55 protein-coding genes, 1 tRNA gene, 1 pseudogene and 1 riboswitch are annotated in these 51,632 nt (G+C 69.5%); of the genes and pseudogenes, 23 read left to right on the plus strand and 34 right to left on the minus strand.

Translation table 11 applies throughout. The annotated features are described in order from the left end of the window. Window positions 1–191 precede the first annotated feature (191 nt). Window positions 192–1,241: a ribonucleotide-diphosphate reductase subunit beta gene (locus ETU37_RS03675; protein WP_240755532.1), complete on the minus strand. Its 1,050-nt coding sequence runs from the start codon at window positions 1,239–1,241 to the stop codon at window positions 192–194. Then, window positions 1,238–3,628 carry a ribonucleoside-diphosphate reductase subunit alpha gene (locus ETU37_RS03680; protein WP_206053699.1) on the minus strand — a complete coding sequence of 797 codons (2,391 nt, stop codon included), beginning with the start codon at window positions 3,626–3,628 and terminating at the stop codon, window positions 1,238–1,240. Before ETU37_RS03680 ends, ETU37_RS03675 begins: the two co-directional genes overlap by 4 nt. 133 nt (window positions 3,629–3,761) lie before the next feature. Further along, a riboswitch (cobalamin riboswitch) is annotated at window positions 3,762–3,981 on the minus strand. 115 nt (window positions 3,982–4,096) lie between these two features. Here ETU37_RS03680 and ETU37_RS03685 point away from each other — a divergent pair. Beyond that, window positions 4,097–4,345: a hypothetical protein gene (locus ETU37_RS03685; RefSeq protein ID WP_240755533.1), complete on the plus strand. Its 249-nt coding sequence runs from the start codon at window positions 4,097–4,099 to the stop codon at window positions 4,343–4,345. A gap of 72 nt (window positions 4,346–4,417) precedes the next feature. Here the strand turns inward: ETU37_RS03685 and ETU37_RS03690 are convergent, their stop codons facing one another. From ETU37_RS03690 to ETU37_RS03745, 12 genes are all read right to left on the minus strand, one after another. Further along, complete coding sequence (locus ETU37_RS03690; protein ID WP_206053700.1) at window positions 4,418–5,968, minus strand: alkaline phosphatase D family protein; 1,551 nt, start codon at window positions 5,966–5,968, stop codon at window positions 4,418–4,420. A gap of 148 nt (window positions 5,969–6,116) precedes the next feature. Further along, window positions 6,117–7,109, minus strand: coding sequence for an LLM class flavin-dependent oxidoreductase (locus tag ETU37_RS03695; protein ID WP_129985536.1), 993 nt, complete (start codon window positions 7,107–7,109; stop codon window positions 6,117–6,119). A gap of 86 nt (window positions 7,110–7,195) precedes the next feature. After that, on the minus strand, window positions 7,196–8,569 hold the full coding sequence (locus tag ETU37_RS03700; protein WP_206053701.1) for an NAD(P)-binding protein: 1,374 nt from the start codon (window positions 8,567–8,569) through the stop codon (window positions 7,196–7,198). Between the two features lie 167 nt (window positions 8,570–8,736). Next, window positions 8,737–9,183, minus strand: a complete 447-nt coding sequence (locus ETU37_RS03705; protein ID WP_129985537.1) for an SRPBCC family protein — start codon at window positions 9,181–9,183, stop codon at window positions 8,737–8,739. An 89-nt stretch (window positions 9,184–9,272) separates the two neighbouring features. Next, complete coding sequence (locus tag ETU37_RS03710) at window positions 9,273–9,944, minus strand: Type 1 glutamine amidotransferase-like domain-containing protein (RefSeq protein ID WP_129985538.1); 672 nt, start codon at window positions 9,942–9,944, stop codon at window positions 9,273–9,275. Window positions 9,945–10,188: 244 nt separating this feature from the next. Continuing rightward, the gene (locus tag ETU37_RS03715) at window positions 10,189–11,340 is read right to left on the minus strand and encodes a sensor histidine kinase (protein ID WP_129985539.1); all 1,152 of its coding nucleotides are present in this window, start codon (window positions 11,338–11,340) and stop codon (window positions 10,189–10,191) included. Continuing rightward, the gene (locus ETU37_RS03720) at window positions 11,337–12,020 is read right to left on the minus strand and encodes a response regulator transcription factor (RefSeq protein WP_129985540.1); all 684 of its coding nucleotides are present in this window, start codon (window positions 12,018–12,020) and stop codon (window positions 11,337–11,339) included. Before ETU37_RS03720 ends, ETU37_RS03715 begins: the two co-directional genes overlap by 4 nt. 9 nt (window positions 12,021–12,029) lie before the next feature. Further along, on the minus strand, window positions 12,030–12,446 hold the full coding sequence (locus ETU37_RS03725) for a hypothetical protein (RefSeq protein ID WP_129985541.1): 417 nt from the start codon (window positions 12,444–12,446) through the stop codon (window positions 12,030–12,032). Then, a complete protein-coding gene (locus ETU37_RS03730) occupies window positions 12,443–13,585 on the minus strand; it encodes a molybdopterin-dependent oxidoreductase (protein ID WP_129985542.1) in 1,143 nt (380 codons plus the stop codon). The genes ETU37_RS03725 and ETU37_RS03730 overlap by 4 nt, the downstream gene beginning before the upstream one ends. 1 nt (window position 13,586) lies before the next feature. Then, window positions 13,587–14,282: a class I SAM-dependent DNA methyltransferase gene (locus tag ETU37_RS03735; protein ID WP_338068600.1), complete on the minus strand. Its 696-nt coding sequence runs from the start codon at window positions 14,280–14,282 to the stop codon at window positions 13,587–13,589. Next, a complete protein-coding gene (locus ETU37_RS03740) occupies window positions 14,246–14,923 on the minus strand; it encodes a TIGR04282 family arsenosugar biosynthesis glycosyltransferase (RefSeq protein ID WP_129985544.1) in 678 nt (225 codons plus the stop codon). Before ETU37_RS03740 ends, ETU37_RS03735 begins: the two co-directional genes overlap by 37 nt. Further along, complete coding sequence (locus ETU37_RS03745; RefSeq protein ID WP_129985545.1) at window positions 14,920–15,573, minus strand: glycosyltransferase family 2 protein; 654 nt, start codon at window positions 15,571–15,573, stop codon at window positions 14,920–14,922. The genes ETU37_RS03740 and ETU37_RS03745 overlap by 4 nt, the downstream gene beginning before the upstream one ends. Window positions 15,574–15,685: 112 nt before the next feature. On the opposite strand from ETU37_RS03745, the gene ETU37_RS03750 reads away from it, so the two are divergent. Further along, window positions 15,686–17,023, plus strand: a complete 1,338-nt coding sequence (locus ETU37_RS03750; protein WP_129985546.1) for a hypothetical protein — start codon at window positions 15,686–15,688, stop codon at window positions 17,021–17,023. Here ETU37_RS03750 and ETU37_RS03755 read toward each other — a convergent pair. The 3 genes from ETU37_RS03755 to ETU37_RS03765 all read right to left on the minus strand — a co-directional run bounded on the left by ETU37_RS03755 (window position 17,010) and on the right by ETU37_RS03765 (window position 20,234). Then, a complete protein-coding gene (locus tag ETU37_RS03755; protein WP_129985547.1) occupies window positions 17,010–18,086 on the minus strand; it encodes an NAD-dependent epimerase/dehydratase family protein in 1,077 nt (358 codons plus the stop codon). The genes ETU37_RS03750 and ETU37_RS03755 overlap by 14 nt on opposite strands. After that, window positions 18,083–18,880 carry an S-methyl-5'-thioadenosine phosphorylase gene (locus ETU37_RS03760; protein WP_129985548.1) on the minus strand — a complete coding sequence of 266 codons (798 nt, stop codon included), beginning with the start codon at window positions 18,878–18,880 and terminating at the stop codon, window positions 18,083–18,085. The genes ETU37_RS03755 and ETU37_RS03760 overlap by 4 nt, the downstream gene beginning before the upstream one ends. Before the next feature lie 355 nt (window positions 18,881–19,235). Beyond that, entirely contained in the window at window positions 19,236–20,234 is a 999-nt protein-coding gene (locus tag ETU37_RS03765) for a potassium channel family protein (protein ID WP_206053702.1), read from the minus strand. Window positions 20,235–20,577: 343 nt separating this feature from the next. Here ETU37_RS03765 and ETU37_RS03770 point away from each other — a divergent pair, with 343 nt between their 5' ends. From ETU37_RS03770 to ETU37_RS03780, 3 genes are all read left to right on the plus strand, one after another. Further along, a complete protein-coding gene (locus ETU37_RS03770; RefSeq protein WP_129985549.1) occupies window positions 20,578–20,769 on the plus strand; it encodes a hypothetical protein in 192 nt (63 codons plus the stop codon). A gap of 138 nt (window positions 20,770–20,907) precedes the next feature. Then, window positions 20,908–21,087, plus strand: a complete 180-nt coding sequence (locus tag ETU37_RS23410) for a hypothetical protein (protein ID WP_206053703.1) — start codon at window positions 20,908–20,910, stop codon at window positions 21,085–21,087. Between the two features lie 273 nt (window positions 21,088–21,360). Continuing rightward, window positions 21,361–21,774, plus strand: a complete 414-nt coding sequence (locus tag ETU37_RS03780) for a nuclear transport factor 2 family protein (RefSeq protein WP_129985550.1) — start codon at window positions 21,361–21,363, stop codon at window positions 21,772–21,774. A 273-nt stretch (window positions 21,775–22,047) separates the two neighbouring features. Here ETU37_RS03780 and ETU37_RS03785 read toward each other — a convergent pair whose 3' ends face one another. Then, window positions 22,048–22,764 (minus strand): DUF4839 domain-containing protein, encoded by a 717-nt coding sequence (locus ETU37_RS03785; RefSeq protein WP_129985551.1) that lies wholly within the window; start codon window positions 22,762–22,764, stop codon window positions 22,048–22,050. A 588-nt stretch (window positions 22,765–23,352) separates the two neighbouring features. On the opposite strand from ETU37_RS03785, the gene ETU37_RS03795 reads away from it, so the two are divergent. Then, on the plus strand, window positions 23,353–23,736 hold the full coding sequence (locus tag ETU37_RS03795; RefSeq protein WP_240755534.1) for an ester cyclase: 384 nt from the start codon (window positions 23,353–23,355) through the stop codon (window positions 23,734–23,736). A 166-nt stretch (window positions 23,737–23,902) separates the two neighbouring features. On the opposite strand, the gene ETU37_RS03800 is transcribed toward ETU37_RS03795, so the two are convergent. Continuing rightward, window positions 23,903–24,457 carry a DinB family protein gene (locus ETU37_RS03800; protein ID WP_129985553.1) on the minus strand — a complete coding sequence of 185 codons (555 nt, stop codon included), beginning with the start codon at window positions 24,455–24,457 and terminating at the stop codon, window positions 23,903–23,905. 383 nt (window positions 24,458–24,840) lie between these two features. Between ETU37_RS03800 and ETU37_RS03805 the strand changes: the two genes are divergently transcribed. After that, window positions 24,841–25,371, plus strand: a complete 531-nt coding sequence (locus ETU37_RS03805) for a DUF4112 domain-containing protein (protein WP_206053705.1) — start codon at window positions 24,841–24,843, stop codon at window positions 25,369–25,371. A gap of 132 nt (window positions 25,372–25,503) precedes the next feature. On the opposite strand, the gene ETU37_RS03810 is transcribed toward ETU37_RS03805, so the two are convergent. Next, window positions 25,504–25,875, minus strand: coding sequence for a globin domain-containing protein (locus tag ETU37_RS03810; protein WP_206053706.1), 372 nt, complete (start codon window positions 25,873–25,875; stop codon window positions 25,504–25,506). A gap of 447 nt (window positions 25,876–26,322) precedes the next feature. On the opposite strand from ETU37_RS03810, the gene ETU37_RS03815 reads away from it, so the two are divergent. Beyond that, window positions 26,323–26,514 carry a hypothetical protein gene (locus tag ETU37_RS03815; RefSeq protein ID WP_129985554.1) on the plus strand — a complete coding sequence of 64 codons (192 nt, stop codon included), beginning with the start codon at window positions 26,323–26,325 and terminating at the stop codon, window positions 26,512–26,514. A gap of 112 nt (window positions 26,515–26,626) precedes the next feature. On the opposite strand, the gene ETU37_RS03820 is transcribed toward ETU37_RS03815, so the two are convergent. Both ETU37_RS03820 and ETU37_RS03825 read right to left on the minus strand, forming a co-directional pair. Beyond that, the gene (locus tag ETU37_RS03820; RefSeq protein WP_129985555.1) at window positions 26,627–27,013 is read right to left on the minus strand and encodes a hypothetical protein; all 387 of its coding nucleotides are present in this window, start codon (window positions 27,011–27,013) and stop codon (window positions 26,627–26,629) included. A gap of 709 nt (window positions 27,014–27,722) precedes the next feature. Then, complete coding sequence (locus ETU37_RS03825) at window positions 27,723–27,950, minus strand: tyrosine-type recombinase/integrase (protein WP_129985556.1); 228 nt, start codon at window positions 27,948–27,950, stop codon at window positions 27,723–27,725. 7 nt (window positions 27,951–27,957) lie between these two features. Here ETU37_RS03825 and ETU37_RS03830 point away from each other — a divergent pair, with 7 nt between their 5' ends. Beyond that, window positions 27,958–28,284 carry a hypothetical protein gene (locus tag ETU37_RS03830; protein ID WP_129985557.1) on the plus strand — a complete coding sequence of 109 codons (327 nt, stop codon included), beginning with the start codon at window positions 27,958–27,960 and terminating at the stop codon, window positions 28,282–28,284. Between the two features lie 81 nt (window positions 28,285–28,365). Here the strand turns inward: ETU37_RS03830 and ETU37_RS23935 are convergent. Next, window positions 28,366–28,857, minus strand: a pseudogene (locus ETU37_RS23935) (hypothetical protein); the annotation flags it as partial. On the opposite strand from ETU37_RS23935, the gene ETU37_RS03840 reads away from it, so the two are divergent. From ETU37_RS03840 to ETU37_RS03870, 7 genes are all read left to right on the plus strand, one after another. Further along, window positions 28,823–29,698 (plus strand): nuclease-related domain-containing protein, encoded by an 876-nt coding sequence (locus ETU37_RS03840; protein WP_206053707.1) that lies wholly within the window; start codon window positions 28,823–28,825, stop codon window positions 29,696–29,698. The pseudogene ETU37_RS23935 and the gene ETU37_RS03840 sit on opposite strands and share 35 nt — an antisense overlap. 101 nt (window positions 29,699–29,799) lie before the next feature. Further along, the gene (locus ETU37_RS03845; RefSeq protein WP_129985558.1) at window positions 29,800–30,396 is read left to right on the plus strand and encodes a GIY-YIG nuclease family protein; all 597 of its coding nucleotides are present in this window, start codon (window positions 29,800–29,802) and stop codon (window positions 30,394–30,396) included. A gap of 242 nt (window positions 30,397–30,638) precedes the next feature. Beyond that, window positions 30,639–31,382 (plus strand): hypothetical protein, encoded by a 744-nt coding sequence (locus ETU37_RS03850; RefSeq protein WP_129985559.1) that lies wholly within the window; start codon window positions 30,639–30,641, stop codon window positions 31,380–31,382. Window positions 31,383–31,490: 108 nt separating this feature from the next. Continuing rightward, complete coding sequence (locus ETU37_RS03855) at window positions 31,491–32,480, plus strand: reverse transcriptase family protein (RefSeq protein WP_129985560.1); 990 nt, start codon at window positions 31,491–31,493, stop codon at window positions 32,478–32,480. 250 nt (window positions 32,481–32,730) lie between these two features. Continuing rightward, window positions 32,731–33,558, plus strand: a complete 828-nt coding sequence (locus tag ETU37_RS03860; protein ID WP_165372387.1) for an IS5 family transposase — start codon at window positions 32,731–32,733, stop codon at window positions 33,556–33,558. A gap of 78 nt (window positions 33,559–33,636) precedes the next feature. Then, window positions 33,637–33,870 (plus strand): hypothetical protein, encoded by a 234-nt coding sequence (locus ETU37_RS03865; RefSeq protein WP_129985562.1) that lies wholly within the window; start codon window positions 33,637–33,639, stop codon window positions 33,868–33,870. A gap of 102 nt (window positions 33,871–33,972) precedes the next feature. Then, window positions 33,973–34,422, plus strand: a complete 450-nt coding sequence (locus ETU37_RS03870) for a DUF6281 family protein (RefSeq protein ID WP_129985563.1) — start codon at window positions 33,973–33,975, stop codon at window positions 34,420–34,422. Here the strand turns inward: ETU37_RS03870 and ETU37_RS03875 are convergent. Continuing rightward, window positions 34,370–34,954, minus strand: coding sequence for a hypothetical protein (locus tag ETU37_RS03875; protein WP_129985564.1), 585 nt, complete (start codon window positions 34,952–34,954; stop codon window positions 34,370–34,372). The genes ETU37_RS03870 and ETU37_RS03875 overlap by 53 nt on opposite strands. 897 nt (window positions 34,955–35,851) lie before the next feature. After that, on the minus strand, window positions 35,852–36,736 hold the full coding sequence (locus tag ETU37_RS03880) for a helix-turn-helix transcriptional regulator (protein WP_129985565.1): 885 nt from the start codon (window positions 36,734–36,736) through the stop codon (window positions 35,852–35,854). 100 nt (window positions 36,737–36,836) lie between these two features. On the opposite strand from ETU37_RS03880, the gene ETU37_RS03885 reads away from it, so the two are divergent. From ETU37_RS03885 to ETU37_RS03900, 4 genes are read left to right on the plus strand one after another with little or no spacing between them, the layout of a single operon-like run. Beyond that, window positions 36,837–37,883, plus strand: coding sequence for an alcohol dehydrogenase catalytic domain-containing protein (locus tag ETU37_RS03885; protein ID WP_129985566.1), 1,047 nt, complete (start codon window positions 36,837–36,839; stop codon window positions 37,881–37,883). Next, window positions 37,880–39,283: an MFS transporter gene (locus ETU37_RS03890; protein ID WP_129985567.1), complete on the plus strand. Its 1,404-nt coding sequence runs from the start codon at window positions 37,880–37,882 to the stop codon at window positions 39,281–39,283. Before ETU37_RS03885 ends, ETU37_RS03890 begins: the two co-directional genes overlap by 4 nt. A gap of 5 nt (window positions 39,284–39,288) precedes the next feature. Further along, window positions 39,289–40,167 (plus strand): aldo/keto reductase, encoded by an 879-nt coding sequence (locus ETU37_RS03895; protein ID WP_129985568.1) that lies wholly within the window; start codon window positions 39,289–39,291, stop codon window positions 40,165–40,167. An 11-nt stretch (window positions 40,168–40,178) separates the two neighbouring features. Continuing rightward, window positions 40,179–40,589, plus strand: a complete 411-nt coding sequence (locus tag ETU37_RS03900) for a (R)-mandelonitrile lyase (RefSeq protein WP_129985569.1) — start codon at window positions 40,179–40,181, stop codon at window positions 40,587–40,589. A 68-nt stretch (window positions 40,590–40,657) separates the two neighbouring features. Here ETU37_RS03900 and ETU37_RS03905 read toward each other — a convergent pair. From ETU37_RS03905 to ETU37_RS03930, 6 genes are all read right to left on the minus strand, one after another. Then, window positions 40,658–40,731 (minus strand) — tRNA-Met (locus ETU37_RS03905). A 63-nt stretch (window positions 40,732–40,794) separates the two neighbouring features. Further along, complete coding sequence (locus ETU37_RS03910; RefSeq protein ID WP_240755535.1) at window positions 40,795–43,812, minus strand: UPF0182 family membrane protein; 3,018 nt, start codon at window positions 43,810–43,812, stop codon at window positions 40,795–40,797. Between the two features lie 81 nt (window positions 43,813–43,893). Beyond that, window positions 43,894–44,475, minus strand: coding sequence for a PPA1309 family protein (locus ETU37_RS03915; protein WP_129985570.1), 582 nt, complete (start codon window positions 44,473–44,475; stop codon window positions 43,894–43,896). Next, window positions 44,472–45,536 (minus strand): YlbL family protein, encoded by a 1,065-nt coding sequence (locus ETU37_RS03920; RefSeq protein WP_129985571.1) that lies wholly within the window; start codon window positions 45,534–45,536, stop codon window positions 44,472–44,474. The genes ETU37_RS03915 and ETU37_RS03920 overlap by 4 nt, the downstream gene beginning before the upstream one ends. Before the next feature lie 70 nt (window positions 45,537–45,606). Then, window positions 45,607–45,861: a hypothetical protein gene (locus tag ETU37_RS03925; RefSeq protein ID WP_240755536.1), complete on the minus strand. Its 255-nt coding sequence runs from the start codon at window positions 45,859–45,861 to the stop codon at window positions 45,607–45,609. A 42-nt stretch (window positions 45,862–45,903) separates the two neighbouring features. Further along, window positions 45,904–46,335: a molybdenum cofactor biosynthesis protein MoaE gene (locus tag ETU37_RS03930; RefSeq protein WP_129985572.1), complete on the minus strand. Its 432-nt coding sequence runs from the start codon at window positions 46,333–46,335 to the stop codon at window positions 45,904–45,906. 44 nt (window positions 46,336–46,379) lie between these two features. Between ETU37_RS03930 and ETU37_RS03935 the strand changes: the two genes are divergently transcribed. Both ETU37_RS03935 and ETU37_RS03940 read left to right on the plus strand, forming a co-directional pair. Then, window positions 46,380–47,741, plus strand: a complete 1,362-nt coding sequence (locus ETU37_RS03935) for a zinc-dependent metalloprotease (RefSeq protein WP_129985573.1) — start codon at window positions 46,380–46,382, stop codon at window positions 47,739–47,741. Then, window positions 47,738–48,286, plus strand: coding sequence for an NUDIX hydrolase (locus ETU37_RS03940; protein WP_240755537.1), 549 nt, complete (start codon window positions 47,738–47,740; stop codon window positions 48,284–48,286). Before ETU37_RS03935 ends, ETU37_RS03940 begins: the two co-directional genes overlap by 4 nt. A 19-nt stretch (window positions 48,287–48,305) precedes the next feature. Here the strand turns inward: ETU37_RS03940 and ETU37_RS03945 are convergent, their stop codons facing one another. The 3 genes from ETU37_RS03945 to ETU37_RS03955 all read right to left on the minus strand — a co-directional run bounded on the left by ETU37_RS03945 (window position 48,306) and on the right by ETU37_RS03955 (window position 51,134). After that, a complete protein-coding gene (locus ETU37_RS03945) occupies window positions 48,306–48,905 on the minus strand; it encodes a M48 metallopeptidase family protein (RefSeq protein WP_129985574.1) in 600 nt (199 codons plus the stop codon). Between the two features lie 10 nt (window positions 48,906–48,915). Beyond that, window positions 48,916–49,995: a PHP domain-containing protein gene (locus ETU37_RS03950; RefSeq protein WP_240755538.1), complete on the minus strand. Its 1,080-nt coding sequence runs from the start codon at window positions 49,993–49,995 to the stop codon at window positions 48,916–48,918. 344 nt (window positions 49,996–50,339) lie between these two features. Continuing rightward, the gene (locus ETU37_RS03955) at window positions 50,340–51,134 is read right to left on the minus strand and encodes an enoyl-CoA hydratase/isomerase family protein (RefSeq protein WP_129985576.1); all 795 of its coding nucleotides are present in this window, start codon (window positions 51,132–51,134) and stop codon (window positions 50,340–50,342) included. A gap of 311 nt (window positions 51,135–51,445) precedes the next feature. Here ETU37_RS03955 and ETU37_RS23055 point away from each other — a divergent pair, with 311 nt between their 5' ends. Then, entirely contained in the window at window positions 51,446–51,604 is a 159-nt protein-coding gene (locus tag ETU37_RS23055; RefSeq protein WP_165372388.1) for a DUF5679 domain-containing protein, read from the plus strand. Window positions 51,605–51,632 lie beyond the last annotated feature (28 nt).

Below are 51,632 nucleotides of genomic sequence, written 5' to 3' on the forward strand. Positions count from 1 at the left end.
ACCTCCGGGTGGGAGTGGGCCTTAGACAAGCCACATCCCATTCGGGGGTTCTCGTTCGTTCAAGCAGGCGCGCTGCTACCAACCTCGTGGCCGGGTACACCTAGCGGCCGCCGGGTCCTGCGTCGGGGGTCTTCTGCGAGATCCCCTCGGCGGGGCAGCCGTGGCCGGCTGCCCCGCCACACCACTCTCCGCTAGAAGTCCTCGTCGAACCCGACCGTGCCGGCGACGCCGACCTGGTACGCGGAGACCTTGCGCTCGAAGAAGTTCGAGAGCTCCTGGACGTCCTGGAGCTCCATGAACGCGAGCGGGTTCCTCGAGCCGTAGATCGGCTCGAGCTGGAGCCGCTCCATCCGGCGGTCGGCGACGTACTCCAGGTAGGAGCGCATGTCCGCGGTCGACAACCCGGCGACGCCTCCCCCGAGGAGGTCCTCGGCGAACTGGGCCTCCGCGTCGACGCCGTCGACCATCATCTGCCGCACCTGTCCGGCCATCGCATCGTCGAAGAGGTCCGGCTCCTCGGCCCGGACGGTGTCGACCACGTCGAACGCGAAGGCCATGTGCATCGACTCGTCGCGGAAGACCCAGTTGGTCCCGGAGGCGAGTCCGTTGAGGAAGCCGCGGGAACGCAGGAAGTAGACGTACGCGAACGCGCCGTAGAAGAACAGGCCCTCGATGACCGCGGCGAAACAGATCAGGTTGAGCAGGAACGCCCGGCGGTCCGCACGGGTCTCCAGGGCGTCGAGCTCGAACACCGAGTCGATCCAGCGGAAGCAGAAGTCGGCCTTCGCCTTGATCGACGGGATGTTGTCGACGGCCGCGAACGCCTCGTGCCGCTCGGCCTCGTCGGGGACGTAGGTGTCGAGCAGGGTCAGGTAGAACTGCACGTGCACCGCCTCCTCGAAGAGCTGGCGGGACAGGTACAGCCGGCCCTCCGGGCTGTTGACGTGCTGGTACAGGTTCAGCACCAGGTTGTTCGCGACGATGGTGTCGCCGGTCGCGAAGAACGCCACCAGCCGCGAGACGAGATGCCGCTCCGCGGCGCTGAGCCGCTGGAGGTCCTTGAGGTCGGAGTGCAGGTCGACCTCCTCGACGGTCCAGGTGTTCTTGATGGCGTCGCGGTAGCGGTCGTAGAAGTGCGGGTACCGCATCGGCCGCAGGGTGAGGTTCATCCCGGGGTCGAGCAGCATCCTTGTCGCGCTGGTGTCCGTCGCGCTGCTGGTCTCGTGCTGGTCGGTGGTCACTGGCAGGCCTCGCAGTTCTCGGGGTTCTCGAGCGAGCAGGCCAGGGCCTCGGCGTCGCTCGGGGTGGTGGTCAGGGCGAGCGGCGTCGCCGCCGTCACGCTGGTGGTCGCCTGCTGGATCCGCGTCGCGGGCCGCGAGCGCAGGTAGTACGTCGTCTTCAAGCCGGCCTTCCACGCGTGCAGGTACATCGACGACAGCTTCCCGATCGACGGCCCGGCGATGAAGAGGTTGAGCGACTGGCTCTGGTCGATGTACGGCGAGCGAGCCGCGGCCATGTCGATGAGGCTGCGCTGCGGCAGCTCCCACGCGGTGCGGAAGAGCCTCCGGACGTCCTCGGGCAGCCGGTCGATGCCCTGGACCGACCCCTCCGCGCGCTTGATCGCCTCGAGGACCTCGGCGGTCCACAGGCCCCGCTCCTTCAGCTCGCGCACGAGCGCGTTGTTGACCTGGAGGAACTCACCTGACAGCGTCTCGCGCTTGAAGAGGTTGGACACCTGCGGCTCGATGCACTCGTAGCAGCCGGCGATCGAGGCGATCGTTGCCGTGGGGGCGATCGCGACCAGCAGCGAGTTGCGCAGGCCGTGCTCGGCGATCGAGGCGCGGACGGCCTCCCAGCGCTCGCGTTGGGACGGCTCCGCCGCCCAGTGGTCGGGCTGCAGCACCCCGGCGGCCGCCCGGGTCTGGTCGAACGCCGGGTGCGCGCCGTGCCGGCGGGCGAGGTCGCTCGAGACCTCCAGCGCCGTCAGGTAGATCTCCTCCTGCACCCGGGTGGACAGCTCGCGCGCCTCGTCCGAGTCGAACGGCAGCCGCAGCGCGAAGAAGGCGTCCTGCAGTCCCATGAGGCCGAGCCCGACCGGGCGCCAGCGGGGGTTGGAGGCCGCCGACTCCTCGCTCGGGTAGTAGTTGATGTCGATCACCCGGTCGAGCAGCGGGAGCGCGGTCCGCACCGTCTCCCGCAGCTTGTCCCAGTCGACCCCCGTCGGAGTGAGGTGCTGGGCGAGGTTGATCGAACCCAGGTTGCACACCGCCGTCTCGGCGTCCGAGGAGACCTCGGTGATCTCGGTGCAGAGGTTGGACAGGTGCACCACCGGGCCGGCCGGCGCGCCCGGGACCGGGTCGCTGGTCTGGTTGCAGGTCCGGTTCGCCGCGTCCTTGAACGTCATCCAGCCGTTGCCGGTCTGGGCGAGCGTGCGCATCATCTTCCCGTAGAGGTCGCGCGCCCGGACCTGTCGCACGAACCGGCCTTCCGCCTCGGCCCGGCGGTACGCCTCGTCGAACGCCGTACCCCACAGGTCGGGCAGCTCGGGCGCCTGGTCCGGGTCGACCAGCGACCACGTCCCGTCGGCCTCGACCCTGCGCATGAACTCGTCGGGGATCCAGTTGGCGAGGTTGAGGTTGTGCGTGCGCCGCGCGTCCTCCCCCGTGTTGTCCCGCAGCTCCAGGAACTCCTCGACGTCGGGGTGCCACGGCTCGAGGTACACGCAGGCCGCACCCTTGCGCCGTCCGCCCTGGTTCACCGCCGCCACCGAGGAGTCCAGCGTGCGCAGGAACGGCACGATCCCGTTGGACTGCCCGTTCGTGCCGCGGATCAGCGCCCCGCGCGAGCGCACCCGCGAGAACGCGATGCCGATCCCGCCGGCGAACTTGGACAGCTTCGCGACCTGGCCGTACCGGGCGTAGATCGAGTCCAGGTCGTCGCGCGGGCTGTCGACGAGGTAGCACGAGGACATCTGGCTGTGCCGGGTCCCGGAGTTGAACAGGGTCGGGCTGCTCGGGAGGTAGGCCAGCGACGACATCAGCCGGTAGAACTCGATCGCCTCGACCGGGTTCCGCGCCAGGCCGCACGCCACCCGCAGCAGGAAGTACTGCGGCGTCTCCACCACGAGCCGCGTCGTCGGGTGCCGCAGCAGGTACCGGTCGTAGACCGTGCGGAGGCCGAAGTACTCGAACCGTCGATCGGCGTCGAGCTCGATCGCGAAGTCCAGCTTGCGGGCGTTGTCCTTGACGAAGCCGGCGGTCTCGTCGCCGATCAGCCCCTCGGCGTGCCCGAGCGCGACCGACTGGCTGAACGAGGCCACGCCCTGGTTGCGCACCTCCTTGTCGATGTAGCCCGACAGGAGCCGCGCCGCCAGCCGTGAGTACTGCGGCTCCTCGCCGATCATCTCGGCGGCCGTCTGGATCGACAGCCGGTCCAGCTCGGCCGTCGTCGCGCCGTCGTACAGCCCGCTGATCGTGCGGGTCGCCACCCGCATCGGGTCGACGTCGACCAGGTCGCCGCTGACCCGGTCCACGGCCCGGACGATCTTGTTCACGTCCACCGGCTCGCTGTCGCCGTTGCGCTTGCGGACCTGCATCGAGGTCCTGGTCGGTGTCTCTGTGACCGTCACTTCTCTCTCCTCGCGAGATCGGTCTCGAAGGATCCGAGGTCACGAGGGAGGACGGGAGGCACGGCCGACGCCGAGGTGCGGCGGGCCGTACGAGCCGTCGGCCCACCCACGAGGCCTCGGACCACCCCAACCGACGGGTTGGGGTGCGCTGGCAGGTCTTCGGACTCGTGGGCGCGCCTCCCGGACGGACCGGTCGACCCCTACTGACCGTCGCTTCCCAGGTCGGTGACCCAGTGCTGAATGACGGCTGTCGTTCCCACTCACCGCTGCGGGGCAGTCCCGGAGTCACACCGGGTTCCCTCTTGCCTCGACGTGCCTGGCGAGCACGCCGAACCAGCTGCATCGAGGACTATATGTAGCGCCGACCAAGAACCGTGGGACCACATCTAGTGCCGGCGTGGCGTCTCGGCGGAGGCCAGGTGAGGCGGGTCGGCGCGGGAGTACGGTGAACGTGTGCGGGGCGATCGGGTGGAGATCGTGATTGATGCGGGCGGGGAGGTCCGCACCTACGACATCGTCGCGACCAGGAACGGTCGCAGGGTCGAGATCGAAACCGGGCGCGGCCTCGTCACGGTCTCCGAGGTGACGCGGAGCGGCACTCCTGTTCGTACGGCGCGATTCATGGCGAGCAGGATTCTTGCCCTGGTGGAACACCCGGCCGCCGACGCGAACATCGCGAGGGACGTGATCGAACCGCGCGCGATCCGCTCCTCGTGATGAGCCGGCTCGAGGTGACGCGGCGCCGGATGACGGGCCCGCTGTGCGGCGGTACGACGCCCGACGCCCGGCTCAGGCGGGCACGGCGCCGGCGTGACCGGACTGGACGACCCAGCTGCTGTCCGTGACGGCCGGACCGGTCGAGTCGGTGGCGTCGGTGACCACCCGGTAGTCCGCGGTCATCGCCTGCTCGGTCACCCGGACGCGGGTGTAGCCGCGCCGGTCCGGGTTGAGGTACTTCACGTGCGGGTTGTTCGGCCGCGCCGCCTTCACCGCCGCCGCCCACCCGCAGCCGGAGCTGATCGAGGTGCCCACCAGCTCGGTCGCGAGCACCTCGGTCTCCGGCCGCGCGAAGTCCAGGCGCAGGTCGTTGACCCAGGCCGAGTGCCAGTCGCCGCTGACCACGACAGGGTTGCTCGGACGGCTTTGCTCGACGTGGGCGAGGAACCGGTTGCGGGACACGGCGTACCCGTCCCACTGGTCGTGGTTGACCGAGACGCCCGGGCCTGCGTCGTAGTCGACCTGCGCCATGATCGTCTGCTGCGCCACGACGTTCCAGGTCGCGCTGCTTCGGTCGAGGCCGTCGAACAGCCAGCGTTCTTGCGCGTCCCCCATCAGCGTGCGGCTCGGGTCGTTGACGCCCGGGTGCTGCGGCCCGCCGGGGAACGCCTCGGTCAGCTGGTCCGAGCGGTACTGGCGGGTGTCGAGGACGTGGAAGGACGCCAGCCGGCCGTAGTCGACGCGTCGGTGCAGCAGCATGTCCGGGCCGCTCGGCCGCTGCGGCCGGCGCAGCGGGAGGTGCTCGTAGTAGGCCTGGAACGCGTTGGCGCGCAGCTGGGTGAACCGGCCGATCTCGTTGCTGGCCTCGTTGTCGGGTTGGGAGACGAGGCCGGCCCAGTTGTTCTCGATCTCGTGGTCGTCGAAGGTGACGACGAACGGGAACGCGGCGTGGGCGGCCTGCAGGTCCGGTGACGTCTTGTACTTCGCGTGGTTCACCCGGAACTGTGCCAGCGTCTCGTCGTCACGGCCCTCGTAGGTGTAGTCGCCGACGTGCACGACCAGGTCGAGGTCCTCGGTGGCCATCGTCCGGTAGGCGGCGAAGCGGCCCCCGGCCCACGCCTGGCACGAGGCGAGCGCGAACGCGATCGGCGTCGTCGAGCCGACGGCGGGCGCCGTCCGAGTGCGACCGACCGGGCTGACCTCCTGGCCGGCGCGGAACCGGTACCAGTAGTCGCGGCCCGGCCGCAGCCCCGACACCTCCACGTGCACCGAGTGCCCGAGCTCCGGCGTCGCCGGCGACGCGCCGGCGCGCACGACGTCGCGGAACTCCGGGTCGCTCGCGACCTGCCACGACACCGGCAGCCGGTACGGCGGCATCCCGCCGGCGCCGTCGGGCGCGAGCGGCTCCGGCGCCAGACGCGTCCAGAGCACGACCCCGTCCGGGACCGGGTCGCCCGACGCGACACCGAGGGTGAACGGGTTGGTCGGGAAGCGCGGCTGCGCCCAGGCCGGCGCGGACGAGAAGCCGTGCATGGCGGCCGTCGCCGCACCAGCGCCGGTCAGGGTGAGGAGCTTGCGGCGGCTGAGCGGCAGTTCGGGCAGGCGGGTACGACGAGTGACCACGGGTGGCACCTCCGAGACGTGGACGGGATGCGTCCAGTCAGGCAGTCCCCGGCGACGCAACGCTGGCCGGCCGGTGACCGTGAAGTGTCGGGCGGTCGTCCATCGGGACGACGGCCCGCCCGGCGAGGTCCTGTCAGGCGTCGGAACGCTACGTGGGGCGCAAGGCTTCGAGCATGTGGTCGAGTTCTTCGACGGGGCGGCCCGGCGGCAGGGTCAGCGTGGGCACCTCGGCACCGGCGGCGTACCAGCGGTCCAGCGTGGATCGAGCATGCGCAACGTCGCCCCACAGCGTGAGGTCGTCGAGCAACCCTCGGGCCGACTCGGGCACCTCGTAGGTGCGTGCGGTCGGGTTGGCTGCGAGGACCTCCTCCACTGCGGGGCCGTGCCCGAGACGACGCAGAGTGGCGCGGTACAGCGGCCCCATGCTGACGAGGTAGAACGACACCCACCACGAGGCCACCTCGTGCGCCGTGACGGGATCGTCCGCGACGGCTGTCGGGATGCAGGGCGCGATGGTCGGGCGCGTGCGGTCCGGCGCACCGCGCGCCAGGCCCTGCTGCAGCAGCCGAGTACTCGCCTCCAGACCCGACAGCGGCAGCAGGAAGGGGTACCACCCGTCGGCGAGCTCGCCGGCGAGCTGGACGGCGCTGGGGCCGAGGGCCGCCAGGTTGATGGGGATCGGCTCCTGCGGCACGACCGCCAGCTTCAACGGCCGCATGCGTCGCTCGGTGGTCGGCTCGAGGCGGTCTCCGCTCAGCAGCCGGCGCACCTGCCGCGTCACCTCGCCGAGCCGCTGGACGGGATTCGTGAACGCGACATCGTGCAGGCCCTCCGCCAAGGGTGGGCTGCCTGCCCCGAGGCCGAGCACGAACCGGTCACCGGACACCGCGGCCAGGCTGGTGGCCAGCATCGCGATGCTGGCCGGTGTGCGTCCCCAGACGTTGATGATGCCGGTGCCGAGGGTGATGCGGCTGGTCCGGGTGGCGATCTCCGCCAGGAGCACGCCCGCGTCGTGACCCCAGCCCTCCGCCACGAAGAACGCCTCGTAACCCAGCTGTTCTGCCCGGTCGGCGAGGTGCAGCACGACCTCCCGACGGGTCTCCATGGGGGTCAGGCCGACACCGACTCGTCGAGCGGACATGTCTCGATCCTCCTTCGTGGGTCATCCCCCGCCTGGGGGATTTCGGGCGAGGTCGTCGCAGGGCGGCCCCTCCGGGAGAAGTCGCCTCAGGACATGCCGGCAAGCTCGGTCATCCGCGTCATCCCCGGCGCGGCGACGTGGCGGAGTCGTTCCTGTGCTGCGGTCAGGGCGGGAGAGCCGATGAGCTCCGGCGGGACCCGTGCCGGGTTGAGCGAGACAGCATCGGCCCAGCTCTCGATCCGCGACTCCGATCTGAACGAAGCGCGAGCGCCGAGAACCTGCTGGCGCATCCAGTCGGCCGGTTTGTTCGAGAACGGCGAGGGTGGGCACAACCGGTTCTTGAGGTCGTCATCCTCGAGCGTTGCCTCGACGAAACCGGCCAGCGCAGCGCCGAAGCAGGCGAAGCCGAGCTGGATGGGCTGCACCGTGATCGCCTCGCGGCCCCAGACCGGCACCAGTGGCCGGTACCGCAGCCCGGACGCGGCGCAGTGCACGACCACGGCGTCGCGCGCGATCGGCGCCTCGCCGTCGGTGAGCACCAACCGACCGGGCTCCACGTGCCGGATGTGGCCGAGTCTGACGACGCACTCGATGGTGCGCAGCCGATCCAGCTCCCACCGCGCGAGAGTGGGGACCTTTGCCATCGTGGGAGTCACCGACGTGTCGATCCGGAGCATCACTCCGGCGTCCTCCAGCAAGAAGAACACCTGGTCAGGGGACGAGGCGACGGCCGCCGCCTCCATGATGTCGGCCGCCGTGCCCAGGAACACGACCGGATCCGGCTGGACCACGGCTCGGTCGAGCATCCACGGCTCCCGGGGCCTCACCCAGCAGATCGCGCCCGGTTCGACGCCGTTGTCGAGAAGCCAGATGCAGGCATCGGTGGCGGTCTTCCCCGCGCCGGCGATCACGTACTGCGAGGACGCACCGCCGAGCCTGACCAGCTCGTTGACGGCCACGACGCGCTGCCCCTCCGCGGCGCCGAACGGCGCCGGTGAGTTCGCAGGTATCCGAGGAGCCAGGTAGTGGGCGTCGACCACGCGCGCTCGGCCACGGACCTCGTAACGCCTTCCGGACAGGCGTGACACGAACTGGCCCTCACCGACGTAGTCACAGTTCGGGTAGAAGCTCACCTTCCCGGACCGGAGCAGCCGCTCGTGCAGGACCCGGGCGTAGTACGCGCACAGCTCAGGCGCCGTCGCTCGCTCGGGCATCCCGGCCTCCGGCCCGTCCGGCTGGATCCGCCCTTCGCCGAGCAGGGTCGAGGCCACCCCGTAGAACGAGGAGGCCTGGTGCAGCCGGACGAACGGGTACGCGTCCAGCCAATGTCCGCCGGCTCCGTGCCGACGGTCGATCAAGATGACGCTGACGTCCGCATGGTCGATCAGTGCGTCCGTGAACGCCATCCCCGCCGCACCTGCGCCGACAACCAGATAGTCGGCTTCCAGAGTCTCGACCACGTGGTCATGCTCACCGTGCCGCAACAAGCCGGTCAACAGGCTTGAGCTCGGGCCCGTGGTCGACGCGCGCCCGCTTGCCGAGAGGACGCAGCCGGGGATCCGCCTCGGACTCGGTCCGTGCATCGTCACTCGGGAGGACAGTGCCGTGCCTTGGCGTATGAGGCTCCTCAAGCATGGAGGACCGCGTCGAGCTTCTCGAAGCTCTCGGCCCAGCCGCTGCGATGCAGCTCAAGCCTCTCCTCCGTGGCGAAGTCCCCTTGGGTCAGTGTCACGGTCGTCCTGCCACCGGAAGAGGCGAGTGACAACTCAACGACCGTCTCACGGTCGTCGGGAACCGGCTCGTCCCAACGAAAGGTGAACTCCAGCCTGGAGGGGAACTCGATGGTGATGAACTCGCCGGAGAGATGGAACGACTCGCCCTCCGGCGGCTGCATGGTGAAAAGCAAGCTGCCGCCCACCCGCAGGTCAATCTGGATCTCGGGTGTCGCGAACCCGTGCGGCCCCCACCACCTGGTCAGTCCAGCGGGCTCCGTCAGCAAGCCGAAGACCTGCTCGGCCGGGGCATCGAACACCCGCACCTGCTCCAGGACGAATCTCCGGTCGTTGCCGGTCACGCCTCAAGGGTCCACCGTCGGTGTGCTGCATTCCAGTGTCGGCCCGAAGCGCGTGTGAATTGTGTCTGGCCGGGCTGTTGGCCGCGACATCAGACCAGTTGTTTCCAGTGGCCTTCTGACACGACCTCGATCGTGCCGTCGACGACCTTGATGGCGGTCTGGTCGTCGATGGCATAGGCCGGGCCGGAGATGCCGGCGGCCCATTGCTCCGCCTCGGCCATCGTGTTGCCGGGCATGCCGTCCGAGACGAGGTGCGGGCAGATCGAGAAGTCGACGAGTCCCAGCGTGCTGTCGTCGCCGGTCGGTGGCCGCCACTGGATGAAGTCCTCCCCGACCTCGCGGGTCATCACCATGCTGCCCGCGCTCAGTCCCACCCACACCGTGTCGCTCAGCGAGGGGAGGAGGTCGGTCAGCCCGGACTCTTGCATCCAGTGGCACAGGTAGAGGACGTCTCCGCCTGCCACCAGGAGCACGTCGGTCTCCCGCACCCGCGGGACCCAGAGCCCTTGGTCGATGCTGGGCAGCGCGGTGAGCTCCAGTACGCCCATCGACCTCCAGCCCAGGTCGACCATCGGGTTCCCCGGCTGCTGTCCGCTGATGAACCGCCAGGCCCTTTCCCCGGGGCCGTTCCGGGGGTGCCCGTACATCGCGGTGGGGATGCAGAGGGCGCTGGAGTCGGCGATGGGCTTGCCCAGCATCTCGACCAGCGCGTCGCGGATGCTGGCGTTCGTGACGCCCCCGGACGTGAGAAGCAGCTTCAAGATTCCTCCCGATGTCGATCACCATGGTGGCGCGGTATGCAGACCGACGTCCGCCGCCGTACTCATCGAAGCGTGCCTGTCCTGCCGGGTGCATGACCCGGCGAAAGTCCAGGCCAGGGGTGGTAGCGGGGGCAGGATGAACTCGCGACCTCTGGGTCATGAGCGGGACTGTCCGGAACTTTGTGTTTCTGGGTCGGCGTGAGGTCCACGGGCCTCCGACGTCTCGCCTGCAGCCAGAAACCGGTCAAACCGGAAGCACGACGGCGAACCGACAGCCCGGTCCGGTGTTGGCGACGTGCACCCGGCCGTGGTGCGCCTCGACGATGCCTTTCACGATCGCGAGCCCGAGACCGGCACCGGACGAGCCGTCCCCGGCGTGGGGATCCTGCGTGCCGGGGCCGAGGAGCCCCTCGGGGGTCCGGGCGGACTCGCCGCGCCAGGCGACGTCGAAGACGTGCGGGAGGTTCTCGGAGGCGATGCCGCCACAGCCGTCGGTGACGGCCAGCTCGACCCCGTCGGGGACGCTCCGACCTCGGATCTCGACCGTGCCGTCGGCGGGAGTGTGCCGGATCGCGTTGGTGACGAGGTTGCGGACCACGCGGGTGAGGCCGGCGGGATCGGCTGTCACGACGAGCCCCTGCTCAACGGAGCCGCCCACGTGGACGCGGCCGTCCCGAGCGGCGATCTCGGCTCCGGCGATCGCCTCGCTGACCAGGTCACCGAGGGCGACGCACTCGGGCTCGAGCCGGAGCACCCCGGCGTGGATGCGCGACAGCTCGAACAGGTCATCGACCATCCGCACCATCCGGTCGACCTCGCCTCGCATCTGCCGGTGGTACCGAGCCGGTTCCTCGGCCAGACCGTCCTCGAGCGCTTCAGTCATGGCCCGGAGCCCGGCGAGGGGCGTCCGGAGGTCGTGCGCCACCCACGACACGAGGTCACGACGGGACGCGTCCGCACGCGAGGCAGCTTCACGGGCCGCCTCGAGACGATCGCTGGTGCGCGCCAGCTCGGCGGACAGCGCCTGGAACTCGGCCGGCCCGTGGGCCACGCCCGCGAAGCGCCCGACCTCACCGAACCGCCTCGTGTCTTCGCGTAGGCGACGCGAGGTGCGGACCAGGGTGTAGCCGAGGGCGGTCGCGAACGCGGTTGCGACGACCCCCGCGACGACCGAGACCCAGACGACCACCCCGAAGTCGTGGTCCGACAGGAACATCGCGCGCGCGGTGCCGACCATGCCGGCGAGCAGGGCGACGACGGCGACCACTGCGACCAGGGGCGGGATCCATCCCAGGGACCGGTGCCGGATCAGCCACCCGACCGCCAGGCCGACCACGCCGGCAGCCGTCGACCAGGCGGTCGCGATCAGCACGATCTCCAGGTGGTCCGAGCTCATGACTGCGCCTCCCACCGGTAGCCGACGCCCCACACGGTGAGGAGCCGCGTGGGGCTCGTCGGTCGGGCCTCGACCTTCTCCCGCAGTCGACGCACGTGCACCGTGACGGTCGACTGGTCCCCGAACGACCAGCCCCATACGCGGGCCAGCAGGTCTTCACGAGTGTGCACGGTCCCCGGCGCGGAGACCAGGAAGGCGAGGAGGTCGAACTCCCGGGCCGTCAGCGCGAGCTCCTTCCCGGCGAGCACCGCTGTGCGGCGCGCACTGTCGACAACGAGGTCACCGTCCTGCACGGGCTCGACCGGCAACAGGTCGCGAGGCGTTGCGCGCCGCAGCACGGAGTCGACACGGAGCACGAGCTCCCGCGGACTGAACGGCTTGGTGACGTAGTCGTCCGCGCCACGCTCCAGACCGACCACGCGGTCGGTCTCATGGCCGAGTGCCGTCAGCATGATCACGGGTACGTCGGAGCGCTCCCGCAGCCGTCGGCACACCTCGAGGCCGTCGATCCCGGGGAGCATGAGGTCGAGCACGACCAAGTCCTGCGGGCTGTCGCGGAGAAGCTTCAGCGCCGTCTCTCCGTCACCGGCCTCGGTGACCTCGTGCCCGCCGGCCCGCAGGTAGCTGACGACCACCTCACGAACGGTGTGGTCGTCGTCGACGACGAGAACGCGGCCCACGTCCCGATCCTAGGGACCGTCCGCGCCGGACGCCCGTCGCGAGCGGAGAGCGACGAGCAGTCCGACGACGACCGCGGTCGAGGTCAGGGCCAGCCACCAGGCGCCGTACGCACGATTCAGCAGGAACGGGTCGTCGACCTTCGCGCCGAAACGTCCCAGGGTCGGCAGGAGCGCCAGGGTCATCGTGCCGACAACGACGCCGACCGCCGCCACGGCGGGACGGGCCCAGGTCGGGACGAACCGTGCGGCGGCCAGACCGATCAGCACGACCGCCGGCGCCACGAGCGCGTCGTGCGCCAGCACAGCGCCGGCCATCCAGAGGCCGGCGTTCAGGAGGTCGCCGAGGTCCAGCCGCAGGAGCAGGCGGATGCCCCAGCCGAGCGCCGCGAGCCCCACGACCCCGGTGAGCAGACGCAGCGCCGTCACGACTCGACCTCGATCCTGGCCAGCCACTTGGTCTGCAGGACCCCCGGCCGCCCCGGGGCGATCAGCCGGCATGGGAAGCCGTGGTCGATGCTGAGGTCGTCCCCGTCGAGGCCGAGCGCGACGAGGGTGAGCGGGTCGTCCGACTCCGCGGGCAGCAGCGTCGAGGTCCGGAAGGGCCCGTCGGGCTGGAGCGAGGTGACGGTCACGACCGAGCCGCGGGGCGCGCCGACGAGGGCGAGCAGGTCACGGACCCGCACGCCGTCCCACTCCCCCGATGCGCTCCACCCCTCGACGCACGCGATGGGCAGCCGCGCGACCTGCCGCGGAAGCGCGCGCAGGTCCTCGCGCGAGAGGCTGGCCGTGCGCTGTCCGTGCACCACCTCGAGACGCCAACCGGGATCCGTCGACAGTACGGTCACGCCGGCCCTGCGGGCGGTCTTGTTGATCGGGATGCCACCCGAGGGCACGAAGTGGTTCTCGAAGACCGACACCCGGCGCAGCCACGGGACAGCGCTCCCGGCGACCGAGACCACGACCAGCCCGGTGGCCAGGTACGTCGTCCTGATCAGTGCCCGACGGCTGAGCCCGCCCTCCGCACGGGGCCCCGGGCCGCTCGCCGCGGGGTCGGCGCGCAGAGCGGCGCGGATGGTCGGAAGCTTCACCGCGACGTGCACCAGCAGCGACCCGATCGCCACCCAGGCGACGGCGTAGTGGGTCGACCGGAAGGAGAAGGCCCAGGGGTACCACTGCGTGGAGTTGGCGAGCCCGGTGGCCACCTGGAACAACGACGACGCGACGAGCAGCGCGATCGACGCCCGTTCCAGCCCGTGCCGAAGCAGGGCTGCACGATCCAGCCAGGGCGGCCGGGCGAAGAGCTTCGGGTAGACCGCGTACAGCTTGACCAGCAGCAGGGGCACGCAGGCGGTGCCGGCCAGGTAGTGCAGTCCCTGGCTGACCCGGTACGACCACACGGGGCGGCGCAGCGGAACGAACCACGACGGCGGATCCTGCAACGCGTGGCTGTACAGGCCGGTCAAGAACGCGACGGCGAAGCAGATGCCCAGCCACAGTCCCACCCTGGCGGCCACCTCCGGGCTGCGCAGGTGCGAACGAACGTCGGACTCGTCGGGAACCCGCACGTCACACCTTCTCGAGCACGACGAACCAACGGGCGCCGATCCGGTCGAGGAGGGTCACCGAGAAGCCCGTCAGGACGGCCAGCGAGCCGACCCGTTCCGCACCGACGAACGTCCACGGGAACGGCTCGCTGCGGCGCCCGGCGCACTCCAGGGTGACCTCGCGGGTCCGCACGCCTGCACCCGGGGCGGCGACGTCGGCGACGACACGGCCGTGAGGTGCCAGCAGCTGATGAATCCGTCGCAGCAGTCGAGCCGGATCGCCCCCGATGCCGAGGTTGCCGTCGGCCAGCAGGGCGGTGTCCCAACGGCCCTCGCCGGGCAGGGGGTCGAAGACGTCGCGCACCAGTGCACCGACGCCCCGTGCTCGGGTCTGCCGCACGGCCTCGGCGACGACGTCGATGCCGAGCACGGACCCTCCGCGCTGGGCGAGGTGCTCACTCATCCGCCCCGGGCCACAGCCGATGTCGAGCGTGGCCCCGACACAGTGCGCGAGCAGTCGGCGGTCCGACGAGCGTGCGGCGGCGCTCCATGCCGCGAGCGGGAGCCTGTGGGGTGGCCTGTCGACCCCGTCGACCCCGTGGACGAGGCACGGCTCGCCACGGAGGGCGTGCCTGTAGGCCTCCGCGAACACGGGAGTCGCCGGCAGCGCCTCGGGGCTGGTCACCGGAAGGCCAACTCTGCGACCTCGGCCGCCCACTGCCGGGAGAAGCGCAGGTGCGGCGCGGACTCCGCAACGAGAACCGCGTCCTCAGCCTCGTCCACGTCGCGAAGGGTCGGGGCATCGACCACCTGCGCGCCGGCGGAGACCAGCGCCGCCCGGGTGTCGGCTCCGGTCCGGTCGGTCGACATCGCGACCTGGGTGAGGCAACGCGCGAGTGCCGGCGTGCGGAGGGCCAGGACCCACCAGCCGCCGTCCTCGGCGGCACCGAGGACGGCGTCGGTCCGGTCGACGCGGTGTGCCACGTCCCCGAGCTCGGCGGGCGTCACCTGGGGCGTGTCCATCCCGATCTGGACGACGGCCGCCCGGGCGAGAACGCCCACGTCGCGCTGGGCGTGAGCGAGTCGGTGCCCCAACCCCTCCCCTCGCTGTCGCACGACGGACCAGCCGACGAGCAGAGACTGGAGCTCGTCGTGCCCGGGCGCCTCGCCAAGGTCACCGTCGAGGGCGAGGTAGCACCGGTCGGCACCGAAGGCGGAGGTGCACGCGTCCAGGGTGTCCGCCAGCGCTGCGGCGGCCAGGCGGGCGGCCGCGTCCGCGCCGACGTGCCGCCCGAGCCGAGTCTTCGCGCGGCCGGCAACGGGGGCCTTGGCCATCACCAGCGCGACAGGCGGGCTCATGCCAGAACCCGCGCGAAGTCTCGTGCCGCACGAATGCTCCCACGCACCGAGCCCGACACCTTGGACCTGGTTCCGGCTGCCCTTGGGTGGTAGGCAACCGGGTGCTCGCTGATGGTCCAGCCCGCTGCCGTCGCCTTCTGCAGGAGCTCGACCGGGTAGCCGAAGCGTCGGTCCTGGACGTCGAGGTCCAGCAGGTCCGCCCGGCGGGCGACCCGCATCGGGGCGATGTCGCGGACGTGGGTGCCGATCCGTCGCCGCAGCCACCAGAGCACGACGGCGTTGCCCGTTCGGGCGTGCCACGGCCAGACGCCGCGGCTCACCGGACGGCGCCGGCCCGTCGACATCGTGGCACCCCCGATCACGTCGTCGAGGAGCGGCAGCAGGTCGTCGGGGTCGAACGACCCGTCGCCGTCCATGACCGCCACGAACTCGCTCGTGGAGGCGAGAAGGCCCGCGTGCACGGCCGCGCCGTAGCCGGGTGTCGCCTCGGACACGACGGTGGCCCCCCATGCGACGGCGACCGCGGCGGTGTCGTCGCGGGAGCCGTTGTCGACGACGATCACCTGGAAGCCGGCCGGGACGCGTGGAAGGAGGCCCCGCAAGGCGGGTCCCTCGTCCCGGCACGGGAGCAGGAGGTCGCAGTCCGTCATGCACACGAACGTAGTGACGCCTGGACCCTGGGAGACCCGGTCAACTCTTACGAAAGGCTGACGTCTCAGCGGGACCGTGCTGGCCGTCCGCGATCCTCCGTACGGTGAGGCCATGTCCCAGACCGCGGATCGCGTCGCACGGCTGCGCGGCTCGGCCGTCGATCGGGCGGCTCGCCGAGGCCTGACCGTTGCCCTGGTCCTGATGGTCGCGGCGGTGCTTGTCCCCGCCCTCGCCGGGTGGAACGTCCGCGTGAACTCGTTCCCTCCGTTGCACGCCCGGTGGGACCCACGGTGGGGTGTCGGCACGGTGCCGGCGCTCGCCCTGGCGGTGCTGCTCGGGCACGGGTTCGCTGGTCGGGCACGCTCGCTCCGGTGGCGCACCCTGCTGCTTGTCACGTTCCTGGCCGGGCTGGCGTGGATGCTGTCCCTGGCGCTCGTCGACGGCATCTCCGGGGTCGGGCACATCCTGGGCACCGACTACGAGTACCTGCAGACGGCCAGGGCGACGGACGACCTGCCCGCGACGTTGCGCGAGTACGTCTCCCGCATCCGGTACGACGCCGCGCCCGACAACTGGCCCGTGCACATCGCCGGCCACCCGCCGGGCGCCCTGGTCTTCTTCGTCGCCCTCGTCCGCATCGGGCTCGGCTCGGGCCTGGCCGCCGGGGTGGTGGTGGTGCTCCTCGCCGCCACCACCGCCGTCGCGACCCTCGTGACCGTTCGGACGCTCGGCGCGGAGGACCTGGCTCGTCGCGCCGCGCCCTACCTCGTCGTCGGCCCGGCCGCGATCTGGCAGGCCGTCTCGGCCGACGCCATGTTCGCGGCGGTCGCCGCCTGGGGCCTCGCGGCGCTGGCGGCGGCCTCGACCCGACGCAGTGTCACGTGGGCGCTGCTCGCGGGACTGCTGCTCGGCTACTGCGTCATGCTCTCCTACGGTCTGCCGCTGCTGGGCGTGCTCGCCCTCGCCGTGATGTGGCTGGGTGGTTCGTGGCGCCCGCTTGTTCCTGCCGCGCTCGCCGCTCTCGGTGTGGTGGCCGTGTTCCACGCGTTCGGGTTCTCGTACGCCGAGGCCCTTCCGGCGATCCGCGACCGCTACTTCGAGGGTGTGGGCGGCAGAAGACCGGCGGCGTACTGGCTGTGGGGCGGACCCGCCGCCCTCCTCTTCGCCACGGGACCGTTGCTCGGCGCGGGTCTCGGTGCGCTGGCCGCCCAGGCCCACCGGCGGGCGGTCGGGGCGGTGGCCGCGCTCTCGGGCGCTGCCGTCGTGTCGGTGCTGCTGGCCACGGCGTCCCAGATGAGCAAGGCCGAGGTCGAGCGGATCTGGCTTCCCTTCGTGCCGTGGCTGCTCCTGTCGTGCGCGCTGCTTCCCGACCGGTGGCAACGGCCCGCGCTGGCCGCGCAGGCCGGCTTCGCCCTGCTCGTACAGCACCTGCTCTTCACCGGCTGGTGACCGGTCGGGTCTGCCGCAGCGGCGCCGAGGCGAACTCGACGAGCCCGGCGTCGGGACGCACGGCGGCTCGGAAGCCGAGCTCGGCCGCGGCTCGCTCCGGCGAGGCGACGACGTGCCGGACGTCGCCGGGACGGTAGCCACCGGTGACGACGGGCGACAGGTCGGCGCCGGTCCCCCGCGCGACGAGGCCGGCGACGTCGGCGATGCTCACGGGCGTGCCCGAGCAGACGTTGAACGCGCGAACGTCGCCGGGTGCGTCGGCGGCGACGGCCTCCACGGCCAGCAGGTTGGCGGCCGCCACGTCCGAGACGTGCACGAAGTCACGCATCTGGCCACCGTCCTCGAACACCTGGGGCGCTGTGCCCGCCTCGACCTGCGACCGGAAGATCGCGGCGACCCCGGAGTAGGGCGTGTCCTGCGGCATGTGCGGCCCGTAGACGTTGTGGTATCGCAGGGCGATGACCGACCCCCCGGCCTGCCTGGCCCAGGCCCGCGCGAAGTGCTCCTGGGCCAGCTTGCTGGCGGCATAGCTGCTCCGTGGGTCGAGGTCCGCGTCCTCGGGAACGAGGGCCCACTCCAGGTCACGCCCGCAGGTCGGACACGGGCACTCGAACCGCCCCGCCTCGAGATCCGCCACCGCGCGGGCGGCCGGTCGCTGGAGATCGTGGTCGGGGCACCGGTAGCGGCCCTCGCCGTACACCACCATCGAGGACGCCAGCACCAGCCGCCGGACCCCCGCCGCGCTCATGCCGGCCAGCAGCGCCGCCGTCCCCAGGTCGTTGTGGCCGGCGTACAGCGGCATGTCGGCCGAGGTGACCCCGGCGCCGACCATCGCGGCCTGGTGACAGACCACGTCGACGCCACGCAACAGCTCGGCCCACGTTGCGCCGTCCGCCGCGTCCCGGACGTCGAGCCGGTGCACGTTCGCGGCAGCAGTCGCGTCGACCGGATGCGCCTGGGGAATCAGCGCGTCGACGAGCACCATCTCGTGCCCGGCGGCCGCCCCAGCCTCCCCCACGGCGCCGCCGACGAAGCCGGCCGCGCCGGTGAGGAGGATCCTCATGACCGTCCTGGCACGTCGTAGGGGAGGTCGATGTCGTCCGCCCAGGCGGCACACCCGCACCCGCCGTCGGGAACCGTCGCGATCGCGCGGGCCAACAGGGTCTTGAGCCGCTCGATGTTGCGGTCGAACATCGCGAAGACCTCGGCCTGACCGACTCCCGCTCCTGCATCGATGCCCGCGTCCATGTCGGTCACGACAGCGATCGGCGCGTAGCAGAGCAGGAGCTCCCTGGCGAGCACGGCCTCGGGATGCCCCGTCATGTTGATCAAGGTCCAGCCCTGGGCGGCGTAGTGCTGGGACTCCGCGCGCGTCGAGAAGCGAGGCCCTTCGACCACCACCATCGTCCCGCCGCGGCTCACCCCGTCCTGCCCCGCCAGCGCGGAGGAGAGCACCGGGCAGTACGGATCGGCGAACGGGACGTGCGCGGCGCCCTTCTCCACGAAGGTCTGCGTCCGCCCCCACGTACGGTCGACCAGCTGGTCGGGAACCACCAGGTCACCCGGGGCGACCTCGGGCCGGAGACCCCCGACCGCGCAGGGCGCCACGACCCGACGTACGCCGAGCGACGCCAACGCCCACAGGTTCGCCCGGTAGTTGATTCGGTGCGGGGGCTGCGCGTGCTCACGGCCGTGCCGCGGCAGGAACGCGACGCGCTTCCCGCCCGCCTCCCCGACGGTGACCGGCGCCGAGGGTTCGCCGTACGGCGTTTCCACCTCGAGCTCGTCCGTGTCGTCGAGGAAGGAGTAGAAGCCGGACCCGCCGATCACGGCGATCTCGGCGGTCTTGGCTGCCATGACGCAAGTCTGTCAGTCCAGGCGGTCCAGCCGTGTTGGCGCGCGCGTCGGCGACGGTCGCTGAGGCGGTCAGGTGGAGCCAGCTGCGCGGGGTGCACCTCTTTCGGTCAACCAGGCCTCCAGCACGCGGTGTCCACCCGCGGCGGCGTGGGCGGCGTACGTCGCGAGCTGCCCGAGGTGCTCGTGGTTGGCGGTCCCGTGCTGGTTCTCGATGACTACCCGGACCTCCCCGTCGGCGTCCACTCCGTTGGCTCGACCTCGTCGGCACTGAGTGGAAGGGCCAGAACGTCGAGCGCGAAGGTGCCAACAACGCGTTGCGGCGAATGACTCTCTTGGTCTCGATGTCCGTGGGAGGTTATCGGGAGCCGAGTCGGGCGAGCTCGTCGAGCTCCGCCGGGGTCCCGAGGGCGATGAGCACAGCACCGGGAGGCACCACCATGGTGGATGGTGGATGAGGCTCGAACGGCTGGCCGGCTCCGCGGCGGACGGCGAGCAGAAGAGCACCGGTGCTCTCCTCGACGCGGAGCTCGCTCAGGGAATGACCCACCAGGCGGGAGCCGTCATCGACGCGAACCTGCTGGATCCTGAAGTCGAGGTCCTCATCGTGCATGACGACGTCGAGGAACTCCGCGACATCCGGCTGGAGCGCGAAGGCTGCCATCCGTCGACCCCCGATGCGTTGTGGGTTGATCGCCCGGCTTGCCCCGGCGAGCAGCATCTTTGCCTTGGCCTCGGCAGTCCGCGCCCGAGAGATGATCACCAGCTCGGGTCGGATCGCGCGAGCCGAGAGGGTGACGTAGACGGTGTCGGTGTCCGTGTCGAGAGCGGCGATCAAGGCTCGGGCTCTCTCGATCCCCGCATCACGAAGGACTGCGTCGTCGGTGACGTCACCACACACATGGTGCATGAGTCCGTGGCCGAGCTGCTCGAGACGGCCGGCGTCGCTGTCGACGACCACGACTGGGTGTCCGCTGGCAGCCAGGAACTCCGCGGCTGCGCGACCGACCCGCCCGAAACCGCAGATGATGACGTGCCCATTCAGCGCTGCGATGTGCTTGTCCATGCGTTGTCTCTCCAGGTACACGCGGAGGTGCCCCTCGGTGACCGCCTCGAGGATGACACCGAGGTTATAGAGAACGGTGCCGACGCCCAGGACGATCAGCACCATTGTGAACACCTGACCAGCAGCTGAGAGTGGGCGCACCTCCCGGAAGCCAACGGTGGCGACGGTCGTGACCGTCTGGTACAGCGCCTCCAGGAGCGTGAACCCGAGCAGCAGGTAACCCACAGTGCCGAAGATCGTTACGACGGCCAGTGCGAGCAGGGCCCTCTCGATACGTCGGACGCTCTCCACGTGCTCAGCAAATCGCATCGGGACGGGACAGGCCACGGACCTTGGACCCGCGCTGAAAGGCTCACGCCACGCTCCCGCTTCCCACCTTGGGGTTCGACGAAGCCGAGCCAACGAACATTCGTCGGATTTCGCGCGCGAGATTGAAAGCGTCGTCTAGCCAGCGCGGAACGTACACATCGTGCAGGTCGAGTTGGCGAGCCAACGACTCCCGGGTCGCGATCCGCTCCATCTCCGCTTCGCGGAGGAATGATGCGGGTGAATTGGCGAGGTACGCGGCTAGTACGGCGGGCCGATCCAGCGTCGCGCGTACGACGCCGGATCGGCGAGCGGCTAGCGTGGACGGATGACCGATGACAGTTCTGACCAGCAGCCGTGGCCGACGCACTGCGAGTTCTGCGGCACGAAGCTCGCACACGGCGTCATCGACTTCGACGAGACCAACGAGAAGCGTGCCGAGCTGAATCCCGGCGAAATGGTCGCGGTGGACTACTGCCCCAACCTCAACTGTCCAGCAGCGCAGTCGGGTGAGTCGTAGCCGTCAGATCTGACGCGCAGAACGTTGAGAAAACCAACGCTCCTTCTGGCCGTCATACTCGCCGCACCGGGAAGACAACCGCTGCGCGGAGTGTAGAGATTGAGCAGAACGCACTTCGTGTTACGAAGGGCAAATGGGGTGAGGCCTCTCTACGGGCACGAGAACCCGTCATCGGCTCAGGACGTGATCGAACGGCTACTGATCCAAATCGGGCTGCGCGCTCTCGAACTCGCCGACTGCGCTGCGAACATGGACATCCCAACGCCAGGTGAACTCGACGACAGTAAACTCATCGCCTTGCCGCCGACGATCTCGTGACGCCTGCCACTCCTACGCCTGCGCGCGGCCCTGAGCACTATTCGGCCGGCCGCTGCGACGCGTGCCACGACCCGTCGGAAAATCCGGGAGATCGGCCGCCCCGACGCGGCGAAGTGACGCATGTCGGTTCGGACCTTGTTTACGCAATGAGACGGTCCGGCTCACAGCGTCCCGGGACCCGTTGATGCGAATCATCCGACGACACGCAGGCTTGGATGCCTCACGCAGACCTCCGACTGTCCGGAGCCGCCGCGGCGTTCTAGGTTCGACATCATGAGCACAGTTCTCGAGCGCCTCATCGAGGCACAGAATGCCCACGACGCCGCACTCTTCGCCTCCCACTTCACCGACGACTATCAGAGCGATCAACCCGCACATCCCGGACGCCGCTTTTCGGGACGAGCCCAGGTCCACGAGAACTGGTCCTCGGTCTTTGCTGGTGTCCCGGACTTCCGGGCTGACCTCTTGGCAACGTGTCGCGACCAGGACACGGAGTGGGGCGAGGTCTACTGGCGGGGCCACCACACCGATGGTTCAGGTTTCGCCATGTGTGGGGTCATCATCGCCACCATCCGCGATGACCGGATCGCCGCAGCGCGGCTCTACGTCGAGCCTGTCGAGGACACCGGCGAGGACATCGACGCCGCGGTCGACCAGCTATACCGGCCGCCTTCCCAGGACTCCTGATCGACGCCCGAAGCGCACGGGCTTCAGTACCGATCAACGCTGCGCCGCCCTGGTCATCCATCCGAATGCAAAAGGCCAACCCGGGGCCGCCAGGCGCATTGGCCAGACACCCTTGGGGACAGACGCTGACCGCGTACCCGCCGACTGGCGGCGGACAACGATGCGCTCTTCGCGGCGGATTGACGCACGTGCTGAGCCGAAGTCTCCCAGGCCCTGTGTCCTGTGAGGATCGGTTTACGGCTGACTTCCAGCGCATCGAAGCGGGAACTAATGTCAGCGCACCTTCACCGAGACGGCATCCAGAAAGAATGTGCATTGGTCGCCGTTGTATCTGTCGACGTTCGCGACCACTCGAACCAGGTCATCCAGGACTAGGTTCGCGGCATTGTTGGCGCCAGTTAGCTTGAACATCGGGCCAGTCGCGGACAGCGAACCCTTGTCTCCCGGGGAGACGCTGTACTCACGCCCGAACTTGGCTGAGACGCTTCCTTGGAACTTGATCATGCGCCCTTGAAACTCGTCCGCGAAGCTCGCGATCCGAGGTGAGCAATAGTCGGAGACCTTGAGGACCTTGGCCAGATCCTTGCTGTTCCTGGTCGTCAGCACTGCAGGTTCCTCGGTCGGTTCCTCGGTCGGTTCCTCGGTCGGTTCCTCGGTCGGTTCCTCGGTCGGTTCCTCGGTCGGCTCCTCGGTCGGCTCCTCGGTCGGCTCCTCGGTCGGCTCGGCTGAGGCGTCGTTAGCGCAGGCTCGGTCGACGGTCACGCGGGGCGCGGAAGAGATCTCGTCCCCCGTAGCGGGCTCCTGCTCACAGACGGTCCAGTTTGACTCGTCGATGACCCCGAAGATCCCGCCACCAAGAACCTCAACGTCGTCCTCGAAACCGGCGCGCTCCACGTCGCTTAGTGCCACATCGAGTTTCTTCCCGACTACATCGGGCATGACGGGATCACTGCCCGAGCACCCGCCGAGCGTCAGAGTGATGGCGAACATGGTGGACGTGACAAGTAGCCGGCGCATTGAGGCTCTTTCCCGAGTTCGAGTGAAGTGGGCGCTGAGGCGATACGCGTGCGCCCTTGCGAACGCCAGGACGTCCAATCCAAACAGGCCCAGCGCTGTAGATTTTGGCATGGGAACTTGGTGGCTGTCCTGGTTCTCGCCACTCGGTCCGTAGCGGCGGCAGTCTCGCGGCGGTAAAACGCGCTGTTGGCTGCCGTCGGGTCCGTCCCAAGTCGCCGTTCGTGTGCCGCACGTTCGTCGTGCCGTCGGCACGGCTCAAGCGGTCGATCTGCCCATACCGCACCGTGACCCTGACGGCCGTGGCCATGACCCCGGTCGGTGCTCTTGCTCGTCGTGGCCGCGCTGGCTCAGATCGGGGGGCGTGCGTGGTGAGGCGGGCCGTGCGCGAGAATCGGGGATGGCCGTGGGCGGGCGCCGAGGTGATCGCGCTGGGCCTCTATGGTTCGCCGCCACCGGCCCGACGCCAACTTCGGGGCGGATCCTCGCCGCTGTACCTGCATCGGCGCGGTAGCGGTGATCATGTACTCACCGCGCTCGAGTTGATCGTCGATGGGAGGTGCCGTGTCTGATCAGGACCCGAAGAACGTTGTCCGTCAGCTCATCGACGAGGTGATGAACCGCGGCAACCTCAGCGTCCTTGAAGATCTGTACTCGCCCCGACTTGCTCCGGCGGCGCACCGGTGGGTCGAACCGTTCCTGGCCTCGTTCACCGACGTACGAATGCGGATCGTCGAGCTCGTCGCCGAGGGCGAGACAGTCGTGGGCAGGTTCGCATGTTCGGGAACGCACACCGGGACCTGGCTGGGGCACCCGGCTACCGGACGGCGCTTCACGGACGTGGCGGAGGTGTACTTCTTCCGTGTCGTCGACGGGCGAATCGTTCGCGCGTGGGGCTTGGAAGACACGGCGGACCGCGTGCGTCAACTAGGCCTGCACCGCACATGAGGCGAGGAGCGGCCAGGCGCGGCTGACGTTCACGCAGGTCCCTTACGGGCATCAGGAGCTGCCTTCTTCTGCGACCTGAACGTGCGCCGGATGGCGGCGGTTTGACGCAGACCCTGTGCTGGGGCTCCACGGCGGGGCCGATGGTTTCGTGGGGCACGCCTTGGCCTCAGTCAGAGGACGGCCAGGGAGGGTCCTCGCCGGTTCGGCCATCAACGGCCTCGCGCAGGATGTCCGCGTGCCCGGTATGCCGGCCGTACTCCTCGACCAGGTCCATCAGCACCCGCCGGACGTTAGGTCGGCTCCCGTCCGGCCACGTGAAGGCCGATGGAGCACCCAGACCTCCGCGCGCCTCGATCACCGCGACCGCGGAACGGGAGCGGCCGACCGAGGTGTCCCAGAATTCGTAGAGCTCCTCGGGACTGTCGTTCGCGGCCGAGTCGAACTCCCAGTCGTCGCCCTCGGTTTCCCACACCGACAGGTCCCACGGCGCAGGCATCGGCTCGCCGAGGATCTTGACCTGAAAGCAGTAGTCCTCCTGGACGGCAAGGTGTTTGAGCAGTCCGCCGAGGCTGAGCGACGATGCGGCAGTGCGCGCGGCCAGGCCCGCAGTATCAAGGTCGGCGCATTTCCAGCGGAAAGTTGCGCGCAACCGGTCCAGCGCTCCGAGAAAGGCGCCGGTTTCGTCGCCTGCCAGCGGCGGTTCCCATGGAGGGTCGGTCATGATGCGACGCTACTTGGTGCCGCCGACACTTGGCCTAGCCGTTGCGCGACGGACAAAATTTGGTGCGACGTCTCCGAACCGGTCCCTTGGCAAGAGCTGGTGCTCTTCGTCCGCCAGAACCGACGAGATCGCGTGTCCAGTGCGATTGCGGACAAGCGGTTGGCCGACAACTCGCCGCCTCTCAAACGCCGCCGGGCTCAGAATCAGCTGGGGCTCTCGGTGCAAGCTGCCGCTACATCGGAGCCCGGAACGCCGAGTCGCGGCGGTATGACGCTCCTTCAGCTTTCCTGCAAGGCGCGGCGCCAGGGGCTTCCTCGGGGGCGTTACGACGCGGCGACACGCAGAGCCCTATGGCAGGTAGAGGCGCGGCGACATGCGGCGGCGTGCAGGCGCTGGTCGACGACTGCCGCTTTGACCTCGGGCACGATGCGATGGTGCGCCAACCCGTTCCTCCATCGACACCTAAGCTCCGGGTCAGCCGCCGGCTGGCGATACTGCTGGATGACCTGGTGCGGATCCCGGGGACGAAGCAGGGGGTCGGCCTCGATGCGTTGCTTGGCCTCGTCCCGGGTTTCGGTGACCTGGTCGGGTCGGGAATCTCGGGGGCGATCATGTTCGACGCCGTTCGCGCTCGGGTGCCCGTCTCGGTACTGGCCCAGATGGCTTGGAACCTGTTGCTCGATGCGGCCCTCGGGCTGGTGCCCCTCGCCGGCGACGTGGTGGACGTCGCCCATCGCGCCAACGTCCGCAACTACCGTCTGCTGGAGAAGGCTGTCGCCGCGAACCCAGACCCGGGCCCGCCCACGGTGGGCTACGTCCTGGTCGCGCTTGCGCTCACCGTGCTGCCGCTCCTGGTCACCGTCGCGCTGGGTGTGCTGGCCCTCGTGCTCCTGTTCCGGTGGGTGACCGGCTGACGCCAGAGCGAAGGACGCTGAGCCAACGTCACGTGTTCTCCGCAGATCCGTCAAGTCGAGGGCGCCCGGCAGGCGGCGGAAAGGCACACCTCGAAGTCGCGCTGATCGCGCAGAGTCGGGCGTGCCGGATGATCACTGGAGACCGTTCCACCCCCATCGTGGGGTCGGGCCTGGATCACCCAGGTCGGTCCCGGCCGGATCCTGCGAGACGCTTTGGGCGATGGCGGTTCCCCACTCGAAGTAGTCCATCAACGACTGACCTAGCGCGGCACGTCCGGGGAGGACCTCCTCAACAGCCTCGGCCATGAGTTCCAGCCATCGCTGCCGGTGATCGTCGCGGATGCCGAGGCCGAGGTGGCTTCGGAGCAGGGCCGGGTGTCCGCCTAGGTTCTCCGTGAACCCTGCCGGTCCGCCGAAGACCTCTGCCAGCCACACTGCGACGTGGTCGACATGGGTGGGTGTGAAGTGCGCGAACACGGGAGCCAGCAGCTCGTCGGCGAGCACCCGTTACACAAAAACGCGGTGCTCAGCCGTTGCAGACCGTCCCGGCCACCGATCTCGTCGTACAGCGTCGGACTCACGATTACATGATGACGCGTTGGAACCACGACCCTTGGCCGAGCACTCATCGGCGCGGTCGAACTTCACTGTCGGCGGCAGATCCGGACGCAGCCCATGAGTCATCGCTCCTAAGATGCGCAGATGGAGGATGGGGCCGATCCGGGACCGGTTCCCGTTGCGTGGTGGCGCTTCCTCGGCGTCGGCGCAATGATGGTCACCCTGTACGTCGGCGTCCGCGCTTTGTCCACGCCTCACCAGACGCACCCAACCCTCCTTGTCCCCGCCGTTCTTCTAGGTGGCGCCGTTGGCCTCCTGGCCGGACGACAAGAAGTGCTCGTTCTGACGACGCCCCGGCGGAGGGGACACCGCGGGCGCAGGAGGCGACGCGCCATGTCGAAGTCCTCCGCGCGGTCGTACGTGGCGGGCCTCGTGGGTAGCGCCCTGATCCTTGCGCAAGCGCTGTCGGCTGGCGCGATGGAATGGATGTTGCTCGGCGGCGTCGCGCTGATGGTCGGTGGCGCAGCGCGCGCCTGGGTCAGGGCACGCCACCAGGAACGGGTCGAGTCCCATACGGCTGGCTGACGTCGCGCACGAAAGCCGCCACGAACGTACGGATCTCGGCGTGAGACTGGAAGTCTGCGTCCTCCCTGGCGGCGGAGTGACGCAGTTCGGTGGGGGCCGTCGAACTCCTCGCCTAGTCCTGTGACGACCGGGTGCGGTGGGGTCCTCGGAAGAACTGGCTGTAGGTGCCTACCAACGTCACCACCGCGGCGAGGAACAGCGCGAGCCACAGCACCACGGCCCACGTCGTCAGCATTCCCCAGACGAACAACGCCGGGAAGATCCAGAAGGCCCACCACGCCCATGGATCTCCGGCCCGAAACCAGCGCACCGCGACGAAGATGGTCAACGCTCCGAGGGCCATCTCCATCCCTCCGGAGGCCCTGAAGTCGTCCGCGAGGTAAGCGACGACGTCCGGATCCGACGTGTATGCGCGCCAGTGGTCGGGTTCCGCAGAGGGAAGCACGACCATGTACAAGCCATGCGCCGCGATCAGAAGACCGAAGAACAGGAACAACACCCAGGCATTGACAGGACCTGACCCGGGCTGGTCCGTCCGTGGCGACCCACCGCCGGGGATGTTCACTCGTGCATTCTGGCGCGTCATGCGGACAGTCGAGAAGAGCTTGAGGTGAGCCGCCGCCAGGCTGACCCTCAGCCCGGAGCCGGTGCCGTGCCGTTGATGCACCACGAGGGAGAATTCTGGGGACTCTTGTGAAAGCGGTCCGTTTCCAGGCAGATCCAGGCTCCTGATGGCTTGCAGCGGACCCTGAGTGGGTCGCGAATTGTGGGCGCCCGTGTCGCGGCGGTTAGACGCAGTCTGTCGTCCGCCGGAGTGGTCGTTGGGGGCTCGTTATAGATACGATCCCAAGATCATCCGGAGACCCACATGCTCCGATTCGGGCAGAGTGGTTTAGCCGTGAACCCATCGTGCCGGGCTGGATATAAGCCAGTTGAGCACGCGGCCAGGAGGAATGCCGCGATGCTCCGCTGCCCGAACGTCCCCTACCCATCTCAGTGGCAAGCAGAGCGCGCTCTGCATGCCATTCAGATCTCCAGCCAGGCGAACGGTCGCACGCCTCCAACTGGCTCCTATTGGTGCGGGCCTTGTCGGGCGTGGCACCTGACGTCGAAGTCCTCGAGCCGACCTGCGCCCTGGGCCCTTACAAGAGGCCCCGGGGCGGCCAGGCGTAGATGCCGGACAAGGCACGCCTTTTGAAGTCAATCTGCTAGACGCCGGCGACATAGGCCGTGAGGAAGTGGACCCCGTGGCGGTCGAGGTTGCCGCGGGCGCGGTCGTAGTGCTCTGTGGTGCGGGGGTCGGCGTGCCGGGCGAGGATCTGCGCGTCGCGGAGTGGCACGCCGGCGTCGAGGGCGTTGGTGATGGCGGCGTGGCGGAGGGAGTGTGGGCTGATGTGCCGCGGAATGGCCGCTGCTCGGGCGATGCGTTGGACCATCCGGTAGATGTCGCGGCGGTCGACCGGGTTTGCCGGAATTGGGGCGCAGGATCAGCCGCCCGGTTGTGCGTTCTCCTCGGCAGGCCTCAAGCGCGCGGAGCACGGGGACGGTGATCGGCATCGTCGCGGGCTTGGTTCCCTTGCCGATGAGGTGCAGGACGCGATGTCCGCGCAGGGTCTCGGCGTAGTCCTCGATGCGGACCGCGGCCGCTTCGGAGGCACGCAGCGCGTTGATGCCGAGCAGATAGGCCAGGGCCCCGTGGTGGACGGTGATGGTCTGGGCGACTTGGAGGAACCGGATGAGTTCGAGGCGGTCGAGTCCCTGCGTCCGTGACTCGTCGATGTGCACCTTGGGCAGCCTGGCGTAGACGGCGGGATCGGCGGGGGTGAGGCCGTCGATGTGAGCGAACCGAAAGAACCCGCGTACGCCGTGCATCATCGTGTTGATCGAGGAGGGCATCAGACCGGTTTCGCCGAGGTGGCAGATGTAGAGCTCGACGTGGGCGCGTTCGATCCCGATGAGCGGGTCCAGCCGGTTGGTTTCGCACCAGCTGAACCAGCGCCGCAGTTGGTAGGCGTACAGGTTGTGCGTGGGTCCTGCGTATCGGGCCAGGAAGGACACCGCCGCGAGTTGGGCGGGTGTCATGGTGGCGGGCTGGAACGGCAGCAGAGCTCCCGCAGCGGTGTGACTAGTGGTCATGCTGTCCTCGCGCGGCGATGTCAGGAACACGTCCGCGCTCGCCGCCGACGCGGCTGTGCTTCTTCGCCGGGACGCTAGAGCCCACAAGCCGGGGCGTGTCAGCGCCCACCCGCACTCAGTTGGTTCGGCGTTCGGCGGATCTTGGTCGCGGTCACGAGCTACGGTCTCGGGCATGCACGACCAGGGGGAGACTGACGAGAAGCGCATGCGCCTGCGGTACGCCGGTGTGTGCCGGGTCTGTGATCGCGAGCTGCCGGCGCGGACCGAAGCGATCTACGAGCGATCCAACAGGACCGTCCGATGCCTCACCCACCACACCTCGCCTGCCGCAGCCATCAGTCCCCCGGCGACCCCTATGCCCACAGACGAGGCCAGGGACGCAGTGGAGGCGACCATGACCGTCGACCCCGGAATCCCGGGAGCGTCCGCCCGCCGTGAGTTCGAGCGACGTCGGGCCACCCGAGAAGATCGCATCCGGGCACGGCACCCGAAGCTCGGCGGCTTGATCCTCGCCTGGAGTGATGAGCCGCAGTCCACCACGGCGTGGGACACCGGGGCCGACGGCGAAGAGCGGCTCGGCAGGAGCCTGAATGAACTCGCCGGTGACTCATTGCATGTGCTGCACGACCGACGGATACCCCGGAGCCGGGCCAACATCGACCACCTCGCCGTCACGCCGAACGGGGTGTTCGTGATCGACGCCAAGAAGTACAACGGTCGCCCTCAGCTCAAGGTCGAGGGTGGGCTCATCCGGCCTCGCGTCGAGAAGCTCATGGTTGGCAGCCGAGACTGCACGAAGCTAGTCGACGGCGTGCTCAAGCAAGTCGACCTCGTGCGTGACATCGTCGGCGCGAACGTCCCAGTACACGGTGTCTTGTGCTTCGTCGCGGCCGACTGGCCACTGATCGGCGGAGCCTTCATGACGCGCGGCATCGACGTCCTCTGGCCCAACAGGCTGTACCCACGTCTGATGAGCAAGGGTCCTCTCGGCTCAAGCGAGCTTCAGGAACTACACCGAGAGCTGGCCTCGGCGCTGCCGCCGGCCTGACCGTGCTGAGCGCGCCAGAGGACGTACGCGCGAAACGAGCGACGACACCGCGCAACGGTGCTCGTCCATCTCTCAATCGACAGCCTGCGGGAGGATGAGGCATGACCATGGCCATGGACTCCGTCGTTGCCGACGCCCTGAAGGAACTGGCAGGGACCAGGCATCCCCGCGCCGACGCCGTTCATCAGGTTGCCAGGAGACCCGGGCTTTACGCGTTCTACGGCGACGCAGACGCCTGGACGGACCTCGGGCTCACTCCCGCTTTCCAAAGCCAGCCGCTGTACGTAGGGAAGGCAGAGAAGAGCCTCAACGGACGTGACGTCGGCACCCATTTCGCGACGGGAAGGACTGGCTCCTCCACTGTGCGGCGCAGCCTGGCGGCCCTGCTTGCCGACGAACTCGCATTAGTTCCAGTTCCACGCAACCTGATCAAGCCCGACGGCAGCGCCAACTTTGCCCTCGACATGACAAGTGACGAGCGACTGAGCACCTGGATGGAACAACGTCTGCGCCTAGCCACTTGGGTCAAGCCGGACGAAGCAATTCTGGACGACATCGAAACCGCCGTCGTGCGCAAACTCCGGCCGCCGTTGAATCTCGACAAGGTCGGCGAACCGAGAGAGCGGCTGCGGGAAGCCAGGAAACGCCTGGCCGACATCTCTCGGGCATGGGAACCGACAGGCCGCAACCTCGAATGACCCCTCGAACCCCTCGGCTCGCTCCAGCAGCCCGCACGGACGCGGCGGAGTGACGCAGATTGCCGCTTCGTGCGGATAGCAGTGTTGACGGCCGACGACAGGGCGCCCAGGGTCTGGGCAACCCACAAGTCGTGGAAGCAGCCCTCAAGCGGAAGACGCGTGACGCGAGGAATCCACACTGATCTTTGCGATGCTAGCGGCGTGGCAACGAACTTGATCGCGACAGCATTGGCTTCCACCCGGTGAGTACCACAGGCTTCGATGACAGCGATCTGCACGATCCAGCGGGCTCGGTGCTGGTGCTGGTGGACGAGAGCTACAGCCCATTCGTGGCCGCAGCGGCGATCGTCATCGAGTCAAGCGAGGCTCGCCGACTGAATGCTGACGTCGAGGCGCTATACACGACATGGCGGCGGACCTTCTATCTCGACGGTCTACCGAGCTTCGAAGAATTCCGGCGTCGAGGATTTCACGCATCATCAGACCCGCGGGAAGTACGGTCGGCATTCGTTGACTTCCTGGCCGACAACTTGGCGTTCAAGACATTTATCGTGTACAGCGATGGGTCGTCGATGCCTGAGCTGTCGGAAAAGCAGCGACTGATGATGGTCCTCGATCGACTCTTGCGAGACGTTCTCCGCACCTACCACGGAAGGCCCAAGGTTACGGTCCTCTTCGAGTCAGCCGAAGACTTGAACAAGTATTTCAGGCGAGTAGCAACAAGGGCTGCGACCGCGACCCGACGACACGGCCCAGAGGTGCAAGTCATGTTCGGCATGAAGCGGGAGCCAAGCCTGTTGGCCCTCCCCGACTACGTCCTCCACGTGTTCAATCAGTGGCGCACACGTCAAGGAGACGAACCCGCGGTACTGGATCCACTGAACTTTGAGTCAAGATTCTTTCGATCGATTGAGGGGTCGCTCTCGGTAGCGCGCTCGATTGATGGCTCCCGCGTCATTCGCCGCGGTTTCGGCATCCAGCGTTGATAGACTTACCGACGCACCGGGGGTGGAGCCACGAGGTGTGCGAGTCGCACGCGTTGGATTGCATAGCAGGCGCAGGGCCCACCCCCGGTCGCATCGAGCGGAGAGTGGATGTTTGAGGTCGACGTCGAAACCCTGGCGAGCGCCAGCTACATGAAGTCCGCTGACGTGCTGGTTCGTTGGGGCGAGATGCTGCTCATCGAGGGCCTCGGTTACACGCGCATTGCCGTGCCGCAGAAGCGACGACGCCCTCGAGAGGTGCTGCGACCAAACATTGGGCTGGACCGAGTGCTCAAACATCTCAGATTGGGTCTCGCGTCCACGTCGGGTTACGAGGCCCCGGACGAGGTTCACGGGTTCGTACAGGGGCGTGGCACCGTTACCAATGCTGCGTGCCACCTGGCTCAGGACGTCGTGCTGAAAGTCGACATCAAAGACTTTTTCGATTCGATTGGGAGTGAAGAAGTCTGCTCAGCGCTCACCCGATTCGGCTTTACTGACGAATGTGCGGAACTCGTCGCATCAGTCACACTTGTTGACGGAAAGCTAGCCCAGGGATTCAGCACTAGTCCTCTACTCTCGAACATCGCTTTCCACGCGACAGATGAAGCATTAGCGGGATTCGCGCACACTCGCGGGGTTACGTTTACTCGTTATGTGGACGACCTAGCTTTTTCGGGAACCAAGGATGCAATTGACGATGAGTTCTTGGAGTCTCTGGACGTCCAACTTGGGAACGTTGGGTGGCGCATCAACCCCGCCAAAACTCGATTCATGAGGCGCGGTGGTCCACAATTCGTCACCGGGCTTTACGTCGGGGATCACGCTGGAGCTCACATCCCAAGGCCCATGAAGGAGCGACTTCGTCGCGAGTTGTACTTCGCCGAGAGGTTCGGTGTCAGCGACGCCCGACAGAGGTCGCCAAGGCCCATGAGCATCGAGCGTCTCGCCGGCTGGGTTCACTACGCGGCGCATGCCGATCCAGCATTCGGGCTGCCACTTCGAGATCGTTGGCAGCGCATCGCTCCGGCTCTCGATTCATACGTGCCTGGTCCAGACTGGGACCTGTTGGACGACATCGAGTTTCCCGACGATTGGTAGCGCCACAGGCGGACGGAGGGGCTGATCTCGCTGAACACGGCCGTGTTCGGACTGGCGGAAATTCGCCACCCGATCGGGCGCGGCCATGGTCGCTCCACGAAGAGGGCGGCGCTCGAACGGCACGCCCGCTCGCGTTCAACGCCGCGGTCACGCTTACGGAGTTCCTCGACAACACCCTCTAGGATCGCAAGGCGCTCTAACTGGGTGTGTCCCTATTGCACGGACGGAGTCCGTGGTCACCGTGCGGGGCATGTCGTACCCGAGTGACCTGACCGATGACCAGTGGGACCTGCTCGAGCCGGTGTTCAACGCACCAGGCAAACGCGGTCGGCGGCACGCCGATGACCTGCGAACTGTCGTGGACGCGATGCTGTACGTCGCTCAGACCGGTTGCCAGTGGCGCTATCTGCCAGCGTCGTTCGGACCCTGGACCCGGGTCTGGTCGCAGTTCCGCCGCTGGTCGCGCAACGGCACCTGGGCGCAGGCTCTCACAGTGCTACACGCGGCCGCCCGCCGGGAAGATGGCCGGGCGGAAGAGACCCCGTCGATGGTCGTCATCGACACCCACCTGGCGCGGGGCGCCTCCAACGGCGGGCTCACCTTCCACGACCGCGGCGGCCCCTACGGCCGAACGAAGGGAGCCAAGCGCATCGTGGCAGTCGACGTGACGGGACTCCCGGTGGCCGCGCTGGTCGTGCCCGCCTCCTGCCACGAGAACCGGGCCAGCGAGCTGATGCTGGAGCACATGGACTGGCAGGGCGTCACTGGCCGCCTTGAGCTGGTCCTGGTAGACCGAGGGGTCACTGCGGCCGCAGCCCGCACCCTCGGCCGACACCACGACCTCGAGGTCCGCAGAGTCGGGTGGGACGACAAGCATCCGGTCTTCCGGCCCATCCGGCACGCCTGGCGCGTCGAGGTCGCCCACGGCCGCATCGGCCGCTCCCGGCGCCTCGCGAAGTCGTTCGAGAACAGCACCACCTCAGCCACCGGGTGGCTACAGGTCGCCTGCATCGCCACGACGCTGCGCCACCTATCACGGGAACGAGCCCGCCGGCACCCTGTCGCGCTCGCAGCCTGACCACCCGTCGTCGCGAACCGCGCGGAACGCGGCAGATGCGGACGTTCCTCGGGCTAGCCTGGGGCCAAGGGGGACGAGATGAAATTGCGTGGTGTCACGATTTTGGCGGTCGTGTTGATGATCGCGCTGACCGTCATCGCCAATGTCCTCGTTTCTAGCGAGGCGGTCGGAGTGAGGCTGCTCGCGCGTCTCGCTGGGGGTCTGGCCGGTCTCATCTTTCTGGCGCTTGTGGTTGGGCTCGTCATCGCTCTGGATCGAGCGCGACGGCGCGTCCGTGAGTTGGAGGGGAAGGCTGAAGAGGACGACGCCTAGCGCACGAACTGCGGCATGAGCGGATGTTCGGCAGCGAGCGTGACGGAACCTCAGTTGGGCGTTTCACGTCACAGGAGTGTGTCCAGGCGCGAGACTCTTGCCATGCTGCGGACGAGCGTTCCAGTGGCCGCGATGCTGGCGTTCTTGTTGACGGGGTGCGCAGGAGACACGACCTCTTCAGAACCGTCCGCTGCCTACGAGTGCACGCCGGAGATTCGGTTCGATGGCGTGGTGTACAGCGCCTACGACTACACCGACCAAGGCGCGACCAAGTTCGGGACGGCGGATGAGGCGGACTGTCACGACGTGGGGCGTGAGGCGCCGGGGTCCGTCTTCCCCAACGACCCGCGACAGGTTGCTGTTTGGACCTTCGGGGGCTACACGTCCGAGCAAGTCCTGGGCGTTCGCTTCGGCCCGGACTCCTTCATGGTCTTCATCGCCGATTCTGTGCCGCGTGACCAAGCCGAGCACATCTCGCGGACGCTGAGGAAAGGCGCTCTCAGGGCCGTCCGCTCATCGGCTGATCCGGTAAACGGGGTGCCGGCGCGGTAGACCGCCAATAGGGACACACCCAGTAAGGATCAGCGCGCAGCGTGTGGGTGCCGAGGTCGTCGATCGCCGCCCTTAACACCTGGCGGGCAACCTGGGCGGTCACTTTGCGGGGTCGGAAGTTTTCCCGGACCTGTTGCTGCGGGTGGATGTAGTTGCGAAACTCCCGCACCGCGTGGCCGAACTTGGTGACGTCCTCGCCCAGCAGCCCAAGCTCCCGGGAGCACTGCAGAAGGTCGTTCAACGTCCACTCCGGGAACGAGCGGACTTTCCCGTCGTGAGTCGGCGCCGCTTTCGCGCGGTTGTATTCCGCCGGGTGACTCTTCGCGACCTCGTAGAGCAGGCCCTCCAGCGTGCTGCCGCAGAGGACGACGACAGCGAAGTAGGCACCGCTCTCGAAAACACACCTCCACCTCTTGGAGGCGGTCAGCGATGACCGACTGCAGATCGAACTCGACCGGCACTTGACCCAGGTCCAGTTCGACCACGCGGGCCAGGAACGCAGCCTCTTCCCCGGTTGCCCGCTCAGGCTCATCCAGGAGGAGGGGACGCAGTTGTTCGATCAGCTCTCCGGCCAAGCGACGATCGGGTTCGGTCCGGTCTGTCAGCTGCACGTGCCCAAGGTCCTCGGTGAGCCGGCGGTACTTGAGCATGTCGATGGTTAGCTTGGCGAATTCCGCGTCTGAGAGGCTGAACCACAGTTGCCGCAACACCTGGGCCTTCGAGCCATCGTGACATTCATACGGGTCGACCCCGATGCTGTCGCGAACAAACTCGGCAAAGGACGAATTCGAGTAGTTCAAGACGTACCCTCCGCCCATCCCGAACAGGTGCTCCAGCTTCACCTTCAACGTGTTGTCGACCGTCGCCACAAAATCAGCCTCCCATGTGAATGGTTCGACGGGACGGTCCGGCTCGCGCCGTCGCCTGCCACCCTTCGCGTCACCTCATGCAACATCTCCTCGACGATTCGCTTCTCGCCTTCGACCCCAACTGGAGCGGACAGGTCACCGATGCGATATCTACGCTTCGCCCCGCCCTCTCAAGGGCTGTGAATCGCATCACCGCGGTCAAGGTCGCAAGTGCCACCGACCTGCCCCATTCTGGGCGCTAGGACACAGGTTTGGCTCGCAGCCGCACCGTCACCAAGTGCCTCACGCATGCCTCACCGCACCATGCACAGCGGCTGATGCGCGCATCTGGACGCCCGACTCGGAGGCAGGTCGTGCTGACATCCTGCTGATATTCGGTCCTGGCAAGCATCAGAGGCGGCTTCCGGATCTCTCCGGAAACCGCATCTCATCTGCTGCTTCTTCTTTGTAGCGGGAGGCCCCCCTGCCAGGCTACGTGCCAGGGCAGATGCCACCCATTGCTCATGTGTGGATCGAGCACACGGCGCCGACGGCCGGCCCGCCCGCGCAGCTTGCACGCGCTACGGGGTCACACCCGCTCGGTCCTCGTCCCGGCTGGCGATCCAGGAGGCGAGCAGCTTGAGGGCGTCGGCCGTCGGGGTGCCGGCCGCGGCGGTGTAGACGTTGAGCTGCAGGCCCGGGTCCGACGGGATCTCGAGCGCCTCGAAGTCGAGGTCGAGCTGACCGACGGCGGGGTGCCGGAGCCTCTTGCGGCCACTGCGGTGGTAGCGGACGTCCTGTGACGCCCAGCGCTGCCGGAACAGCTCGCTCTGGGTAGAGAGCTCGCCGACGAGCTCGATCAGTGCCTGGTCGTGCGGGTTGCGGCCGGCTTCGAGCCGCAGCATCGCCGCGGCGTCGCGAGCGACCTGGTCGTAGTCGACGAACAGCTCTCGCGCCGCCTCGGGATGGAGGTAGACGAAGCGCGTCGTGTTGGCGGGGCGACGCGGGTCCTCGAGGACGGGCGCGTAGAGCGCCGCGGCCAGGGCATTCATCGCCAGGACGTCGTGGCGCCCGTTGCGGATCCAGGCCGGTGCATCGTTGATCGCGTCCACGATCTGCGCGAGCGCGGGCCGCACCGTCGTGGCCGGTGACCGCCGCCGACGCGGGCGCGCCGGACCGGACTCCCGAGCCAGCGCATAGAGGTGATCGCGCTCGGCATCCTCGAGCTGGAGCGCGTTGGCCAAGGCATCGAGGACGCCCTCGGACGCACCGGCCAGACTGCCGCGCTCCATCCGCACGTAGTAGTCCACGGACACACCCGCGAGCATCGCCACCTCTTCGCGGCGCAGCCCCTTGACCCGGCGGTTGCCGCCGTAGACCGGCAGCCCCGCCTGCTCCGGGGTGATCCGCGCCCGCCGCGAGCTGAGGAACTCACGGATCTCGGCGCGCAGGTCCATCGATGCCATACCGCCACGGTAGGCCGCGTCCGGGATCGGAAGGAGGCACTGGCAGTACCCGGAACGACCGGCTCTCCCTCGCTCGCGCCATCCGGCGTGTGATGGAGGCATGCGAGCAACCCTCATGTACGGCGCGGGTGACGTCCGCGTGGAGACCGTCCCCGACCCGACCATCCGCGAGTCCACCGACGCCATCGTGCGCGTGGTCCGCTCCTGCATCTGCGGCTCGGACCTGCACCCCTTCCACACCATGCCCGTCGCCGAGCACGGCGCCACGATGGGCCACGAGTTCGTCGGCATCGTGACCGACGTCGGCAGCGAGGTGCGGACCGTCGCGCCGGGAGACTTCGTGATCGCCCCGTTCGCCGTGTCCTGCGGCGAGTGTGAGTTCTGCCGTGCCGGCCTGCAGACGTCCTGCGAGCGCGGCGGCTTCTGGAACGACACCGTACTGGGCACCGGTGGCGGCCAGGCCGAGGCGGTGCGGGCGCCGCTGGCCGACGGCACCCTGGTCGCCGTACCCGGGATCGGGGAGGACGCCGACGACGACCTTCTGGCCTCGCTCCTCACCCTCTCCGACGTGTACGGCACCGGCTGGCACGCCGCCGCCCGCGGCGGCGTGACGCCGGGCAGCACGGTCACGGTGATCGGCGACGGCGCGGTCGGCCTGCTGGCCGTCCTCTCGGCCAGGCAGCTCGGCGCCGAGCAGATCGTGCTGATGGGCCGGCACCGGGCCCGGACCGACCTCGGCCGGGAGTTCGGCGCGACGCACGTCGTGCCGGAGCGGGGCGAAGAGGGCGTCGCGAAGGTGCGTGACCTCACCGCCGGCGGCAGCGCGATCGTGCTCGAGGCCGTCGGCCACCGGCCGGCGTACGACCAGGCCGTCGGCGTGGTCCGGCCGGGCGGGGTGATCAGCCGCGTCGGAGTCCCGCAGTACGCCGAGGCCACGATCGGGTGGCCGGTCTTCGGGCCCAACGTCACGCTGACGGGCGGGCCGGCGCCGGTGCGGGACTACGTCGAGCGGTTGCTGCCCGGCGTCCTCGACGGGGGCGTCCGGCCGGGGCTCGTCTTCGACCGCACCATCGGCCTCGACGACACCCCGAAGGGCTACGACGCGATGGACGCCCGCGAGGCCCTGAAGGTCATGGTCACGCCGTGAGCGGTCCGGCCCACCCGCGCGCGATCCTGGCGATCGTCCTCGTCAGCTACTTCCTGATCCTGCTCGACAACTCGGTCATCTTCACCGCGCTCCCCAGCATCGCGACCTCGCTCGACCTCGGGCCGACCGGGCTCTCCTGGGTGCAGGACGCGTACACGCTGGTCTTCGGCGGGCTGCTGCTGCTCGGTGCGCGGCTGGGCGACCTGCTCGGCCGGCGGCCCGTGTTCGTCGTCGGCCTGCTGGTCTTCGTGACCGCGTCGTTCCTGATCGGCGTCGCGCCGGCCGGGTGGTGGCTGATCGCGGGTCGCGCGCTCCAGGGAGTGGGTGCCGCGATCGTCGCGCCGTCCTCCCTCGCGCTGCTGACCGCGAGCTTCGCCGAGGGAGAGGCGCGCTCCCGCGCGGTGGCGTGGTACGCCGCGACGGCCGGCATCGGCGCGAGTCTCGGGATGCTGGTCGGAGGTGCCGCCGCCGAGTGGATCTCCTGGCGAGCAGGCTTCTTCGTCAACGTGCCGATCGGGATCGCGATGGCGGTCCTGGCGCCGCGCTACCTCCCGACAACGCAACCCCGACCGGGCCGCTTCGATCTCGCGGGTGCGTTCGGCACCGTCAGCGTGGTCGGCAGCCTGGTGTTCGGCATCCTGGAGGCCGGAGACCGCGGGTGGGACGATCCGGTCGTGCTCTTGGCGCTGTCGCTCGCGGCAGTCGGCCTCGTCGCGCTGGTCCGCAACGAGGCTCGGGCCGCCGAACCGGTCATGCCGCTGCGGCTGTTCCGCGACCGCCGCCGCAGCAGCGCCTACGCGGCGCGGGCGCTCTACCTCGGCGCGATGATCGGCTTCTTCTACTTCACCAGTCTGCTGATGCAGGATGCACTCGGGTTCTCCCCCTTCGAGGCGGGCGCGGGATTCCTGCCGATGACGGTGGTCAACTTCGCCGTGGCGACGGCACTTCCGCGCATCGCGCGACGGTACGGCGAGGCGCCGGTCCTCGTCGTGGGCGTGGTGCTGACCCTCCTCGGAATGGCGTGGCTGTCCCGGTTCGACGCGACGAGCACCTACCTGGCGGCGGTCGCGCCGCCCATGGTGTTGATCGGCGCCGGCCAGGGCCTCGCGTTCGCGCCGCTCACGAGCTTCGGCATCGTCGGCGTGCGCAGCGAGGACGCCGGCGCGGCCAGCGGCGTGGTCAACACCTCCCACCAGCTCGGCATGGCGCTCGGCTTGGCACTGCTGGTCGCCGTGTCCGCCGACGCGGGCGACCTGACCGCGCGCGTCGGCGTCGCCCTGACCTGGGGCGCCGGTCTGCTGGCCGGCTGCCTGGTCGTCGTCATGGCCGGGATCGTCCCGGCAACCCGCCGCAGCGCGCCCGCACCCGCTCGCCCCCTCGCGACCGCAACCGAAAGGTGATCGACATGCAGACCATCACGCTCAACAACGGAGTCGCGATGCCGGCGCTCGGCTTCGGCGTCTTCCAGACGCCGCCGGACGAGACCCGCGCCGCCGTCGACGCGGCGCTCGCTCTCGGCTACCGGCACGTCGACACGGCGGCGGCGTACGGCAACGAACGCCAGGTCGGCGAGGCGATTGCCGCCTCCGGACTGGCCCGAGCCGAGGTGTTCGTCGAGACCAAGGTGTGGATCAGCGACTACGGGTACGACGCCGCCCTGCACGCGTTCGACAAGAGCGCCGGCAAGCTCGGGCTCGAGCAGCTCGACCTGCTGATCCTGCACCAGCCGCTGCCCAGCCGGTTCGACCTCACCATCGACGCGTACCGCGCCATGGAGACGCTGCTCGGCGACGGCCGCGTCCGGGCGATCGGGGTCAGCAACTTCATGCCCGAGCAGCTCGGCCTGCTGATGGATGCGACGACGGTGGTGCCTGCGGTGAACCAGATCGAGGTGCATCCGTACTTCCGCCAGTCCGCGCTGCTCGCGTATGACGACGCGCGCGGCATCGTGAACCAGGCGTGGTCGCCGCTGGGCGGAATCACGTTCTACCGCGACTCCGGCCACCACTCGACCCTCGACGACCCGAGCATCGGCGCGATCGCGGCGGCCCATCGCAAGAGCCCGGCGCAGGTGATGCTGCGCTGGCACCTTCAGCAGGGTCGCCAGGTGATCCCCAAGTCCGTCACTCCCGCCCGGATCGCCGAGAACATCGACGTCTTCGACTTCGCCCTCACCGAGGACGAGCTCGCCACCATCGACGCGCTCGACACCGGCCGCCGCGGCGGCCCCGAGCCCACCGCCATCACGCTCGAGTCCTTCGGGCGCGCCATCCCCGAAGCCTGAGAGGCCAGATCATGGAGCTCCTTCCACCACGACCCACCACCGCCGGACCGGCCGAGCTGTTCACCGGCGGCGTGCACTTCGACGTCATCGCCCGCGGCGACGACGAGTCCCGGATCCGCGTCAACCTGGTGCGGTTCGCGCCGTGCGCCCGCACCGCATGGCACAGCCACAGCCTCGGCCAGACCCTGCACGTCACCGACGGCATCGGCGTCGTCGCCACCCGCGAGAGGGTGATCATCATGCGTCCCGGCGACACCGTGCACACACCACCCGGCGAGCAGCACTGGCACGGCGCCCTCCCCGACCACTTCATGAGCCACCTGGCCATGTGGGAGGACGACGACGCGACCTGGGGCGACCCCGTCACCGACGCGGAGTACGCCGCCGCGACGGTGACCGCGGATCTGCTCGCCCGCGGTTAGCCGGCGGAGAAGGTTGCGCACGTGCGAAGGGCCCTCACAGTCAGACTGTGAGGGCCCTTCGGCTTCTGTAGCGGGGGCAGGATTTGAACCTGCGACCTCTGGGTTATGAGCCCAGCGAGCTACCGAGCTGCTCCACCCCGCGTCGGTGAACACCACCTTACGGGACGGTCGCGAGCGGTTCCAAATCGGATGCCGGTGACGAGGCTCACCCGTTGGCGGGCGGGTTCTCCTCGTTGCCGCTGCCGCCACCGGATCCACCGCCCGAGCCGCCGCTGTCACCGCCGGCGTTGCCGCCGCCGGTGTCCTGGCCGGCCGCCTCGAGCGCCTGCTCGACCAGCTGACGTGCGGCCTCGCTGGCGGCGGCGTACCCGGCCAGGTCGCCGTCCTGCAGCGCCTTCTCGGCCTCCTGGAACTTCTTCTCGGCCTGCTCGAGCAGCGAGCGGACGTCGCCGCTGACCTGGCCGCCGCCGGTGCCGGGTCCCGTGGTGTCGGGCGGCGTCGATTCGCCCGGGACGACCGAGTCGACGGGCGAGGTGATGCCGAGGACGTCGTCGAGCGCCGCGGTCAGCGTGGGTCCGATGCCGACGTCGTCGCCGAACGAGACCAGGACGTAGCGCAGAACCGGGTAACGGCCCTCGCCGGACTCGCGCAGCGTGTACAGCGGCTGCACGTAGAGCAGTCCGTCGCCGACCGGCAGGGTCAGCAGGTTGCCGTACAGCGCCCGCGAGTTGGTCCGCGTGAACGCCAGCAGGCGGTCCTGGATCTCCTGGTCGGAGGCGAAGGTGTTGGCGATCTGCGACGGGCCGGGCACCTGCGTGTTGGACGGCAGCCGCAGGATGCGGATCGTGCCGTAGTCGTCACGCGCGGCGTCGGAGTCGACGGAGATGAACGACGCGAGGTTCTGCCGCTCCTGCGGCACGAACACCGACGTCAGCGAGAACACCGGCTCGTCCGTGCCCGACGGGGTCTTCACCGAGAGACGGTACGGCGGTTGCTTGTTCTCCTTGATCTCCGGGTCCTGCGGGACCTCCCAGCGGTCAGTGCCGCCGTAGAAGGTCTTCGGGTCCTGCACGTGGTACGTCGCCAGGATCTGCCGCTGCACCTTGAACAGGTCCTCGGGGTAGCGCAAGTGGTCGAGCAGCTGGGGTGGGATCTCCGAGCGCGGCTTCACGACTCCCGGGAACGCGCTGGACCACGCGTCGAGGATCGGGTCGCGGTCCCACTCGTAGAGCGTCACCGTGCCGTCGTACGCGTCGACGACCGCCTTGACGGAGTTGCGCATGTAGTTGATCTCGTCGGTCGGCAGCGTGGAGTACGCCGTCCGCGGCTGGAGCGCGTCGGCCGTCATGTCCGACAGCGAGTCCTTCTGCGCGTTCGGGTACTGGTCGGTCGTCGTGTAGCCGTCGACGATCCACACCACGCGGCCGTCGACGACCGACGGGTAGATGTCGCCGTCGACGGTCAGCCACGGCGCGACCTTCTGGACGCGGTCACGCGGGTTGCGCTCGTAGAGGATCTTGGAGTTCTCGTTGACCCGGCTGGACAGCACGATGTTGGGCTCGGAGAACTTCACCGCGTAGAGCAGCTTGTTGAACAGGCCGCCGATCGGCACGCCGGCCGAGCCGTCGTAGGTGTTCGTCGTCGGCTGGTCGCCGCCGCTCCCCTCCGGGATGTCGAGCTCGACGTCGCGGCCGTCATCGGGCTTGCCGACGATGGAGTACTGCGGGCTGCGCTCGCCGAAGTAGATCCGCGGCTCGTAGCCCTCGTCCAGGGCGGTCAGCTCACCTGCAGGCGGGATGTCGCGCTCGGCCCAGACCGGGCGGCCGTCGGTGTTGGTGACGGGGTTGTCCTCGGCGTCGCGCTGGTTGCCGTAGGCCGCCACCAGGCCGTAGCCGTGGGTGTAGACGGTGTGCAGGTTGGCCCAGTTGCGCTGCGACTCCTCGAGGCCGCTCTGCTCCAGCTCACGGGCGGCGACCACGACGTCGCGCGTCTGGCCGTCCAGCTGGTAGCGGTCGACGTCGAGCACGTCGCTCACCGCGTAGTAGCCACGCACCTGCTGCAGCTGCTCGAACGTGTCGGACACCAGGCTCGGGTCGATCAGCCGGATACCGGGGATCGAGGCGGCGTCGGTGCGCAGCTGCTCCGGCGACAGCGACAGGTTGGCGTTGTACGTCGTGACCTCGGCGTCCTCTACGTCGTAGGCCGCGCGGGTGGCCTCGATGTTGCGCTTGATGTAGGGCCGCTCGCGGTCCGGCTCGGACGGACGGACCTGGAACTGCTGGACGATTCCCGGCCAGATCGCGCCGAGCAGCACCGCCGACAGCACCAGCAGCGCCAGGCCGATCGACGGCAGCATCCAGGTGCGGCGGAGCACGTTGGCGAAGAACAGCAGCGCGCAGATCAGCGCGATGAACATCAGGATGTTCTTCGACGGCAGCACGGCGTTCTGGTCGGTGTAGCCCATGCCCGTGAACAGCCCGCCGCCCGCGGTGGTCAGGTCGAACCGGTCCAGCCAGTAGTCGACCGCCTTGAGCAGCACGAAGAGGCCGAGCAGCACCGACAGGTGCACCTGCGCGGCGCCGGACAGCTTGTCGTGGCGTGCCTGCAGCCGGATCCCGCCGAACAGGTAGTGGGTGATCGCGGCGGCGATCACGCTGAGCACGATGATCGCCATGCCGAAGTCGACGAGGTAGTGCAGCCAGGGCAGCTGGAAGACGTAGAAGCCGACGTCCTTGCTGAAGTAGGGGTCGGTCTTGCCGAACGGCTCCTGGTTGCGCCAGAGCAGGAACTGCCGCCACTGCCCCGAGCCCGAGCTGCCGGCGAAGATCGCGAGGACCAGCGCGACCCCGATCAGCAGCCAGCGGCGCATCGGCTCGACGACCTCGCGGTAGCGGTCGAGGTTGACCTGCTCCTGCGAGGCGGGCCGGAAGACCGGCCGGAACCGGTAGGCGATCGCGATGTTGGCCGTGACGAGCAGCGAGAGGACCGCGCCGGACACGATGAACAGCAGCACCCGGGTGCCGAGCATCGTGTTGAACACCTCGGAGTAGCCGACGCTGCCGAACCACAGCCGGTCGGTCCAGATCCCGGTGAACACCGACGCGAGGAAGAACGCCGCGACCAGGATGACCGCCGTGCCCACCAGCGCGCGCGAGCGCTGCGGCTGCGGCGCGGGCACGGGCCTGCGCGGCTGCTGGGGTGGGTCCTCGAAGAATCCGCTCACAAGTCGCTCACTGTTCCTGTCGCCCGGGTATGACTCGGCTCATAAGTTCCTACGGACATCGGGCCCCGATGGTTCCTCGCGTCACTGCTCGAGCGTGCCGTGCAGCAACTCTAGAAGGCCGGGCACCAGGTCGGTGCCCTCCAGCACGGACGCGTCGTCGTCGTGGGCGCGCATCCGCAGCGTGCAGTACGTCGACCCGTCCCGGGTGACCGCGGCGACCAGGCGCACCTCCTGGCGGTCAGGGTGCGCGGCGGCGTACTCCTGGGCGGCCGCGGCGTCCTCGGGCATCTCGTCGTCGGCCGAGGGCGGCAGCACCAGCCGCTCGACCACGGCGGCGCACCCGAACACCTCGGCCGGCCACATGATCCCGTCGAGGACGTCCTCCAGCGCCCGGTCGGGCGGCAGGGTGTCCTGCTCCACGGGTGTCAGCGCCCCCTCGGCGGCGGCGTCGACGCCGAGCGCCTCGGCCAGCCCGGGCTCGCGGGCGAGCAGGTCGCCGGTCGGCACGAGCGCGAACAGCCGCGAGCCCTGGTCCCAGCCGGCCTCGGCGGCGTGCGCCTCGATCTCGAGCGCGGCGGAGCGCAGGTGCGGGTCGACGGCCGCGGCGTCCGGGTCGGGTCCGGGGGTGGCGTCCGGCAGGGCGTCGAACGGGTGGTCGCTCATGCGGCGCCCTCGCAGCTCGGCAGGTCGGCGTCCGGGTTGTCGGCGTACTTCTCGAGCGACTGCACGGCCTCGTGCATCGTCGCGGTGCGCACCAGCTCGATCTCGCCCTCGCGGACGTCGGCGCCGAGCGCGGCCTGGCAGTTTGCGGCGGGCACCAGGAACACCTTGGCGCCGGCGTCGGCGGCCGCCACGATCTTCTGCTGGATGCCGCCGATCGGCCCGACGTTGCCGTCGCCGTCGATGCTGCCGGTGCCCGCGATGTCGTTGCCGCCGGTGAGCGAGCCCGGGGTGAGGGTGTCGTAGACGGCGAGCGAGAAGATCAGCCCGGCGCTGGGGCCGCCGATGTCCTCGTCGATGTGCACCTTCACGTCGAACGGGAAGTCGTAGCCGGTCCCGATCTCGACGCCCACGACGGCGCGGTTCGGGTCGTCTGGCGCGGCCTCGGCCTGGACCTGCACGGTCTTGCGCTCGCCGTCGCGGCGGACCACGAACTCGGCGGTCTCCCCCACGCCGGTCTGCTGGATCGCCTTGGACACCTTGGCGACGTCGTCGATCTTCACGCCGTTGACCTCGAGGAGGTAGTCACGCGGCTGCAGCTTGCCGTCGGCCGGCGACCCCTTGGTGACGCCGAGCACCTCGGTCAGCAGCGGCAGGTCGTACCCGAGCTCGTGCATCGCCACGGCGATCGCGGTGTCCTGCGACGACACCATCTGCACGCTGCTCTCGCGCCGCACGTCGTCGACGGTCTGCTCCGGCGGGTAGATCACGTCACGCGGGTAGACCGCGCGGGTGCCGTCGAACCACGCCGACAGCGCCTCCAGCAGGTTGATCTCGACGTTGGGGCTGGTCACCGAGACCGTCGTGAGCCGCAGGTCGCCCTCGGTCTGGAAGGTCTTGTGGCCGTCCACCTCGATGACCTGGTCACCGTCGTACTTCGCCAGCACGTCGACCGTCGGGCCCGGGCTCATCGTGACGTAGGGCACCGGGAGGAACGCCGCGGCACCGATCAGTGCGACGAGCAGCACGACCACCACCACGCTGGAGACGGTGCGGCGAGTCATGCGGACACCCTCTCATTGCCACCCAACGCGGGCGGGCTTCAGGGCAGGTCAGAGGCCGTTTCGTGACGGTTCAGGACGCGCGGCGCTGCTGACGTGACGGGCGTACGGCGATCCCGGTGCTGCGGTCGCGCACCGGAGCGGGACGCGGCTTGGACGCGCCGGGGTGCTCTCGGGCGATGGCCCGGGCGAGCTTCTCGTGGTCGGCGTCGCGACGCTGCGCCTGCACGGCGCGGTCGTCGGGACGCGGCCGACCGGCCCACGCCGCCCACAGCATCGCGACGACGGTGACCACGCCCGCGGGCACCAGCCAGGCCAGGATCTCCACCGCACCAGGCTACGGAGCCCGAGCCCGGGCGTGCGGGAACCGCTACGGCGTGCCGACCCACTCGTCGGTGCCGTCGGCGAACACCTGGTGCTTCCAGATCGGCACGGTCTGCTTCAGCCGGTCGATCAGCGCCCGCGACGCCTCGAAGGCGTCGCCGCGGTGGGCCGTCGCGGTGGCCACGATCACCGCGGCGTCGCCGATCCGCAGGGTGCCGGTGCGGTGCACCGCCGCGAGCGCGCGGACGCCGTACTCCTCCGCCACCTCGTCGCACACGTCCCGCAGCCGGTCGAGCGCGCTCGGGTGGGCGGAGTACTCCAGCCCGGTCACGTCCTTGCCGCCGTCGTGGTCGCGCACGGCGCCCACGAACAGCGTCAACCCGCCGGAGGCGTCGTCGGCCAGGGCCGCGACCACCTCCTGCACGTCGAGCGCGGTCTCGCGGATGTCGCACAGCCGCACCACGGGAAGAACCGTCACGCGGGCGAGCCTACGACTTGGGCGTCCCCGAGTACGTTGGTGGCATGAGCAACGAGCCCGGCGACCGCCCCGGCGACGACGACAACCCGTTCAAGGGGACCCCGTTCGAGCAGATGTTCCAGGCCTTCGGGGGCGCGTTCGGCGGCGGCACCCCGGGCCAGGGTGGCGGGCAGATGCCCGACCTCGGCGCGCTGATCCAGCAGATGCAGGCGATGATGCAGCCGCACGACGGCTCGGTGAACTGGAACCTCGCCAAGGACGTCGCGCGCCGCACGGTCGCCGCCGAGCCCGACCCGACGCCGTCCGACCGGCAGCGGTCCGCGATCGCCGACGCGCTGCAGCTCGCCGACCACTGGCTCGACTCCGCCACCGACCTGCCCTCGGGCGTCAGCACGTCCGCGGCCTGGAGCCGCGCGGAGTGGGTCGAGGAGACCATCGAGGTCTGGCGCCGGCTGGTCGAGCCCGTCGCCGAGCACGTCGTCTCCGCGATGGGCAACGCCCTGCCCGAGGAGGCCAAGCAGATGGCCGGTCCGATCATGGGCATCCTCAACCAGGCCGGTGGTGCCATGTTCGGCACCCAGGTCGGCCAGGCGCTGGGCGGGCTCGCCACCGAGGTGCTGACCGCGTCCGACATCGGCCTCCCCCTCGGCCCCGGCGGCAAGGCCGCCCTGCTGCCCGCCAACGTCGCGGCGTTCGCCGACGGCCTGGACGTCAGCGCGGAGGACGTGCTGCTCTACCTCGCGCTCCGCGAGGCGGCGCACCAGCGCCTGTTCGGCCACGTGCCGTGGCTGCGCGCGCACCTGCTCGCCGCCGTCGAGGACTACGGCCGCGGCACCACGATCGACGTGTCCAAGATCGAGGAGTCGGTGCGCGGCATCGACCCGATGAACCCCGCCGCGCTGCAGGAGGCCCTCGAGGGCGGGCTGTTCGAGCCGGAGAAGACCCCGGCCCAGCAGGCCGCGCTCACCCGGCTGGAGACCACGCTCGCGCTCGTCGAGGGCTGGGTCGACGACGTCGTCGGCCAGGCCACCGAGGACCGGATGCCGGCGGCGGGCAAGCTGCAGGAGGCGGTACGCCGCCGCCGCGCGGCCGGCGGCCCGGCGGAGTCGACCTTCGCCGCCCTGGTCGGGCTCGAGCTCCGGCCGCGACGGCTGCGCGACGCGTCGGCGCTGTGGGGCTCGCTGCGCTCGCGGCAGGGTCAGCAGGGCCGCGACGCGGTGTGGGCACACCCCGACCTGCTGCCGACGGCGGCCGACCTCGACGACCCGCTCGGCTTCCGCGAGGGGCTGTCCGAGCCCGAGGCGCTCACCGAGGCGGAGTTCGACCAGGCGCTCGCCGACCTGCTCGACGGCACGTCCGACGACGCGTCCGACGAGGAACCCGACGAGGAGTCCCCGGAGAAGTGACCCGGCTGCACGCCGACGCCCTGGCCACGCTGCGCCGGTGGCAGGCGCCAGACGAGGAGCAGGAGCGGCTGCGCGCGATGTACGTCGCGCACCTGGAGCGGCACCCGGACGGCGCTCGCCGCACGTGCTTTCCCGACCACCTGACCGCGGGCACGATCGTGCTCTCCGACGACGGCGGGGCCGCGCTGCTCAACCTGCACCGCAAGGCGCGGCGCTGGTTCGCGTTCGGCGGGCACGTCGAGGACAGCGACCGGCGGCTCGCCGACGCGGCCCTGCGCGAGGCGCGCGAGGAGTCCGGCCTGGACAGCCTGCGGTTCGACGACGTACCGGTGCACCTCGACGTGCACACGGTCGGCTTCTGCGACCGGCGCGGCGACGTTCGGCACCTCGACGTGAGGTACGCCGCCGTGGCCGCCGCGGACGCCGGCCACGCGGCCAGTCACGAGTCGCTCGACGTGCGGTGGTGGCCGATCGACGGCCTGCCGGAGGTCGAGGACGAGATGCGCACGCTGATCCGGAGCGCGCGGGAGCGGCTGTTCGGCTAGGAGGCGCTCGGCAGATCCTCTAGTCGACGTCGTCGGCGGCCATCGCGGCCGCGCCCTCGGGCGAGCAGTCGGGCTGGCCCAGCTGGCCCGGGATGATGCCGAGCTGGCTGGCCGCGGCGACGCCCTCGAGGAAGCCCTTGGCACGCTCGGCCCGGGGGTACTGGTCGACCAGCTCCCAGAACGCCGGGGTGTGGCCGATCTCGATCAGGTGCGCCAGCTCGTGCACGAGCACGTAGTCGAGCACCCACGCCGGCATCCCCTCGAGCCGGCGGGACAACCGGATCGCCCGGTCGGCCGGGGTGCAGGAGCCCCAGCGGGAGTTCTGGTTGTCGACCCACCGGACCGTGGCCGGGGTCGCGACACCGTCGAGGTAGCGGGTGTTGAGCTCGCGAGCCCGCTTCATCAGGCCGGCGTCGCTGGGCTTGCGCCGCTTCTCCTGCTTCTCGAGGCGGGCCAGCATGGTGGCGACCCACTCCTTCTCCTCGGCGCGGGTCATCCGCGCCGGGATCAGCACGACGACCTTCTCGTCCTCCCGGTAGGCGGCGACGGTGCGGCGCCGACGGCGCGACCTGCGCACCTCGACCACCGGCTCGTCCCCGGTGGCCGGCGCGCTGGTCATGCCCTGCACGCTACCTGCTGGCACCCCCGGCCCAGGCCAGAAGCCGGTCGAGAGGCCACGTGTTGACGACCCGGTCGAGGGGGATGCCGAGCTCCTCGACCCGTTCGGCGCCGTACGTGAGGAAGTCGAGCTGGCCCGGCGCGTGCGCGTCGGAGTCGACCGAGAACAGGCAGCCGGCGTCCAGCGCCTTCGCGATCAGCTCGTCGGGCGGGTCGCGGCGCTCGGGGCGGGAGTTGATCTCGACGGCGACGGCCTCCTCCGCGCAGGCGGCGAACACGGCATCGGCGTCGAACTGGCTCTGCGGCCGGGTGCCGCGCCCGCCCATGATCAGCCGGCCGGTGCAGTGGCCCAGCACGTTGGTCTCGGGGTGCCGGACGGCGGCGACCATCCGGCGGGTCATCGCCCGGGGCTCCATCTTGAGCTTGGAGTGCACGGAGGCGACGACGACGTCGAGCCCGGCAAGCATCTCGTCGGTCTGGTCGAGGGCGCCGTCGTCGAGGATGTCGACCTCGATGCCGTGCAGCAGCCGGATCCCGCCGTCGGTCGCGTCGCCGAGGTGCTCGTTGACGGCGGCGACGACCTCCTTCTGCCGCCTGAGCCGCGCGACCGACAGGCCGTTGGCGACGGTCAGCCGCGGTGAGTGGTCGGTGAGGACGACGTACTCGTGCCCGACCTCCGAGGCCGTCATCACCATCTCCTCGATCGGCGAGCCGCCGTCGGACCAGTCGGAGTGTGTGTGAAGGTCGCCGCGCAGCGCCGCCCGGACGTCACCGCCGCCGGGCGCGAGCGGGCCGGCGCGCTCCTCGAGCTTCGCGAGCGTCTCGGGCACCCGGCCCTCGACGCAGTCGGTGACGACCGACGCGGTCTTGGCGCCGATGCCGCTCAGCTCCTTGAGGGTGCCCGCCCGGGCCCGCTCCTCGACCTCGCCGGGCGCGCAGGAGAGCAGGGCGGCGACGGCGCCGCGGTAGGCCTTGATCCGGTAGCTGTCCTCCAGCCGGCGCTCCATCAGGAACGCGATCCGGCGCAGGGCGTGCACCGGGTCCAGCGGGGGCTCGAGCGGGGGCCTGATCGACGGCCTTGGAGACGGCACGGGGCTCACCGGTCCTCGACTTTCTACGGTTTCTTTCTCTCCACACCCTGGGGGTGACCATCCTGGCTGGTCAGCAGGCCCGACGGTACGCCGCCCGGGCGTGTCCCCCACAGGCTCGTGCACCGTCATCCCCAGGTTCTTCCACAGCCTGTGCAACGTCGTCCACAGGCATTCCCCACCTGTGTCCACAGGGGGCGCGCCGTCCGCGTTGACCCCGCCGCGACGGCGCCCCTAGGGTCGGGCGCAGATGAGGCCCTCGGCCGATTCGGCACAGCGTTCGCAAGGGGAAGGCAAGCGCTGCGCCGGAGAGGTGGAGGGCCTCTCTCTGTCTGTCCGGGTGGGTCTCAGCGGCCGGCGAACCGCGGCGCGCGGCGCTCGCGGGAGGCCGCGATCCCCTCCTGCAGGTCGGCGGTGGCCAGCGTGACGGGCTGCGCGAGCGCCTCCCACTGCAGCGCCGCCTCGAACTCCCGGTGCCCGCCGTCGCGCAGCGCGACCTTGGTGAGCCGGCTCGCGATCGGGGCGGTGGCCGCGACCTGCGCGGCAGTGTCCAAGACGTCGTCGAGGAAGCCGTCGGCGTCCGCGACCCGGGAGACCAGTCCGAGGCGCAGCGCCTCGTCGGCGTCGACCACCCGGCCGGTGAGCAGCAGGTCGCGGGCGGCGGCCGGGCCCACCACGTCCGGCAGCAGGTGGGTCGCGGCCATCCCGGCGTGCATGCCGAGCTTGGTGAACGGGACGCCCAGCTTGGTGCCGGCGGCGGCGTACCGGATGTCGCAGGCGAGCGCCAGGCAGAGCCCGGCCCCGATCGCGTGCCCGTTGACCGCGGCGATCGTCGGCACCTCGAGGCGGCGGACGGACAGCCAGGCCCGGTAGAACGCGAGCATCCGGGTGCGCAGCCGGTCGACGCCGGCGTCGGGCTCGCCGGCGATCCAGGTGGTGTCTCCGCCCGAGCAGAACGCCGTACCGGCGCCGGTCACCACGACGCAGCGGACGGACAGATCGGCGGCGAGATCGCCGATCGTCTCCTCCCACGCGGCGGTCATCGGCGCGGACATCGCGTTGCGCTGGTCGGGGTTGTCGAGGGTCAGCAGGACGACCCCGTCGTGCGGACGGTCGACGCGGAGGTGGCGCGGATCGGTCATGGCCGGAGGCTAGCGGCGGTCGGCGCCCGCGAGACGGTCGTGTGGGAAGGATCGCAGCCGCTCAGCCTGGCTAATCCGACAAAACGCTCAAAAGGTGCTTTTCGGCCGACGATTGAGCGTGAATCACGCGTGAAACGCCCGCGAGAGGGCGCTGCGAGCATGCTTGTGACCGCCGCCTGCCGTAGGGTCATCTACGGCCGAACGGCCACGGCGGGTCTTCCCCGGCCCACCAGGACGGCGCTGACCGTCGGAGTGGGGCGACAAGACTCCCCGCCGAACGACCGATACAACGAAACAGCAAGGAGGCCGTCATGGCGGAGACCTGGAGCGGCGAGTTCTACTGCGTGAAGTGCAAGGAGAAGCGCGAGGCTTCCGGCGAGGTCAAGGTCAACGACAAGGGCACCCGCATGGCGAAGGCCGTCTGCCCGGTCTGCGGCACGAACCTCAACCGCATCCTCGGCAAGGTCTGACCGGCCGACTCTGACTTCTGCGCGGCGG

It is taken from the genome of Nocardioides iriomotensis (assembly GCF_004168035.1).
Lineage (GTDB): Bacteria > Actinomycetota > Actinomycetes > Propionibacteriales > Nocardioidaceae > Nocardioides_B > Nocardioides_B iriomotensis.

Coding starts and splice junctions, on each gene's coding strand:
- ETU37_RS03695 (WP_129985536.1), bottom strand. CDS start 7,109: ATGTCCGCTCGACGAGTCGGTGTCGGCCTGACCCCCATGGAGACCCGT.
- ETU37_RS03715 (WP_129985539.1), bottom strand. CDS start 11,340: ATGAGCTCGGACCACCTGGAGATCGTGCTGATCGCGACCGCCTGGTCG.
- ETU37_RS03740 (WP_129985544.1), bottom strand. CDS start 14,923: ATGAGCCCGCCTGTCGCGCTGGTGATGGCCAAGGCCCCCGTTGCCGGC.
- ETU37_RS03745 (WP_129985545.1), bottom strand. CDS start 15,573: ATGACGGACTGCGACCTCCTGCTCCCGTGCCGGGACGAGGGACCCGCC.
- ETU37_RS03750 (WP_129985546.1), top strand. CDS start 15,686: ATGTCCCAGACCGCGGATCGCGTCGCACGGCTGCGCGGCTCGGCCGTC.
- ETU37_RS03755 (WP_129985547.1), bottom strand. CDS start 18,086: ATGAGGATCCTCCTCACCGGCGCGGCCGGCTTCGTCGGCGGCGCCGTG.
- ETU37_RS03760 (WP_129985548.1), bottom strand. CDS start 18,880: ATGGCAGCCAAGACCGCCGAGATCGCCGTGATCGGCGGGTCCGGCTTC.
- ETU37_RS03770 (WP_129985549.1), top strand. CDS start 20,578: ATGACCGATGACAGTTCTGACCAGCAGCCGTGGCCGACGCACTGCGAG.
- ETU37_RS03780 (WP_129985550.1), top strand. CDS start 21,361: ATGAGCACAGTTCTCGAGCGCCTCATCGAGGCACAGAATGCCCACGAC.
- ETU37_RS03785 (WP_129985551.1), bottom strand. CDS start 22,764: ATGTTCGCCATCACTCTGACGCTCGGCGGGTGCTCGGGCAGTGATCCC.
- ETU37_RS03800 (WP_129985553.1), bottom strand. CDS start 24,457: ATGACCGACCCTCCATGGGAACCGCCGCTGGCAGGCGACGAAACCGGC.
- ETU37_RS03815 (WP_129985554.1), top strand. CDS start 26,323: ATGTCGAAGTCCTCCGCGCGGTCGTACGTGGCGGGCCTCGTGGGTAGC.
- ETU37_RS03825 (WP_129985556.1), bottom strand. CDS start 27,950: ATGGTCCAACGCATCGCCCGAGCAGCGGCCATTCCGCGGCACATCAGC.
- ETU37_RS03830 (WP_129985557.1), top strand. CDS start 27,958: ATGTCGCGGCGGTCGACCGGGTTTGCCGGAATTGGGGCGCAGGATCAG.
- ETU37_RS03840 (WP_206053707.1), top strand. CDS start 28,823: ATGCACGACCAGGGGGAGACTGACGAGAAGCGCATGCGCCTGCGGTAC.
- ETU37_RS03845 (WP_129985558.1), top strand. CDS start 29,800: ATGACCATGGCCATGGACTCCGTCGTTGCCGACGCCCTGAAGGAACTG.
- ETU37_RS03855 (WP_129985560.1), top strand. CDS start 31,491: ATGTTTGAGGTCGACGTCGAAACCCTGGCGAGCGCCAGCTACATGAAG.
- ETU37_RS03860 (WP_165372387.1), top strand. CDS start 32,731: ATGTCGTACCCGAGTGACCTGACCGATGACCAGTGGGACCTGCTCGAG.
- ETU37_RS03865 (WP_129985562.1), top strand. CDS start 33,637: ATGAAATTGCGTGGTGTCACGATTTTGGCGGTCGTGTTGATGATCGCG.
- ETU37_RS03870 (WP_129985563.1), top strand. CDS start 33,973: ATGCTGCGGACGAGCGTTCCAGTGGCCGCGATGCTGGCGTTCTTGTTG.
- ETU37_RS03875 (WP_129985564.1), bottom strand. CDS start 34,954: ATGAGCCTGAGCGGGCAACCGGGGAAGAGGCTGCGTTCCTGGCCCGCG.
- ETU37_RS03880 (WP_129985565.1), bottom strand. CDS start 36,736: ATGGCATCGATGGACCTGCGCGCCGAGATCCGTGAGTTCCTCAGCTCG.
- ETU37_RS03885 (WP_129985566.1), top strand. CDS start 36,837: ATGCGAGCAACCCTCATGTACGGCGCGGGTGACGTCCGCGTGGAGACC.
- ETU37_RS03895 (WP_129985568.1), top strand. CDS start 39,289: ATGCAGACCATCACGCTCAACAACGGAGTCGCGATGCCGGCGCTCGGC.
- ETU37_RS03900 (WP_129985569.1), top strand. CDS start 40,179: ATGGAGCTCCTTCCACCACGACCCACCACCGCCGGACCGGCCGAGCTG.
- ETU37_RS03915 (WP_129985570.1), bottom strand. CDS start 44,475: ATGAGCGACCACCCGTTCGACGCCCTGCCGGACGCCACCCCCGGACCC.
- ETU37_RS03920 (WP_129985571.1), bottom strand. CDS start 45,536: ATGACTCGCCGCACCGTCTCCAGCGTGGTGGTGGTCGTGCTGCTCGTC.
- ETU37_RS03935 (WP_129985573.1), top strand. CDS start 46,380: ATGAGCAACGAGCCCGGCGACCGCCCCGGCGACGACGACAACCCGTTC.
- ETU37_RS03945 (WP_129985574.1), bottom strand. CDS start 48,905: ATGACCAGCGCGCCGGCCACCGGGGACGAGCCGGTGGTCGAGGTGCGC.
- ETU37_RS03955 (WP_129985576.1), bottom strand. CDS start 51,134: ATGACCGATCCGCGCCACCTCCGCGTCGACCGTCCGCACGACGGGGTC.
- ETU37_RS23055 (WP_165372388.1), top strand. CDS start 51,446: ATGGCGGAGACCTGGAGCGGCGAGTTCTACTGCGTGAAGTGCAAGGAG.